Below are 57209 nucleotides of genomic sequence, written 5' to 3'. Positions count from 1 at the left end.
TGACGGGTTACGGATCATGTTCTTCACCCTGAGGGATTCGACGCAAACAACCTGGTTCTCGTTAATCAGTTTGCGGGTGGCCTTGTGCAGGGCATCCAGACGGCAATCGGCAATTTTCGCATGGAGCCGGGCCACCTTTAAGCGGGCTTTGGCGCGGTTTTTTGAGCCTCGGGCCTTTTTGCTTAATCGGCGCTGGAGCATCGACAGACGTGCTGCGTATTTCGCGGTATGGCGGGGATTGCCGGATTTGAATCCGCTATCGGTGACGAACACTTCTTTTAAACCAACATCAATGCCGACCGTTTTCGGGCCGATCGGCAGTGATACAGGCTCAAATTCGCAGAGGCACGAAACAAAGTACCGCCCGGCGGCATCCCTGGTGATGGTGACCGTAGAAGGGGTAGACGGCAGCGGGCGACTCCAGCGCACGTCTAATGGCGTTTTGCTCTTTGCCATATACAGTCTGCCGTCGCGGTATTTAAAGGCACTGGCGGTTAATTCTGCGGCCTGTTTATGGCGCTTGCTTTTGAATTTTGGGTATCTGGCGCGCCCGGAGAAAAAGTTTGAAAAGGCTGTTTGCTGGTGGCGTAGCGTCTGCTGGAGCGGTACGCAGGAAACATCATTGAGCCAGGCAAATTCCGGCTCTTTTTTCAGGGCCGTCAGCTGTGCGTTAGCCTGAACGTAACCCATTTTCTCCTGCCGCTCATACCAGGCATCGGTGCGCCAGCGCAGGATTGAGTTGTAAACGAAACGCACACACCCGAACGTCTGCGCCAGTAGCTCAGCCTGCTCGGGTGTTGGATAGAACCGGTATTTGTATGCGCGTTTCATGGCTTCATAAAATACGCGTTAAAAAGTGAGGGTTATTGATAGTGGTCAAACAAAAAGAAGTCAGGTTGCTTAGCACCCCCTTTCCTCCTCGCCCGACTAGGCGAGGTCTCCAGGGGGCAATATTATGAATTTACAGCATCACTTTCTGATTGCCATGCCTGCTCTCCAGGATCCCTTCTTCCGCCGCGCCGTGGTCTATATCTGCGAATATAACGAAGATGGCGCGATGGGGATCATCATCAATAAGCCGCTGGAAAACCTGAAGGTCGAAGGGGTACTGGAGAAGCTTAAAATTAATCCCGAGGGGCGCGATCCGGCGATCCGTCTGGATAAACCGGTACTGCTTGGCGGCCCGCTGGCGGAAGATCGCGGCTTTATCCTGCATACGCCGCCGGCGAAGTTCTCCTCAAGCATTCGCATCTCGGATAACACGGTGATCACCACCTCCCGGGACGTGCTGGAGACGCTGGGCACCGACGAGCAGCCCTCTGAGGTGCTGGTGGCACTCGGCTACGCCTCATGGGAGAAGGGCCAGCTTGAGCAGGAGATCCTCGACAATGCCTGGCTCACCGCCCCGGCGGATCAAAACATCCTGTTTAAGACGCCTATCGCCGACCGCTGGCGTGATGCGGCAAAGCTTATCGGCATCGATATTTCGACCATGCCCGGCGTAGCGGGACACGCCTGATGAGCGGCACTCTGTTAGCCTTTGACTTCGGCACCAAAAGCATCGGCGTGGCGATTGGCCAACGCATCACCGGTACCGCCCGTCCGCTGACGGCGCTGAAGGCGCAAAATGGTACTCCGGACTGGAACCTGATTGAGCGCCTCCTTAAAGAGTGGCAGCCGGATGAGGTCGTCGTCGGTCTGCCGCTGAACATGGACGGCAGCGAGCAGCTGCTGACCGCCCGGGCGCGCAACTTTGCCAATAAGATCCACGGCCGCTTCGGGGTCCGCGTTGCCCTGCACGACGAGCGTCTGAGCACCGTTGAGGCGCGCTCAGGACTCTTCGCCCACGGCGGCTACCGGGCGCTGAACAAAGGCAGCGTTGACTCCGCCTCGGCGGTGATCATCCTCGAAAGCTACTTCGAACAGCACGTCTGATCTCACCCCTTTTCTATCAGCCGCCCGGCGGCGACCCGCTGCTGGCGGCTCTGGCTGAAGGTCTGCATCCCCGCCTGCTGCCCGGTCTGCATCAGGCCGGGAAGCTGGTGGGTTTTGCCCTCACGGATCAGGTTCGCCACCGCCGGGGTGTTGACCAGCAGCTCAAACAGCGCCACGCGCCCGCCCTGCTTATCGGCCTCTAGCTTTTGCGCCAGCACCGCCTGCAGGCTGCCCGCCAGCTGGCTGCGCACCCAGGCTTTCTCCTCGGCGGGAAAAGTATCGATTAGCCGCTCTACTGCCTGGGCGGCTCCTCGGGTGTGCAGCGTCGCCAGCACCAGATGCCCGGTCTCGGCGGCGGTCAATGCCAGCCGAATGGTCTCGCTGTCCCGCAGCTCGCCGATTAAAATCACATCCGGATCTTCGCGCAGCGCGGCGCGCAGGCCGTCGGCAAACGACGGGCAGTGCTGGCCTATCTCCCGCTGCTCGATCAGGCACTGCGCCCCCCGGTGAACAAACTCCACTGGATCTTCCAGAGTCAGAATGTGCCCGGCCAGGCGGTGGTTGAGGTAGTCCACCATCGCCGCAAGGGTCGTCGATTTACCGCTGCCGGTTGCGCCGGTGACCAGCACCAGCCCGCTGTCGCAGGCGAGGATCTGCTCCAGCGCAGGCGGGGCATCCAGGGCATAGAGCTTCGGGCAGTCGTTGGGCAGCAGGCGCAGCGCCAGTGAGATACCGTGATGGTGCAGAAAGGCGCTGGCCCGCAGCCGCTGCTGGTTTGCCAGCGCAAGGGCAAAATCTACCTGCCGGTTGGCCCACCACTCACCCTGCTGCTCGTCGGTCAGCGTGTCGCGGAGGATCGTCTCAATGTCCGGCGGCGGAAAGGGGGCCTCTTCGAGCTTACCCTGCCTGCGCCAGCGCGGCGGCCAGGCGCTGCACAGGTGTAGATCCGAGACGTTATGCTTTACACTAAGGGCCACTATGTCTTCCATATCCATGATTAAGCCTCCGGGAAAGATGAACGATATCGCGCATAACCTGGCACAGGTCCGGGACAAAATCTCAGCCGCGGCGCTACGCTGCGGCCGTGCTTCAGAAGATGTTGCTCTGCTTGCAGTCAGCAAAACTAAACCTGCGAGCGCTGTCGCAGAGGCTATCGACGCCGGACAGCGTGCCTTTGGTGAAAACTATGTTCAGGAGGGGGTGGATAAAATTCGCCACTTCCAGGCGCAGGGCGTCACAGGGCTGCAGTGGCACTTTATTGGCCCCTTGCAGTCCAACAAAAGTCGCCTGGTGGCTGAGCATTTTGACTGGTGCCATACCGTCGATCGGCTGCGCATCGCCAGCCGCCTTAGCGACCAGCGTCCGGCAGAAATGCCGCCGCTTAACATCCTGATTCAAATCAATATTAGCGACGAGGAGAGCAAGTCCGGCATTCCGCTTGCCGAGCTGGAGGCGCTGGCCGCCCAGGTCGCTGTGCTGCCGGGTGTCTGCCTGCGCGGTCTGATGGCGATCCCCGCCCCCGTGTCAAATTATGAAAGGCAGTTTGCGGTGGCACGGCAAATGGCTGTAGCATTTGACGCGCTTAAATTGCGCTACCCGACGGTAGATACGCTCTCTCTGGGGATGAGCGACGATATGGAAGCCGCCATCGCGGCGGGCAGCACTCTGGTACGCATCGGCACCGCCATATTTGGTGCCCGTGACTATACAAAAAATTAAGGAAAACTGAGGAACGCCATGAAGACGTTGACTTTCCTGCTCTCAACGGTAATTGAGCTTTATACGATGGTGCTGCTGTTACGGGTCTGGATGCAGTGGGCCCGCGTGGATTTCTATAACCCGTTCTCACAGTTTATCGTGAAGATCACCCAGCCCGTAGTAGGGCCGCTGCGCCGCATTATTCCGGCGATGGGTCCCCTCGACAGCGCCTCGGTGCTGCTGGCGTTTGTGCTGTGCGTGCTTAAAGCCATCGTGCTGTTTATGGTGGTGACCTTCCAGCCCATTATCTGGATTGCCGCCGTACTAATCCTGCTGAAAACCATCGGCCAGCTGATCTTCTGGGTGCTGCTGCTGATGGCCATCATGAGCTGGGTCAGCCAGGGTCGCAGCCCGGTTGAGTTTGTGCTGATGCAGCTCGCCGAGCCGCTGCTGCGTCCTATTCGCCGCCTGCTGCCGTCTATGGGCGGGATCGACTTCTCGCCGATGATCCTGGTGCTGCTGCTCTATGTCATCAACATGGGCATTGCCGAGCTGCTGCAGGGTACGGGTAATATGCTGCTACCGGGGCTGTGGATGGCGCTGTAAGCGCCATTGGTCGCGGTGTTAATGAATCTGGATATCACTATGCAAAAAGTTGTTCTTGCCACCGGCAACGCCGGTAAAGTGCGCGAGCTGGCCTCGCTGCTCAATGATTTTGGTCTCGACGTGGTGGCGCAAACCGAGCTGGGCGTCGAGTCTGCCGAGGAGACCGGCCTGACCTTTATCGAAAACGCGATTATCAAAGCGCGTCACGCTGCGCAGGTCACCGGTCTGCCGGCCATCGCCGACGACTCCGGGCTGGCGGTTGACGCCCTCGGCGGCGCGCCGGGGATCTACTCCGCGCGCTTTGCCGGAGCAGACGCCAGCGACGAGCAGAACCTGGAGAAGCTGCTGGTAGAGCTGCAGGACGTGCCGGATGGCGAGCGCCAGGCCCAGTTCCACTGCGTGCTGGTCTATATGCGCCACGCCGACGATCCGACCCCGCTGGTGTGCCACGGCAGCTGGCAGGGCACCATCGCCCGTGCGCCTGCGGGCAGCGGCGGCTTTGGCTACGATCCTATCTTCGTTGTACCGGAAGCAGGCAAAACCGCGGCCGAGCTGACCGCTGACGAGAAGCGCGCCGTCTCCCATCGGGGAGAGGCGCTGAAACTGTTACTGGAAGCCCTGCGTAATGGCTGATTTGCCACCCCTGAGCCTTTACATCCATATCCCCTGGTGCGTGCAGAAGTGCCCTTACTGTGACTTCAACTCGCACGCGCTAAAGGGAGAAGTCCCCCATGATGACTACGTTCAGCATCTGCTGAGCGATCTCGACGCTGACGCGCCCTGGGCGCAGGGGCGTGAGGTGAAGACGATCTTTATCGGCGGCGGAACGCCAAGCCTGCTCTCTGGCCCGGCGATGCAGACCCTGCTCGACGGCGTACGGTCGCGTCTTAACCTGGTCGCAGACGCGGAGATCACGATGGAAGCCAACCCCGGCACGGTGGAGGCTGACCGCTTTGTCGACTACCAGCGCGCAGGGGTCAACCGCATCTCCATTGGCGTGCAGAGTTTTAGCGAAGCCAAGCTGACGCGGCTGGGGCGGATCCACGGTCCGGAAGAGGCGAAGCGCGCAGCCCGGCTGGCAACGGGTTTAGGATTGCGCAGCTTCAACCTCGACCTGATGCACGGCCTGCCGGATCAGACGCTGGATGAGGCACTGGACGATCTGCGTCAGGCTATTGATTTGAACCCGCCGCATCTCTCCTGGTATCAGCTGACCATTGAGCCGGGCACGCTGTTTGGCTCACGCCCGCCGGTGCTGCCGGATGACGATTCGCTGTGGGAGATCTTTGAGCAGGGACACCAGCTGCTGACGGCGGCGGGCTATCAGCAGTATGAGACCTCGGCCTATGCGAAGCCAGGCTACCAGTGTCAGCATAACCTGAACTACTGGCGCTTCGGTGACTACCTCGGTATTGGCTGCGGCGCGCACGGTAAGGTAACCTTCCCGGACGGGCGTATTCTGCGCACCGCCAAAACGCGTCATCCGCGGGGCTATATGCAGGGAACCTACCGCGACCGGCAGCATGAGGTTGAAACCGCCGACAAGCCGTTTGAGTTCTTTATGAACCGCTTCCGCCTGCTGGAGCCTGCGCCCCGCGCTGAGTTTAGCCGTTATACCGGGCTGGATGAGTCTGCGATCCGTCCGCAGATCGCGCGCGCGCTGGCGCTGAACTATATTACCGAGTCCGCCGAGGCGTGGCAGATCACGGAGCACGGCAAGCTGTTTTTGAACTCGCTGCTGGAGCTGTTTCTCGCTGAATAGCCTGTGTGAGCTCGTACTGATATCAGCACGAGCTCACCAGCGAGCCCGATTATTTAAAACCCTTCTGCTCTTTGATCAGCTCGTACGCTTTCTGAATCTCCTGCGCTTTCTGTTTCGCCACTTCCATCATCTCTGGCGGCAATCCTTTTGCCACCAGCTTATCCGGATGGTGCTCGCTCATCAGCTTACGGTAGGCGCGCTTGATGGTAGTCGCGTCATCGGTAGGCTTCACGCCCAGCACGTTACAGGCATCCTCCAGCGTCGGCCCGCGTTGAGCCTCTTGCCAGCCACCGTTTGACTGCTGCTGCCCGTGGAAGCCACCACCGAACTGCGCCCCGCCCTGCATCATGCGCAGGAACTGATCGAACTGGACGCGAGAGATCCCGAGTTCCTCGGCAATAACGTACAGCACCGCACGCTCGTTCGGGTGCAGCGAGCCGTCGGCAAACGCCGCCTGGATCTGAATTTCCAGAAACATCCTAATCAGATCGAAGCGGCCAAAGCAGACGCTGCGGAACTGACGCATCTTCTCCCGCAGCGGATAGTTGTCGGTTTTGCCGACGCGAAACGCCTGCTGGGCAAAGGCGCGTGAATCGCCGTGCAGATTTAAGCGATCCATAAACAGGCTCGCCACCTGAATATCTGCTTCGGTGACGCGTCCCTTGGATTTTGTCAGGTGTCCCATCACCTCAAAGGTGGTAGCGAAAAAGAGCGTCTGGCGCTCGCGCTGGTTGGCAAAAAACGCCATTTTGCGGCTGCGCGCCTTGTCAAACATGTGTCCAATAAGTAAGCCGAGGACCACGCCCCAAAAACCGCCGCCCATCATTAATGCGATGGCGACGCCAATCACTTTTCCCCAATACTGCATATACTCCCCAAATGGTCATGCCGTCGGCTAAGATTTGCATTATCATACCCGTCATTCTATGCCGTGCACAGGCACAGCCTTCTCTACCAGGCTCGAAAGCGGGCAGGATTAACACTAGCGCTGTGAAGGTGAGTAAGTTAGTCTCTGAGCGCTTGCAAGCTGAAAAGCCACTGATGACGGAACAACAAATACAACGTATGAAAAAACGTATTCCCACCCTTCTGGCCACAATGATTGGCTCAGCCCTGTACAGTCAGCAGGGGCTGGCGGCCGATCTCGCCTCGCAATGTCTGCTGGGCGTCCCGAGCTATAACCGTCCTCTGGTAGAGGGCGAACCTAACCAGCTGCCCGTCACCATTAACGCCGATAACGCGAAGGGGGACTATCCTGAAGATGCCGTATTTACCGGCAACGTGGATGTTCAACAGGGTAACAGCCGTCTGAAGGCGGACGAGATGCAGCTTCACCAGCAGCAGCCGGAGGGCCAGGCCGAGCCGGTCCGTACCGTTGATGCGCTGGGCAACGTGCACTACGACGATAACCAGGTGATCCTGAAAGGGCCAAAAGCCTGGGCTAACCTGAACACCAAAGACACTAACGTCTGGAACGGCGACTACCAGCTGGTTGGCCGTCAGGGGCGCGGTACCGCCGACCTGATGAAGCAGCGCGGTGAGAACCGCTACACCATTCTGGACAACGGCACCTTTACCTCTTGTCTGCCTGGGTCGAATACCTGGAGCGTGGTGGGGAGCGAAGTGATCCAGGACCGCGAGGAGCAGGTCGCCGAGATCTGGAACGCGCGCTTTAAGCTGGGTCCGGTTCCGGTGTTCTATAGCCCCTATCTGCAGCTGCCGATTGGCGACAAGCGCCGCTCGGGCTTCCTGATCCCGAACGCCAGATACAGCTCCAAGAACTACTTTGAGTTCACGCTGCCGTATTACTGGAACATTGCACCAAACTTTGATGCCACTATTACGCCGCACTATATGGACAAGCGGGGCAACATTCAGTGGCAGAACGAATTCCGCTACCTGACCCAGGCGGGTATGGGCCTGATGGAGTTTGACTACCTGCCCTCGGATGATGTTTATCAAAACGATTATCCAACCGAATCCGATAAGCACCGCTGGCTCTTCTACTGGCAGCACGCTGGCGTAATGGATCAGGTATGGCGCTTCAATATCGACTATACCAAGGTCAGCGATCCGCACTACTTCAACGACTTTACCTCGACCTACGGCTCCAGTACCGACGGCTATGCCACGCAGAAATTTAGCGTTGGCTACGCGTTGGAAAACTTTGATGCCACGGTAACGACCAAACAGTTCCAGGTCTTTGATGCCGAGCACAGCAACTCCTACGCCGCAGAGCCGCAGCTGGATGTCAACTACTACCAGAACGACGTCGGGCCGTTTGATACCCACGTTTATGCGCAGGCGGTGCACTTCTCGAATACCAACTCGGATATGCCGGAAGCTACCCGTCTGCACCTGGAGCCGACGATCAACCTGCCGCTCTCTAACCGGTGGGGTAGCGTCAACACCGAAGCGAAGCTGCTGGCAACCCACTACCAGCAGACAAACCTCGAAGACTATAACGTAGCACACCAGACCGACTATAAAGACTCCGTAAACCGCGTCATGCCGCAGTTTAAAGTTGACGGTAAGCTGATCTTCGAGCGTGATATGAACTGGCTGGCGGGTTACAGCCAGACGCTGGAGCCGCGTGCCCAGTATCTCTACGTGCCCTATCGCGACCAGAGCCATATCCAAAACTATGACTCGTCTCTGCTGCAGTTTGACTACGGCGGCCTGTTCCGCGACAGAACCTACGGCGGCCTCGACCGCATCGCATCGGCGAACCAGGTCACGACCGGTATCACATCGCGCGTTTATGATCAGGAATCGGTTGAACGTTTTAACGTTTCTGTAGGTCAAATCTACTACTTCACTGCGTCCCGTACCGGTGATGAGCAAATGACCTGGGAAGATGAAGATCAGACAGGCTCAGTGGTATGGGCAGGCGATACTTACTGGCGGATGACCGACCGCTGGGGCCTGCGCGGCGGCGTACAGTACGACACGCGCCTCGATAGCGTGGCCAACGGTAACGGCACGCTGGAGTACCGCCGCGATGAAGATCGGGTTTTACAGCTGAACTACCGTTACGCCAGCCCTGAGTATATTCAGGCGACGCTGCCAAACTATTCTGTCTCTGAGCAGACCAAAGACGGTATTTCGCAGGTGGGCGGGGTGGCAAGCTGGCCGATCGTCGATCGCTGGTCTGTTGTCGGAGCCTACTACTTCGACACCAAACAGAACAAACCTGCGGATCAGATGCTAGGTTTGCAGTACAACTCTTGCTGCTACGCGATTCGTTTCGGCTACGAGCGTAAGCTTAACGGTTGGGAAAATAATCAGAGCGTCTACGATAACGTCGTCGGCTTTAACATCGAACTGCGCGGCCTGAGCTCCAACTACGGGCTGGGTACTCAGCAGATGCTGCGTTCGAATATTCTGCCTTACAGTAGCTCTTTGTAATCTAGTCGCGTAGTTATGAAGTAGATGAGTTATGAAGTAGATTGGTTATGTAATTGATTTGCCACGTAATCCGCATTGCGGTTAATTGAAATGGAAAAAGTATGAAGAACTGGAAAACGCTGCTTCTCGGTATCGCTATGGTTGCGAATACCAGCTTCGCCGCGCCGCAGGTTGTCGATAAAGTCGCTGCCGTCGTCAATAACGGCGTTGTGCTGGAAAGTGACGTTGATGGTTTGATGCAATCCGTAAAGCTTAACGCCAGTCAGGCGGGTCAGCAGCTTCCTGATGACGCCACGCTGCGTCATCAGATCCTGGAGCGTCTGATTATGGATCAAATCATTCTGCAGATGGGCACCAAAATGGGTGTCAAAGTCACCGATGAGCAGCTCGATCAGGCTATTGCCAATATCGCCAAGCAGAACAACATGACGCTGGATCAGATGCGTAGCCGTCTGGCCTATGACGGTATGGATTACAACACCTACCGCAGCCAGATCCGCAAGGAGATGCTGATCTCTGAAGTACGCAACAACGAGGTGCGCCGTCGCATCACCATTCTGCCGCAGGAAGTTGACTCTCTTGCCCAGCAGGTGGGTAACCAGAACGACGCCAGCACCGAGCTGAATCTGAGCCACATCCTCATCCCACTGCCGGAAAACCCTACCTCAGACCAGGTAAACGAGGCGGAGAGCCAGGCGCGCTCTATCATTGAGCAGGCACGCAGCGGCGATGACTTTGGCAAGCTGGCGATCACCTACTCTGCCGATCCGCAGGCGCTGAAAGGCGGCGAGATGGGCTGGGGCCGCATTCAGGAGCTGCCTTCTATCTTTGCTCAACCGCTGAGCACGGCTAAAAAAGGCGATATCATCGGCCCTATCCGTTCCGGCGTTGGCTTCCACATTCTGAAAGTGAACGATCTGCGTGGTCAGAGCAAAAGCATCTCCGTGACCGAAGTTCATGCCCGTCATATCCTGCTGAAACCCTCGCCGATCATGACCGATGACCAGGCTCGCCTGAAGCTGGAGCAGATCGCTGCTGATATTAAGAGCGGTAAAACGAGCTTTGCTGCGGCAGCGAAGGCCTTCTCACAGGATCCCGGCTCGGCTAACCAGGGTGGCGATCTCGGCTGGGCGGCAGCAGATGTCTTCGATCCGGCTTTCCGCGATGCGCTGATGAAGCTGAATAAAGGCCAGATTAGCGCCCCGGTGCACTCCTCATTTGGCTGGCACCTGATCGAACTGCTGGACACGCGTAACGTGGATAAAACCGACGCGGCTCAGAAAGACCGTGCCTACCGCATGCTGATGAACCGCAAATTCTCTGAAGAGGCGGCCAGCTGGATGCAGGAGCAGCGCGCGAGCGCCTACGTTAAGATCCTGAGCAACTAATGAACGTTCAGCGCATCGTTATCACTCCCGGCGAACCCGCCGGGATTGGTCCAGAGCTGGTAGTTCAACTGGCCCAGCGCGACTGGCCAATGGAGCTGGTGGTCTGCGCCGACCCACAGCTTTTAACCGACCGGGCGTTAATGCTCGGCCTGCCGCTGACCTTGCTTCCCTACGATGCCGACCAGCCTGCGCGGCCGCAGCGCGCGAGTACCCTTACGGTACTGCCCGTGGCCCTGCGCGCGGCGGTGGCTCCCGGCCAGCTTAACGTGGCCAACGGTAGCTACGTCGTTGATACCCTCGCCCGCGCCTGCGACGGCTGCCTGAGCGGCGAATTTGCCGCGCTGGTCACCGGCCCGGTGCACAAAGGGGTGATTAACGACGCCGGCGTGCCTTTTACCGGGCACACCGAGTTTTTTGAAGCGCGTTCTGGCACTGCCAAAGTGGTGATGATGCTGGCGACCGAGGCGCTGCGCGTGGCGCTGGCGACCACTCACCTGCCGCTACGGGACGTGGCCGACGCCATTACCCCGGCGCTGCTGCGCGACGTCATCACCATTCTGTATCGCGACCTGCAGAACAAGTTCGGCATTGCCCAGCCACATGTGCTGGTCTGCGGCCTGAACCCGCACGCGGGTGAAGGCGGCCATATGGGCAGCGAAGAGATAGATATCATCATTCCGCTGCTTGAAGCGCTACGCGCCGAGGGCATGAACCTCAGCGGCCCGCTGCCTGCCGATACCCTGTTCCAGCCGAAATATCTCGACCATGCTGATGCGGTGCTGGCGATGTATCACGATCAGGGCCTACCCGTGCTAAAATACCAGGGCTTTGGCCGCGGTGTGAACATTACGCTCGGTTTACCCTTTATTCGCACATCCGTAGACCACGGCACCGCGTTAGAACTCGCGGGCCAGGGGAAAGCCGATGTCGGCAGTTTTATTACGGCGCTTAATCTCGCCATCAAAATGATTACTAATACTCAATGAATAACAGAGTCCATCAGGGGCACCTGGCCCGTAAACGTTTCGGGCAAAACTTCCTTAACGATAAATTTGTCATCGACAGTATCGTCGCAGCAATCAATCCGCAAAAAGGCCAGGCAATGGTCGAAATCGGTCCCGGCCTTGCCGCGCTGACCGAGCCGGTAGGTGAACGTCTGGATGAGCTGACCGTCATCGAGCTGGACCGCGATCTGGCCGCACGCCTGCAAACGCATCCGTTCCTCGGGCCAAAACTGACCATCTATCAGCAGGATGCCATGACCATGAACTTTGGCGAGCTCTCCCAGACCCTGGGCCAGCCGCTGCGCGTCTTTGGTAACCTGCCTTATAACATCTCCACGCCGTTGATGTTCCACCTGTTTAGCTATACTGATGCCATCGCCGATATGCACTTCATGCTGCAAAAAGAGGTGGTGAATCGTCTGGTTGCAGGCCCGAACAGCAAAGCGTATGGTCGTTTAAGCGTAATGGCACAATACTATTGTCAGGTGATCCCGGTGCTGGAAGTGCCGCCGACGGCCTTTACGCCGCCGCCTAAAGTCGACTCTGCGGTGGTGCGTCTGGTACCCCATGCTACCATGCCGCACCCGGTTAAAGAGGTTCGCGTGCTGAGCCGGATCACCACCGAAGCGTTTAACCAGCGCCGTAAAACCATTCGCAACAGCCTCGGCAATCTGTTTACGCCAGAGGTTCTTACATCGTTAGGTATTGACCCGGCGGTACGGGCAGAGAATATCTCTGTCGCCCAGTATTGCCAGCTGGCAAACTACCTGACGGATAACGCGCCGCCGAAGGAGAGTTAAGCCATGATCAATTCGCCCCGGGTATGTGTTCAGGTACAGAGTGTCTATATTGAATCGCAGTCGGCACCTGACGAGCAGCGCTATGTTTTCGCCTATACGGTGACCATCCGCAATCTGGGACGGACGCCCGTGCAGCTGCTGGGGCGCTACTGGCTTATCACCAACGGCAACGGCCGTGAAACCGAGGTACAGGGCGAAGGTGTGGTTGGCGTCCAGCCACACATTGCCCCCGGCGAAGAGTACCAATATACCAGCGGGGCAGTGATCGAAACGCCGCTGGGTACCATGCAGGGCCACTATGAGATGGTCGATGCCGAGGGCAATCCGTTCCGCATCGCCATACCGGTCTTCCGACTTGCCGTTTCAACACTCATCCATTAATCCATGTCGACATATCTTATTGGCGACGTTCACGGTTGCTACGATGAACTGATCGCATTGTTAAAACAGGTCGCGTTTGATCCTAAAACCGATACCCTCTGGCTAACGGGCGATCTGGTTGCGCGCGGCCCCGCATCCCTGAAGGTGCTGCGCTTTGTGAAATCACTGGGTGACAGCGTACGCGTCGTGCTGGGCAACCATGATCTGCACCTGCTGGCCGTGTTTGCCGGCATCAGTAAAAACAAACCGAAGGATCGTATTACGCCTCTGCTGGAAGCACCGGATGCCGATGAGCTGCTGAACTGGCTGCGTCGCCAGCCGCTGCTGCAGGTCGACGAAGAGAAAAAGCTGGTGATGGCCCATGCCGGGATCACGCCCCAGTGGGATCTGCCGACGGCCCAGGCGTGCGCCCGAGATGCCGAAGCGGTGCTTGCCAGCGACTCCTACCCGCTCTTTTTAGATGCGATGTATGGCGACCTGCCCAATAACTGGAGCCAGGAGCTGAGCGGGCTGGCGCGCCTGCGCTTCATCACCAACGCCTTTACGCGGATGCGCTACTGCTTCCCGAATGGCCAGCTCGACATGTACTGCAAAGACATGCCGGATAACGCCCCTGCCCCGCTGAAGCCGTGGTTTGTGATCCCGGGTCCGGTGACGCAGGAGTACAGCGTGGTGTTTGGTCACTGGGCGTCGCTGGAAGGCAAAGGCACGCCGGAAGGCGTTTACGCCCTCGATACCGGCTGCTGCTGGGGTGGCGTGCTGACCTGCCTGCGCTGGGAAGATAAAGCCTACTTTACCCAGGCCTCGAGCCGCCATCTGGATCTTGGCGAAGGCGAAGTGATCGCCTCCTGAGGAGCGGAGTGTACAACGCCGGGCGGTACTGCGTTTGCCCGGCCTACAACGCGACAACTTTCGTAGGCCTGATAAGCGAAGCGCCATCAGGCGTTCCACCCGTTAAGCGTTAGCGGCGCTCGAGGATCTCAAAGCAGTAGCTATGGGAGTTCTGCGCGTCGGCATCGTGAAACTCGCTAAACGTGGACTCCCAGTCATCCGGCTCGTAGTCCGGGAAATGCGTATCCCCTTCCACTTCCGCATCGATATGGGTCAGATAGAGACGCTGGGCCTTGGGCAAAAACTGCTCGTAGATGCGTCCGCCGCCAATCACCATAATCTCTTCTGCATCGCCACAGGCGGCAATCGCCTCCTCAATAGAGCTAACCCACTGGACGCGATCGTCACTGCCCGGCTGGCTACTGATGACGATGTTTTTACGCCCCGGCAGAGGGCGCCCGATGGACTCCCAGGTCAGGCGGCCCATTACCACCGGCTTGTTTAAGGTATTGCGTTTAAACCAGGCGAGATCGGCAGGCAAATTCCACGGCATGGCGTTTTCCATACCAATTACGCGATCGACCGCTAACGCTGCAATCAGACTGATCATTGTATCTATCCCGGAGCTAAAAATTGTCGCCACTATACGGAAAGCGCTCACGCTCGTCGACTGGCGGCAAGGTAAAGAGAACGAAAATTTTTCATTCTGCTGGCGGGTCCGCAGTTGCCTTTGGGCCGCCAGCGTAGATGATTAAACCGTCGGCCTGGCCTGCGGTTCGTCGTTGGCATCGCCGGAGTGTTTGCCCTCCTCCGTACCCTGCCAGCCGTGCCGCTGGGTATGAGAGAGATGGGCCCGATCCTCGGTAATGATCTCCGTCAGCATGGCGCTGGTGCGTTTGAACACCGCCGCCCGCGCCTGGGTATCATCTTCACCCTGCGCCATCTCCTCTATCATGTCTGAATTATAGCGGCGAAACAGATCGGCGCGCTCCCGGGCCTCATACTCGCCCAGTCCCAGACTCTCCAGCGCCAGACGACCGGTACGCAGCGCGCCTTCAAAGGTTTCACGCTCCGGCCGCTCGACGCCCGCCTGGCGCAGGCGGATAAAGTGATCGACGTCGCGGGCACGGGCAACAATTTGCAGATGAGGGAAGTGCTCTTTAGCCAGCTCGGTCAATTGCAGGTTAGCCTTGGGATCGTCAATGGCGTTGATCAGCACCTCGGCCTTGCCTGCCCCGGCAGATTCCAGCAGATCCACGCGGGTCGCATCGCCATAGAAGACCTTCATGCCAAACTTGCGCAGGGTTTCAATATGGTCAGGATCGTGATCGAGAACGACCATTTTCACCCCGCTGGAGAGCAGCAGACGACCAGCAATCTGTCCGAAACGGCCGAAGCCCGCAATAATGACCCGCGGCTGCTCTTCGTCAATCTCATCCGCCTCACGCTGCTGGCCTGTGCTTTTGCTATCAAGCCGGGTCAGCAGCACCAGCAGCAGCGGCGTCGCCGCCATTGAGAGCGCCACCGCCAGAGTCAGCGCCTTGGCCCACTCGGGATCCAGCACGTTAGCGCTTTGCGCTGTGCCAAATACCACGAAGGCAAATTCGCTCCCCTGCCCCAGCAGAACCGCGAACCAGCGCCGCTGCTTACTCGGCACCTTCAACGGACGGGCAATCAGCCATAGCACCAGGGTTTTAATCACCAGGAAGCCCACCAGCAGGATGATAATGCGCAGCGGGTGGGTCACCAGGGTACCGAAGTCGATAGACATGCCGACGCCGATAAAGAACAGCCCCAGCAGCAGACCTTTAAACGGCTCGATATCGCTCTCCAGCGCATGACGGTACTCGGAGCTGGCCAGCAGCACCCCGGCCAGGAAGGCCCCCATCGCCATCGACAGCCCGGCCTCCTCCAGCAACAGCCCGAAGCCAAAGACCAGGAACAGCGCTACGGCGCTGAAGACTTCTCGCAGGCCAGTGCGGGCGACAAAGCGCAGCGCCGGACGCGCAACGTAGCGGCCAATCAGCACCACTATAGCCAGCGCGGCGACCACCTTCAGCGCCGAAAGGGTAAAGGCACCCAGCGTGGTGGCCCCGCCGCTGGCTGCCAGCAGGGGGATCATCGCCACCAGCGGAATGGCGGCGATATCCTGGAACAGCAGAACGGCAAAGGCGCTGCGTCCCATCTGCGAGACCATCAGGTTACGCTCGTTCATGGCCTGCATGGCGATTGCCGTCGAGGAGAGCCCCAGCGTCAGGCCGATCAGCACCGCCACCTGCCAGCGCAGGCCCAGCGCCATACAGAACGCGCCCAGCAGCAGGCCGCAGACCAGCATCTGCAGCGCGCCGCCGCCAAACACCGAGGCACGCAGCTTCCACAGCCGCTGGGGATCCAGCTCAAGACCGATAACAAACAGCATCAGCACCACGCCGATCTCAGCAAAGTGCAGGATCGACTCGGCGTCGGTGACCAGCCGCAGCCCCCACGGACCAATAATGCAGCCCGCAATCAGATAGCCGAGCACCGAGCCGAGGCCGAGGCGCACCGCAATCGGCACGATCAGCGCCGCCGATCCCAGGTAGATGAGCGCTTGTATTAGGGTATGGCTATCCATGATTGACCTCCTGCCACTCCATCAGCCGCTGCTTGTAGTGACGCGCCTTGGCATTCAGGGTTTCATCATCGTTGACGAACGTGTTGTGCATCGAGAAAGGGGCCAGCCACTTCATGCCGCAGTAGATCGCCGTGGCCTGAAGGGGCTGCGCCAGCGCCTTAAAGCCCGGATGCGAACCAATATCGAAGTGGTGCTCACCGCCGCCGGTGGTCACGGCCCACAGCAGATGCTTGCCATGCAGCGCGGTACCGCCCTCGCCGTAGGCCCAGCCGTGCGTGAGCACTTTATCCATCCATAGCTTGAGTAGCGGCGGGACGCTATACCACTGCAGAGGATGCTGCCAGACTACCAGATCCGCGCGCGATACGGCCTCCTGCTCGGCGGCGATATCAATATTGAAGTCGGGATAGAGTTGGTAAAGCGAACGGACTTCCACGCCGTCCAGCGCCTCTGCCTGCTCAAGCATCCGCTTATTCGCGTGGGAATGCCGCGGATAGGGATGAGCATAAATAATCAGAATCATTCATTAACCTGTCTAAACTACGCTGTTGTAATGGCAGTGAGTTTAGACAGTTAATCGGTGCGCTTACAGAGGAAAGATCCGCTTTGCTTAGTCTTTTTCGATCAGTTGGGATACATCGGATGTTTTGATCTGGCGGCTATAGCCCTGCTGGTCAACATAGCGGGTCATGCCGGTATCTTTATCAATTTCAGGCTTGCCCTGGGTAACGATCATCTCGCCGCTTTTGGTCGACATAATGTAGTCGCTGGAGCAGCCTACCAGCGAAAGTGATACGGCACCCAGAAACAGAACAGCAGCAATCCTCTTCATAACAGACTCCTTATATCGTGGAGAGGAGAGTGTAACGAAGCGATCTATTATTTAATATCGCAAAAATATATTAAAATGCTAACGGCGAAGCGATTGGAAATATATTCATCTGGTCTATTAGTTAGCAGCAATAATAAAAAAAGCCCGGTGGTTTTATTCCGCCGGGCTTTGCACTTTTACCTGCCGATTACTTAGCGATCTGCGCGTGCATCTCCTGCACGGAGGTCACTTTCTCGGTGGCATCCGCATTCAGCGCCATCGCCGTGGCGAAGCCGCCGTTCAGCGTGGTGTCGTAGTGCACCTTGTACTGCAGGGCGCTGCGGCGGATCAGTTTGGAGTCCTCAATCGCCTGACGGCCTGCGGTGGTGTTGATGATGTAGGTGTACTCACCATTCTTGATACGATCCTGAATGTGCGGACGCCCTTCATGCACCTTGTTCACCAGACGCGGGTTGATACCTGCTTCACCCAGCACAATCGCCGTGCCGTGGGTGGCATCCAGCTCAAAGCCGAACTTCAGCAGCTTGGCAGCCAGGTCAACGACGCGCTCTTTGTCGCCTTCACGTACGGAGAGCAGCGCCCGGCCCTGTTTCTTCATGGTGGAGTTACTGCCCAGCTGCGCCTTGGCAAAGGCCTCGGCGAAGGTGCGGCCTACGCCCATCACTTCACCGGTAGAGCGCATCTCTGGCCCTAACAGCGGGTCCACGCCAGGGAATTTGTTGAACGGCAGCACCACCTCTTTCACCGAGTAGTACGGCGGGATAATCTCTTTAGTGACGCCCTGCTCGGCCAGGGTTTTACCGGCCATCACCCGCGCTGCCACCTTCGCCAGCGGCACGCCGGTGGCTTTGGAGACGAACGGTACGGTACGCGCAGCGCGTGGGTTAACCTCAATCAGGTAGACTTCGTTGTCCTTCACCGCGAACTGGACGTTCATCAGGCCGCGTACCTGCAGCTCGAAGGCCAGCTTCTGCACCTGCTGGCGCATCACGTCCTGGATCTCCTGGCTCAGGGTGTAGGCCGGGAGTGAACAGGCCGAGTCACCGGAGTGTACGCCCGCCTGCTCAATGTGCTCCATAATGCCGCCAATCAGCACCATTTCGCCGTCGCAGATAGCGTCAACGTCCACCTCTACCGCGTCGTCAAGGAAGCGGTCCAGCAGCACCGGCGCGTCGTTAGAGACGCTGACCGCCGTCATAAAGTAGCGACGCAGGTCAGTCTCATCATAGACAATCTCCATCGCCCGGCCGCCCAGCACGTAGGAGGGGCGCACCACCAGCGGGTAGCCAATCTCTTTCGCCTTCTCAACCGCCTGCTCGATAGCGGTCACGGTGGCGTTGGCAGGCTGCTTCAGCTTCAGACGGTCTACCGCCTGCTGGAAGCGCTCGCGGTCTTCGGCACGGTCGATAGCGTCCGGGCTGGTACCGATAACCGGTACGCCAGCGGCTTCCAGGGCACGGGCCAGCTTCAGCGGGGTCTGGCCGCCGTACTGAACGATAACGCCCTTCGGCTTCTCGATGCGGACGATCTCCAGCACGTCTTCCAGGGTGACCGGCTCAAAGTAGAGGCGATCCGAGGTGTCGTAGTCGGTGGAGACGGTTTCCGGGTTACAGTTGACCATGATGGTCTCGTAACCATCTTCACGCAGCGCCAGCGAGGCGTGTACGCAGCAGTAGTCAAACTCGATGCCCTGGCCGATACGGTTTGGTCCGCCGCCCAGCACCATGATTTTGTCACGATCCTGAGTCGGGTTCGCCTCACACTCCTCCTCATAGGTGGAGTACATATAGGCGGTGTCGGTGGCGAACTCTGCGGCACAGGTGTCCACCCGCTTGTAGACCGGGTGCAGATTGTACTGCTCACGCAGCTTGCGCACTTCCGCTTCACGTACGCCCGCCAGCTTGGCCAGACGCGCGTCGGCAAAGCCTTTGCGCTTCAGCTGGCGCAGGAAGTCAGCGTCGAGGCCGTTGATGCCCACTTCCGCCACCTTCTCTTCCAGGCGCACCAGCTCTTCAATCTGTACCAGGAACCAGCGGTCAACGTTGGTCAGGTTAAAGACGCCATCAACCGACAGGCCCGCACGGAAGGCGTCCGCGATGTACCAGATACGCTCTGCGCCCGCGTCTTTCAGCTCGCGGCGAATTTTGGTCAGCGCTTCCGGATCGTCCAGGCTCACTTTCGGGTCGAACCCGGTCGCGCCCACTTCCAGGCCGCGCAGCGCTTTCTGCAGCGACTCCTGCTGGGTGCGACCAATCGCCATCACTTCGCCAACGGACTTCATCTGGGTCGTCAGTCGGTCGTTGGCACCAACGAATTTCTCGAAGTTAAAGCGTGGGATTTTCGTAACAACGTAGTCGATAGAGGGCTCAAACGACGCCGGGGTACGGCCGCCGGTGATGTCGTTCATCAGCTCGTCAAGGGTGTAGCCCACCGCCAGCTTGGCTGCGACTTTCGCAATCGGGAAGCCGGTCGCCTTCGACGCCAGCGCCGAGGAGCGGGAGACGCGCGGGTTCATCTCGATAACGATCAGGCGACCGTTTTTCGGGTTGACCGAGAACTGAACGTTAGAGCCGCCGGTTTCGACGCCGATTTCACGCAGTACCGCCATCGAGGCGTTACGCATGATCTGATACTCTTTATCGGTCAGGGTCTGCGCCGGAGCGACGGTGATGGAGTCACCGGTGTGAATGCCCATTGCGTCAAAGTTTTCGATAGAGCAGACGATGATGCAGTTGTCGTTTTTATCGCGCACCACCTCCATCTCATACTCTTTCCAGCCAATCAGCGACTCATCAATCAGCAGCTCGTTGGTTGGGGAGAGATCCAGACCGCGGGCGCAGATCTCTTCGAACTCTTCGCGGTTATAGGCGATGCCGCCGCCGGTGCCGCCCATAGTGAATGAGGGGCGGATAATGCACGGATAGCCGACATCGGCGGCAACCGCCAGCGCCTCTTCCATGTTATGCGCAATGCCGGAACGGGCAGTATCGAGGCCGATCTTCTTCATCGCGACGTCGAAACGGCGACGATCTTCAGCTTTATCAATCGCGTCGGCGGTGGCACCAATCATCGTCACGCCAAACTCTTCCAGTACGCCCTGGCGCTCCAGCTCCAGCGCACAGTTCAGCGCCGTCTGGCCACCCATCGTTGGCAGTACCGCATCCGGGCGCTCTTTTTCGATGATTTTGCGCACCACTTCCCAGTGGATAGGCTCAATGTAGGTGGCGTCCGCCATCTCCGGGTCGGTCATAATGGTTGCCGGATTGGAGTTCACCAGGATGACGCGGTAACCCTCTTCGCGCAGGGCTTTACACGCCTGGGCACCGGAGTAGTCAAATTCGCAGGCCTGGCCGATGACGATCGGGCCAGCGCCAAGGATCAGGATGCTTTTAATGTCTGTACGTTTTGGCATGGTCTTCTCGGCTCCTGATTATTTAGCAGTCTTACGGTATTGCTCGATAAGTTCGATAAAGTGATCGAACAGCGGCGCGGCATCGTGCGGGCCTGGGCTGGCTTCCGGATGTCCCTGGAAGCTGAACGCTGGCTTATCAGTACGATGGATGCCCTGCAGGGTACCGTCGAACAGTGACGTATGCGTTACGCGCAGGTTAGCCGGCATGGTCGCCTCATCCACCGCAAAGCCGTGGTTTTGCGCAGTGATCATCACGGTGTTGTTATCGATATCTTTAACCGGGTGGTTGCCGCCGTGGTGGCCGAACTTCATCTTCACGGTTTTCGCGCCGCTTGCCAGAGCCAGCAGCTGATGGCCGAGGCAGATACCAAACACCGGAATATCGGTCGCCAGGAAGGCCTGAATGGCATCGATGGCGTAGTCGCAGGGAGCCGGGTCGCCGGGGCCGTTGGAGAGGAAAATCCCGTCCGGGTTCATCTTCAGGACTTCATCCGCCGGGGTCTTCGCTGGGACGACCGTCAGGCGGCAGCCTCTGTCCACCAGCATACGCAGGATGTTGCGCTTCGCACCGTAGTCGTAAGCCACCACGTGGAACGGCAGCGCCTCCTCTTTCTTCGCTTCCGGCAGCTCACCGGCCAGCGTCCAGCTCCCCTGGGTCCAGCTGTAGGGCTCAGCAGTGGTCACCTCTTTCGCCAGATCCATCCCGTTCAGGCCTGGGAACGCTTTTGCTTTTTCCAGGGCCAGGGCCGCATCCGGGCTATCGCCTGCGATAATGCAGCCGTTCTGAGCGCCCTTCTCGCGCAGCAGGCGGGTCAGCTTACGGGTATCGATATCGGCAATGGCCACGATGTTATGGCGTTTCAGGTAGGAAGAGAGGTCTTCAGTATTGCGGTAGTTGCTGGCAATCAGCGGCAGGTCACGAATAATCAGGCCTTGAGCATGAACCTGGGACGCTTCTTCATCGGCTTCGTTAGTGCCGACATTACCAATATGGGGATAAGTAAGAGTGACAATTTGGCGGGAATAGGAGGGATCAGTAAGGATTTCTTGATAACCGGTCATTGAAGTATTGAAAACGACTTCCCCAACCGCCGAACCTGTTGCCCCTATGGCCCGACCGTGAAACTGGGTTCCGTCTTCCAGAACCAATAGCGCTGACTTAATCAAAACACCCTCCAGAGAATATTCACTCACTTTATTTGCATATTAATTCATATTGAAGCCACAAATCAATGCAAATCTGCTTACCGGTGTATTTTTGGCAAACGGCGGCATTCTAGAGACAACCCTGGTAAAAGTCTACTATCGCAGCCACTTTTTCTTAGTTTTTTGCAAAGCTGGTGGATAAGCGGCAGTTTAAGATGCAAAAAGGTGAGCTAAATTGCACAGGAAAACGCTTGCGCACCGCTGTGAAATGCTCTTTTTTATACGGAGCGATAAAAGTGAGGCTGGATGAAGGAAACCTAACAATTTTCGTTGCAAAACTGGAGAAAAATGAGAGTTATGACGTATTAACACTAAAATTAGTACGTAACGGATAAAATAAAGGGGCAATAAAATATTGCCCCGTGCAATCAAAGCATTGCGATCACAATAACCACATCACGATGGGTAATAAATATCACAAATTATTGAGATCGAGCACGTCACGCATGTCGAAAAGACCATTCTTACGCGACTTGAGCCATAACGCTGACCGAACGGCACCGTTGGCAAAAGTCATACGGCTGGAGGCCTTATGGGTGATCTCAATACGCTCGCCAACATCGGCAAACATCGCGGTATGCTCACCCACAATGTCGCCTGCGCGAACGGTGGCAAAACCGATGGTGCCCGGCTCACGTTCGCCGGTATAGCCTTCGCGACTGTAGACGGCGCACTCTTTTAAATCCTTGTCCAGCGCATGAGCGATGGCTTCGCCCATTGCCAGCGCGGTTCCTGACGGAGCATCAACCTTATGACGGTGATGCGCCTCAATAATTTCAATGTCGGTATAGTCACCCATCACCTTCGCCGCTTTCTCCAGCAGCTTAAGCATAACGTTGACTCCGACGCTAAAATTAGCGGCAAAAACAATGCCGATGCTCTGCGCCGCGTCGCTGATGGCCTGCTTGCCCGCATCGTCGAAGCCGGTGGTGCCAATGACCATGCCTTTGCCATGCTGACGGCAGAAAGCCAGATGGGTCAAGGTACCTTCCGGGCGGGTAAAGTCGATAAATACATCGAAGTCGTCCTTCACCGCCTCAAGGCTACTCTGCACCGTTACGCCTGATTTCCCCGCGCCCGCCAGCTCTCCGGCATCGCTGCCCAGCAGAGAAGATCCCTCACGCTCCAGCGCCGCGCCCAGCGTTACGCCATCCATGTTTAGCGCCGCCTGGATCAGCTGGCGGCCCATGCGCCCACCAGCGCCCGCAATGGCAACGCGAATTTGTGCTTCGTGCATAGTTGTGCTCTTTTGTTAATGAAATGCTATAAATCGCCTTCAGATTAACCAGCCCGCTAACGGGCCGCCAGCCGAAAACGCCGATAATAAGAATTTAATGATAAACGCCGAAAAGTATCAGCAAAAGACATGATTGCTGCCTGAGCGGCAGCAACGTGCTATGGCAGGAGATAACTGATGGTCAGCTGGCCTTTCTTCTGTTTTATGCTGCCAATCACCAGCTTATCGATATTTTGCAGGTTAGGAACATGCGTACCACCGCACTGATAGGCAGGCAGATCGCCAAAGCGCACCTTACGCCGATCGCTTTCAAACTCAACATGGCGCAGTAGCCCGGCGCTTATCCAGGCCTCAATGCTTGCTAACAGCGTGTCGCTATCCGGCACGACGGCCCCCTCGCCTGCAATAAAGGTCACCTTTCCCTCTCCCGGCCAGTGGTGCGCTTTTACCGGTTGCCAGCCGTGCCGCTCTGCTGCATAGCCAATCAGATGGCCTGCGCTATGCCAGCGCGAGTGCAAGGCTCGGATTTTCGCGTCGACATGAAGCGTCGTTTCACCTGACGCAAGCGGCGCCGGCAGAATGTGTATTACGCTCTCTCCACGCTGGATAACGCTCTCAACGTTAACATTACCGATCCGTCCTGCATCGGCTGGCTGCCCTCCCCCCTGCGGATGAAACAGCGTCTTATCCAGCACAATGGCATAGCGGCCATCAGGCTCTTCGATACAGCTAAGCACCCGGGCAACGCCCTGGGTTGCATCGCTGGTGTAATAAAGACGTTCAGTCATGGTTGTTCTCCTCTGTCTGAGAACAGTATATTTATAATCTTCAGGGCGATAATTCCCTTTTCAATCACTGCACCTTTGCTTACCAGGCACAAATGAACCCACTCCTGCTTCCCGATCTTGCGACCTTTGTTACCATTATTGAACAGGGGAGCTTCTCCGCTGCGGCGCGCGTGAGTGGCACAACGCCCTCTGCCATCAGCCGCTGCGTCTCACGCCTGGAGCAGGAGATGGGCTGTAAGCTGCTGCATCGCACTACGCGCAAGCTGGCGCTGACGGAGACAGGTAGAACCGTTTACGAGCATGCCCAGGAGATGCTGGAGGCGGCCAGACAAGCGTTAGACTCGGGTGGCAGCCTGCAAACCGTGGCCCAGGGTAAGCTCACCGTTAGCGTACCGAAAGCCGTCGGTCGCTTCGTTATTCACCCGCTGATGCCTGAATTCCTTGCCCGCTATCCGCAGATTGACGTCATCCTGCGGCTAGAGGATCGCTATCTCGATTTAATTAACGACGGCGTGGATTTGGTACTACGCATCACCGACTCCCCTTCACCGGGCCTTTACGGCAAAGCGCTGATGCCGATAACCCATGCTATTTGCGCGACGCCTGAGTATTTACGCAGGCAGGGAACCCCTGCACATCCGCAGGATCTGCGGCACCATAGTTGCATCTCTCTTGGCGAAACACCCGCTGATGCACGCTGGAAATTCCGCCTGCGGGACAAGATGGAGACCGTCCAGACGCGCGGACGCTATGCAGCAAACCATACTGGTGTACGCCTGGACGCGGTGAAGCACCATATCGGCATTGGCAGCCTGCCGCTGTTTACCGCCCGCGAAGCGCTGGAGAGGGGAGAGATCGTACAGGTACTGCCGGAGTGGGAATTTATCAGCACCTACTCCGGAGAGCTGTGGCTGCTATGGACGCGGAATAAACATATGCCCGCAAAAATGCGGGCAATGATTAACTATCTTACCGAAAAGATGCCCACAGGCATCCTTTGAGCACTACTCGACTTCACGTACGTCAACGCGCAGCTCTTTCGGCACCTCGAAGACGATATTCTCTTCGCGGCCCTCAAGGGGGATCGCTTCCCCGCCTCCCAGGGTTTGCAGGCGGGCGATGACGTTCTGCACCAGAATATCTGGCGCAGAGGCACCGGCGGTAACGCCGACGCAGGCCGCATTCGCTACCCATGCCTCCTGGATATCGGACGCGTCGTCGATCAGAAACGCCGCTTTCCCCATCCGCTGAGCAAGCTCCGCCAGCCGGTTAGAGTTAGAGGAGTTTTTCGATCCCACCACCAGCACCACATCGGCCTGTTCGGCCAGGGCGCGCACCGCCTCCTGGCGGTTGGTGGTAGCGTAGCAGATATCATCTTTACGCGGCCCAACGATTTTCGGGAAGCGGCTACGCAGGGCGTCAATGACCTCTGAGGTATCATCTACCGACAGGGTGGTCTGGGTCATAAATGACAGCCGGGTTTCGTCTTTAACGTTGAGGGTCAGCACGTCCTCCGGGGACTCCACCAGGTACATGCCCCCTTTCGGGTTACTGTACTGGCCCATCGTGCCCTCCACTTCCGGGTGACCGGCATGACCGATAAGGATCGACTCTTCGCCACGGCGGCTGGCGCGTGCGACTTCCATATGCACCTTGGTCACCAGCGGACAGGTCGCGTCAAACACCGTTAGATCGCGGCTTTTGGCTTCGTTACGCACCGCCTGGGAGACGCCGTGGGCGGAGAAGATCAGGATAGCGCCGTCCGGCACTTCGCTGATCTGCTCGATGAAGATGGCGCCGCGCTCGCGCAGGCTGTCGACGACGTAGCGGTTATGCACCACTTCGTGACGCACGTAAATCGGCGCGCCGTAGATTGCCAGCGCGTTCTCAACAATGCTGATAGCGCGGTCTACCCCGGCGCAGAAGCCGCGCGGGTTGGCCAACAGGATCTGCATCTTATGCCTCCAGCGCCGGATCGACTTCCAGCACTTCAATATCAAAATGAACGGTGCGATCGGCCAGCGGATGGTTGAAGTCAACGGTGATCGAATCGCCGTTAATCTCACGGATCACCCCTGGCATTTCGCTGCCATCCATTGCGGTAAACAGCATGATCGCGCCCGTTTCCGGCTCGCCCGCGTCCATAAACTCACGCCGCGAGAAGTACTGGATCAGATCCGGGCTGCTGATGCCGAAGGCGGCATCCGGCTCCAGCGAAAAGGCACGCTTATCACCCGCTTTCAGCCCCAGTAGATGCTGCTCCAGCCCTTCCGACAGCGAGCCGTCGCCGAGGCGAAACAGCGCCGGTTTGCCGTTGTTGCGGGTAGACTCGGCAACGGAGCCGTCGTCGAGCTTCAGCGTGAAATGCACCAGCACCGCGCTGTTGCTCTGTACAGAGTTAGACATGCAAATATCGCCTTTCAATGTGTTTGCCCGGTGGCGCTGCGCTTACCGGGCCTACAGGTTTTGCGCTGCGGTTATGCCGCTTTTCTCTTCGCAGCTGAAGGCAGGAAGCCCTCCAGCACAATCAACGCTGCCCCGATACAGATGGCCGTATCGGCGAGGTTAAAGGTCGCGAAGTGCCAGTCGCCGACGTAGAAGTCGATCATATCGACCACGAAACCGTGCCACAGGCGGTCAAACAGGTTACCCAGCGCGCCGCCAATAATCAGCGCGTAGGCGATGTTGTTCAGCTTCTGCGACGCCTTAGCGCGGTACATCATTACCGCCAGCACCACGCAGATACCAATGGCGATCCCGGCGAAGAACCAGCGCTGCCAGCCGCCTTTATCGGCAAGGAAGCTAAACGCCGCGCCGTAGTTGCGCGCATAGTGCAGATTAAGCGACGGGAACAGCGATACCGTCTCCCCCAGATTGAAGTTCTGGAGGATCAGGAACTTGCTGCCCAGATCGATAATCAGCACGGCTACCACCAGCCACAGCCAGCGTAGCCCTGTTGAAAAGATCGGTTTACTCATCAGGCAAACTTACGTTTTTCGCCGTCACCGGCGACGTTAACTACACAGCGTCCGCAAATTTCTGCGTGTTCCGCCACCTTACCGACGTCGGTCGTGTAGTGCCAGCAGCGCTGACACTTCTCACCTTCGGCCTTGCTCAGCGTCACCTTCAACCCTTTGAGCAGTTCGCTCTGTAGGGCTTCGGCCGGCGCGTTAGTATAGTCTTCAACATCGGCACCGGAGGTCAACAGGATGAATCGCAATTCATCGCCCAGCGCCGTCAGCTTCGCCGCCAGCTCAGGTTCTGCATAGAGCGTCACCGCCGCTTCCAGCGAGCCGCCTACCTTCTTGTCAGCACGCGCCTGCTCGATGACTTTGTTCACCTCACCGCGCACCTTCAGCAGCTCGCTCCAGTAAGCATCGTTCATGGCTTCCGTTTCGGCCAGGCCGAACAGGCCTTCATACCACTCACCGGTAAAGACATACTGCTCACGCTCGCCCGGCAGGTAGCCCCAGATCTCATCGGCGGTGAAGGACATGATCGGTGCCATCCAGCGCACCAGCGCCTCGGCAATGTGGTACAGCGCGGTCTGGCAGCTGCGACGGGCAACGCTGTCGGCTTTCGCGGTGTACTGGCGATCCTTGATGATGTCGAGATAGAACGAGCCCATTTCGATAGAGCAGAAGCGCATCAGGCGCTGCACCACTTCATGGAAGTCGTAAGACTCGTACGCCTTGAGGATATCCTCCTGCGCGGCCTGGGCACAGCCTACCGCCCAACGATCCAGCACCACCATCTCTTCCGGTTTCACCATGTCTTTTGCCGGATCGAAACCGTTAAGGTTCGCCAGCAGGAAGCGCGCGGTGTTACGGATACGGCGATAGCTGTCGGCGGCACGCTTGAGGATCTCATCCGATACCGCCATCTCGCCGGTGTAGTCCGTCGAGGCTACCCACAGACGCAGAATATCCGCGCCCAGCTTGTTCATGACATCCTGCGGCGAGACGGTGTTGCCGATGGATTTCGACATCTTGCGACCCTGACCATCCACGGTGAAGCCGTGGGTCAGCACCTGACGATACGGCGCTTTGCCTTTCATGGCGGTGGAGATCATCAGGGAGGACATGAACCAGCCGCGATGCTGGTCAGAACCTTCCAGATACATATCCGCCGCGTGACCGGCAAACTCAGGGCGCACGTCCACGACCGAGGAGTGGGTAGAGCCGGAGTCGAACCAGACGTCCAGGGTATCCGGCACCTTCACGTAGTTATCGGCGTCGTCACCCATGATGTCGCGCGGGTCGAGATCCCACCACGCCTGGATGCCATCCTCTTCTACGCGTTTCGCTACCGCTTCGATCAGCTCCTGCGTGCGCGGATGCAGCACTTCGGTATCCTTATGCACGAACAGCGACATCGGGACACCCCAGGTACGCTGACGAGAGATACACCAGTCAGGACGGTTGGCAACCATCGACTCGATACGCGCCTGGCCCCAGTCCGGGATCCACTGCACGCCTTTGATCTCTTTCAGAGACTGCTCGCGCAGGCCCTTCTGATCCATGCTGATAAACCACTGCGGCGTGGCGCGGAAAATGATCGGCGTTTTGTGACGCCAGCAGCACGGATAGCTGTGAACCAGCTTCTCCAGATGCAGCAGCGCGCCCTTCTCCGTCAGCAGCTCGGTGATGATATTGTTCGCCTTGAAGACGTTAACGCCATCCAGCGTCGGGTAGGTTCCCGGCAGATAGCAGCCGTCCGGGCCCACCGGATTCGCGGTTTCGAGGCCATATTTCTGACCGATCACGTAGTCGTCCGGGCCGTGGCCAGGGGCGGTATGCACCGCACCGGTACCGGCGTCGAGGGTCACGTGGTCACCGAGGATAGCTGGCACGTCGAAGCCCATAAACGGATGGGTAAAGCGCATCAGCTCCAGCTCGCTGCCTTTTACCGTGCCGAGGATGCTGTACTCTGCCACGCCGATGCGTTTCATCACGCTTTCGACCAGATCTTTGGCAAGGATCAGCGCCTGGCCGTCGATCTGCACCAGCGCATACTCAAACTCAGGCGACAGGGAGATGGCGCGGTTCGCCGGCAGCGTCCACGGGGTGGTGGTCCAGATCACCAGTGAGACAGGACCGCTGACGCCCGGCAGGCCAAACTTGGCTTTTACTGCATCCTGGTCGGCGGCCTGGAAAGCCACGTCGATGGACGGAGAGGTTTTGTCATAGTACTCCACCTCTGCCTCTGCCAGCGCAGAGCGGCAGTCAACGCACCAGTGCACCGGCTTCGCGCCTTTGTGCAGGTGGCCGTTGCCGATGATCTTGCCCAGCGCACGGATGATGTTGGCTTCGGTTTTGAAGTCCATCGTCAGGTACGGATGCGCCCAGTCGCCCAGCACGCCCAGACGGATAAAGTCCTCGCGCTGGCCGTTAACCTGCGCGGCGGCGTATTCGCGGCACTTCGCGCGGAACTCGGCGGCGGTAAACTTCTCGCCCGGCTTGCCGTACTCCTGCTCAACCTTCAGCTCAATCGGCAGACCGTGACAGTCCCAGCCCGGCACGTAGGGCGAATCGAAGCCCGCCAGCCCTTTGGACTTGACGATAATGTCTTTCAGAATCTTGTTAACCGAGTGACCAATATGAATGCTGCCATTCGCATAAGGAGGGCCATCATGCAGAATGAAGGTTTTTTTGCCTTTTTTCGCGGCACGGATGATGCCGTACAGGTCATCATCGTTCCAACGCGCCAGCATTCCCGGTTCGCGTTTGGCGAGATCGCCACGCATCGGGAACCCTGTTTCCGGCAAATTCAGGGTTGATTTAAAGTCACTCATCAGATTCTCGGTTCCGTATTTAAAAACGTGTTTAGCCATTACGCCAGGTTTGATAACCCAAATAACTCGCGGGCGGTTAACTCATCTTTGGCGATTTGCGCCTTTAGCTCATCCAGCGAGGCAAATCGCTTTTCGCTGCGGATCTTTTTTCGCAGCACTACTTCTATATGGCGGCCATAGAGGTCCATTACAACGTCCAGCAGGTGCACTTCCAGCTGCTGACGCACCCCTTTGACCGTGGGGCGGGTGCCAATATTGGCTACGCCGGGCAGCGGCTTGTCGCCCAGACCCATCACTTCTACCGCATAGACCCCTTTTACCGGGGAGACCTGACGGCGCAGCGGAACGTTTGCCGTCGGGAAGCCGATGGTACGCCCCAGCGCGTCACCGTGCACGACGCGACCGGAGATAGAGAACGGATGCCCCAGCAGGCTTTCGGCCAGCGGCAGGTCATCATCCGCCAGCGCCTGGCGCACCGCCGTACTGCTGATACGCACGCCGTCTTCGCAGAAGGTTTGGGTGCTGGTGACGTCAAAGCCGTACTCCAGACCAGCCTTCTGTAATAACAAGAAATCGCCCTGCCGACCAGCGCCAAAGCGGAAATCGTCGCCGACGGCAAGAAAGCGCACGCCCAGGCGATCCACCAGCAGGTCGCTAACAAAGTTCTGCGCCGTCAGGGCCGCGAAGCGGCGATCAAAACGGACGCAAAGTACGTAGTCGACGCCGCACTCGGCCAGATAGCGCAGCTTTTCACGCAGGCGCGTCAGACGGGCCGGGGCCTTATCGCCCGCGAACAGCTCCAGCGGCTGCGGTTCAAAAATCATCACTACCACCGGCAGGCTGCGTTTGCGCCCTTCAGCGATCAGGCCGCGCAGCAGCGCCTGATGCCCCCGGTGCACGCCGTCGAAATTACCAATAGTCAGCACACACCCGTGCGGGGCCTGGCTGAGATTATGTGTGCCGCGTATCAGCTTCATGTCTGGCTCAAAACAGTGAAAATCGTCCGAGTATACCTTGTACAGCGTTTAAGGTTAACCGGCGATTGGCCTTGTAAAACAGAAAGCGCCAAGGATTTCATTGCGCTGTCTGCCTGCTTGAAGAAAAACTCGTGCTTCACAGCGATTTTTGTCGCAGAAAGGCTGTATTCATGACCAGCAAGCTGGTAGAATCTTGCGCCATCACACGTAACGAGCGTCGCAACGTAGCGCCGCTTATTTGCACAAATCCATTGACAAAAGAAGGCTGAAAGGGCATATTCCTCGGCCTTTGAATTGTCCACATAGATCATATTTGGGAGTTGGACCTTGGCTAATATCAAATCAGCTAAGAAGCGCGCCGTTCAGTCTGAAAAGGCACGCAAGCACAACGCAAGCCGTCGCTCTATGATGCGTACTTTCATCAAGAAAGTATACGCAGCGATTGAAGCTGGCGACAAAGCAGCTGCACAGAAAGCATTTAACGAAATGCAACCGATCGTGGATCGTCAGGCCGCTAAAGGTCTGGTCCACAAAAACAAAGCAGCGCGCCATAAGGCTAACCTGACCGCGCAGATCAACAAACTGGCTTAATCGCCCGTCTGCTGAGCTTTGTTAAAAAAACCCGCCAAGGCGGGTTTTTTTACGTCTGGACTATGCCGCTGGCGCTTTAAAACGCGCCCGCAGCAGTACATAGCCAATGACCGCCGACAGCAGTGAGCCGGTCAGGATACCGAGCTTCGCCCAATCCACCAGCTCGGGGTCGATACCGTCAAACGCCAGGTTGGTGATGAAGATAGACATCGTAAAGCCGATGCCGCACAGCACGCCGACGGCCATGATCTGATTGAACTGCGCGCCGTGCGGCAGCTTTGCCAGCCCCAGGCGCAGCGCCAGCCAGGTAAAGAGCGTAATGCCCAGCGGCTTGCCGATAAGCAGGCCAGCAATAATGCCCAGCGGCAGCATCGAGGCCAGCCCGCTCAGGGTCACACCCTGCAGCGGCACGCCCGCGTTTGCAAAGGCGAACAGCGGCAGGATCACCCAGCCTACCCACGGATGAAGCACATGCTCCAGCTGGCGAGAGGGCGATACCCCCTCTTCTTTCGTTAACGGGATAAAGAACCCGAGGATGACGCCAGCGATGGTGGCGTGCACGCCCGACTTCAGTACCGCCGTCCAGAGAACCAGGCCAACCAGAATATAGAGGCCGGTGCGCCGCACGTTGAGGGCGTTCATGATCGCCAGCACCACAACGGCCAGCGCGGCGACGCCCAGCGACACCATTGATAGCTCACTGGTGTAGAACAGGGCGATAATGACGATAGCCCCCAGGTCATCGATAATCGCCAGCGCCATCAGAAAGATTTTGAGCGCGGGCGGAATACGGCTGCCCAGCAGCGCCAGCACCCCCAGCGCAAAGGCGATATCGGTCGCGGTAGGAATAGCCCAGCCGTGGCTCACCACCGGATCGTGACCGTTAAACAGCAGGAAAATCAGCGCCGGAACCACCATGCCGCCCAGGGCAGCAATAACCGGAAACATCGCCTGGTGGCGGCTGGCCAGCGCGCCCTGCACCAGCTCACGCTTCACTTCCAAACCGACCAGCAGGAAAAAGACGGCCATCAGCGCATCGTTGATGAACAGCAGCATGTTCTTATTGATGTCGAGGGCACCGGCCCTGAACTGCACCGGCAGGTCGAGGAAGGCACGATAGGCCTCTTGAGTCGCACCCAGATTGGCGCAAAGCATAGCCAGCAGGGCGGCAACGATCAGCGTCACGCCCCCGGACGCATCGCTGTTAATAAAGCGGCGCAAATGTTTCACAACGGCTCCTTCTGTATAATTTACTTATCGTCTGAAACAGTTTAACCGCCTCGATCGCCAGGGGACAGAAATAATGAAAAAGCCTGGGGGCAAACCCAGGCTTTTGTGAACGTAGACAGACGCGAGCAGTTAGCGCGTCAGGTCGTCAAAGAACTTCTTTACCCCGTCGAAGAAGCTTTTGGAGCGCGGGCTGTTATGCTCGCCCGTTGGGCCACCGAAGCTCTCCTGCAGATCCTTCAGCAGCTGCTTCTGCTTCTCGTTGAGGCCCACCGGCGTCTCGACCACCACGCGGCACAGCAGATCGCCCTGCGCGCCGCCGCGCACCGACTTCACGCCCTTGCCGCGCATGCGGAACAGCTTGCCGGTCTGGGTTTCGCTCGGCACCTTCAGGTTAACGCGACCATCCAGCGTCGGCACCTCAATCTCACCGCCCAGCGCCGCCATAGCAAAGTTGATCGGCACTTCACAGTAGAGGTTATTGCCTTCACGCTCGAAAATCGGATGCTGCTTCACCTGTACCTGAACGTACAGATCGCCTGCCGGTGCACCGTGCTCCCCTGCTTCGCCCTCGCCTGAGAGACGAATACGGTCGCCGGTATCGACGCCAGCCGGGATCTTCACCGACAGGGTTTTACTCTTCTCAACGCGACCGTGACCGTGGCACTTGTTGCACGGATCTTTGATCAGCGTACCGCGCCCCTGGCAGTGCGGACAGGTCTGCTGTACCGCAAAGAAGCCCTGGCGCATCTGCACCTGGCCGGAGCCGTGACAGGTCGGACAGGTCTGCGGCTGGGTACCCGCTTTCGCGCCGCTGCCGTGGCAGATGTCGCACTCTTCCAGCGTCGGGATACGGATCTCTTTGGTGACGCCGCGAACGGCCTCTTCCAGCGTCAGCTCCATGTTGTAGCGCAGATCAGCGCCGCGCGATGCGCGCTGGCGACCGCGACCACCGCCAAAGATATCGCCGAACACGTCGCCAAAGATATCGCTAAAGTCAGCGCCGCCGCCGCCAAAACCGCCGCCGCCGCCCATGCCGCCCTGCTCAAACGCCGCATGGCCGTACTGATCGTAGGCCGCACGTTTTTGCGCATCGGTCAGGACTTCATACGCTTCTTTAATCTCTTTAAATTTGGCTTCGGCCTCTTTATCGCCCTGGTTACGGTCCGGGTGGAACTTCATCGCCAGACGCTTATAGGCCTTTTTGATTTCACGCTCTTCCGCACTCTTCGGAACGCCTAAAATCTCGTAATAGTCTTGCTTTGCCATGTTGTTTATCTGCCCCTAACATGCGAGCACGGGCGGAGAGGAAACCTCTACGCCCGTGCTGGTTTTCTACCCTACATCAGGGCGATTATTTTTTGTCTTTAACTTCTTCGAACTCAGCGTCGACCACGTCGTCGTCTTTCGCGTTGTTCGCAGAAGCGTCAGCGCCACCCGCCTGCTGCTGGGCGTGCTGCTGCTGGGCAATCTCCATCAGCTTCTGGGAAACCTGCGCCAGCGCCTGCATTTTCGCTTCGATATCGGCTTTGTCTTCACCTTTCAGTGAGGTTTCCAGCGCGCTCAGCGCAGACTCGATAGCGGTTTTGTCGTCAGCCGGCAGCTGTTCGCCTGCTTCCGTTACCTGCTTACGGGTGCTGTGCAGCAGGTGGTCACCCTGGTTGCGGGTCTGTACCAGCTCTTCGAACTTACGGTCAGACTCGGCGTTCGCTTCCGCATCCTGAACCATTTTCTGGATCTCATCTTCGTTGAGGCCAGAAGAGGCTTTGATGGTGATCTTCTGCTCTTTACCGCTGTTCTTGTCTTTCGCAGACACGTGCAGAATACCGTCGGCGTCGATGTCGAAGGTGACTTCGATCTGCGGCATGCCGCGCGGTGCCGGGTTAATACCGTCGAGGTTGAACTGGCCCAGCGATTTGTTATCGCCAGCACGTTTACGCTCACCCTGCAGCACATGGATGGTTACCGCAGACTGGTTGTCTTCCGCAGTAGAGAACACCTGGCTGTGCTTGGTCGGGATAGTGGTGTTTTTGCCAATCAGCGCGGTCATCACGCCACCCATCGTTTCGATACCGAGGGAGAGCGGAGTCACGTCGAGCAGCAGAACGTCTTTCACATCACCGGTCAGCACGCCGCCCTGAACTGCAGCGCCGATAGCAACGGCTTCGTCCGGGTTAACGTCTTTACGCGGCTCTTTGCCAAAGAACTCAGCCACTTTCTTCTGTACCATTGGCATACGGGTCTGGCCACCCACCAGGATCACGTCCTGCACGTCGGAGACAGAGAGGCCCGCATCCTGCAGCGCAACCTTCAGCGGCTCGATAGAACGGTTCACCAGGTCTTCCACCAGGCTCTCCAGTTTCGCACGGGTCACTTTGATGTTCATGTGTTTCGGACCGGTCGCGTCTGCAGTGATGTACGGCAGGTTCACGTCGGTCTGCTGGGCAGAGGAGAGCTCAATTTTCGCTTTCTCTGCGGCTTCTTTCAGGCGCTGCATCGCCAGCGGGTCGTTACGCAGGTCGATGCCCTGATCTTTCTTAAACTCTTCAACGAGGTAGTTGATCATACGGCTGTCGAAGTCTTCACCACCCAGGTGGGTATCACCGTTGGTTGCCAGCACTTCGAAGGTTTTCTCACCGTCAACTTCGTCGATTTCGATAATAGAGATATCGAAGGTACCGCCACCGAGATCGTATACGGCGATGGTGCGGTTGCCCACTTCTTTATCCAGACCGTAGGCCAGTGCCGCTGCGGTCGGTTCGTTGATGATACGTTTGACTTCCAGACCCGCGATGCGGCCAGCGTCTTTGGTCGCCTGGCGCTGAGCATCGTTGAAGTAAGCCGGTACGGTAATGACCGCTTCAGTCACCGGCTCACCCAGGTAATCTTCCGCCGTTTTCTTCATTTTTTTCAGCACTTCAGCAGAGATCTGCGGCGGTGCCATTTTCTGGCCTTTTACATCAATCCATGCGTCGCCGTTGTCGGCTGCAATGATTTTGTACGGCATGATGGCTTCATCACGCTGCACTTCTTCGTCCTGGAAGCGGCGACCGATCAGGCGTTTAATCGCAAACAGCGTATTTTGCGGGTTTGTCACTGCCTGACGTTTAGCCGGCTGGCCTACCAGAGTTTCACCATCCTGGGTATAGGCAATGATCGACGGCGTGGTGCGATCGCCTTCGGCGTTCTCCAGCACACGTGCAGTGGTGCCATCCATAATCGCTACACAAGAGTTGGTAGTACCCAGGTCGATACCAATAATTTTACCCATCTAAACGTCTCCACTAAAAATTTGTTCATCATGTGGTTGTGAATCTGTAATAAGGGCAAATGATGCGGTTTCAACTGCCCCGAACTGTTTTTTTTCAGACTCACCACTTCGGTTGACTACAAGATGGGGACGTAACGCAACGCATCAAGGGGCGAGAGAGAAAATTTTTTTGCCCTTCTGCCTCTGTCACCTCAACACATTCACATCAATGATTAAAACCAGCAAAGCATTCACAGGAAAACTGTAATAAAAAGAAAAGATTAGTTGCATGAACCTTTCTATTTACAAGGGTATTATAGGGGCTGGCAAAAGACTATTTAACCCAGTAAGAGAGCATTATGAAAACGACGTTAACCCTGGCGGCCACCCTGGCGCTGGGCATGCTGCTGACCACGACGGCGCAGGCCAACGATCACAAAGTGATGGGCGTGATTGCCATGCCAAGAAACGAGACCAGCGATCTGGCGCTAAAAATGCCGGTTTGCCGCGTAGTGAAGCGTATTCAGCTTACCGCTGACCACGCTGATGTCGAACTGAGTGGCGCATCCGTCTATTTCAAAACCGCAAAAAGCGCCAGCCAGAGCCTGAGCGTGCCCTCTTCACTGAAAGAGGGGCAAACCACCGACTGGATTAACATTAACAGCGATAACGACAATAAGCGCTGCGTGGCAAAGATCACCTTCTCTGGCCATACGGTGAACTCCTCTGATATGGCAACGCTAAAAATTATTGGCGATGACTAATCCTGCCCGGACACCTTTTTCTGGAAGCGGAATCAACGATGAATGTCAGATATTTAAGCGACGAGGATTTAGATTTTCTTCAGCATTGCAGCGAAGAGCAGCTGGCCGATCTGACCCGTCTGCTTACCCATAACGAAAAGGGAAAGGCTCGCCTGTCGGGCACGCTGCGGCATAACGAGCTGTTCAGGTCAATGGAGGGGCATCCGGAGCAGCACCGCTGCAACTGGCAGCTCATCGCTGGCGAGCTGCAGCATTACGGCGGTGACAGCATCGCCAACAAGCTGCGCGGTCACGGTAAGCTGTATCGCACCATTTTGCTGGACGTGGCGAAACGGTTGAAGCTCAAGGCCGATAAAGAGAATTCCACCTTTGAGATTGAACAGGATCTGCTGGCGCACTTTCTGCGTAACGCCTGGCAGAAAATGGATGCCGAACAGAAGCAGGCGTTTTTAGAGGCGGTGGAAGCGAAGGTCTCTGAGCTTGAGGAGCTGCTGCCGCTGCTGCTGGAAGATCCGGCGTTGGCGAAGGGGGTCTCCCACCTGCTCTCCAGCCAGCTCACCCGTATTTTACGTACCCATGCCGCTATCAGCGTTATCGGTCACGGGCTGGTGCGCGGGGCCGGGCTTGGCGGCCCGGTGGGCGCCGCGTTAAATGGCGTTAAGGCCATGAGCGGCAGCGCCTACCGAGTCACCATTCCCGCCGTGCTGCACATTGCCTGTCTGCGACGGATAACGGCCGTCGTACAGGACTAACCCTCACTGCCTAACATTTATTTCATTTCACCCTGTTCAGATCATAGACAGAGTAATTGCCGCTCATTATGATGCCGCGCCCCGCCTTCACTCTCTCTTGGCGGGGCCTTTACTTTCACCATTTTTATGATGATTTTTTGGGGATTTATGGGCGACACTAAGTTGGCTAATCCGGCTCCGCTGGGCTTAATGGGCTTCGGCATGACCACTATTCTGCTTAACCTGCACAATATTGGCATGTTCCCGCTGGATGGCATTATCCTGGCTATGGGCATCTTCTACGGCGGCATCGCGCAAATTTTTGCCGGGCTGCTGGAATATAAAAAAGGCAATACCTTTGGCTTAACCGCCTTTACCTCGTACGGCTCTTTCTGGCTGACGCTGGTGGCGATCCTGCTGATGCCGAAAATGGGCCTGGCGGAAGCGGCTAACGGCCACTTCCTTGGCGTCTATTTAGGCATCTGGGGTGTCTTTACCCTGTTTATGTTCTTCGGCACGCTGAAAGGCGCGCGTATGCTGCAGTTTGTCTTCCTGAGCCTGACGGTGCTGTTTGCGCTGCTGTGCGTGGGACATCTGGCAGATAATGAAAGCATCGTTCATGTGGCAGGTTGGATTGGCCTGGTCTGTGGCGCAAGCGCGATCTACCTGGCAATGGGTGAAGTGCTGAACGAGCAGTACGGCCGCAGCGTACTGCCGATTGGCGAAAGAATTTAATCTCTCTGATGCTCCAGCGATTACGCAGGAGCATCGTTCATTTGTTCAGGAGCTTGCCAGCGCGTCGAGTGCCTCTTCGGATAAGCCGGTCAGCTGTATGATTTGTTCTCGCTCCATCCCCTGGTTCAGCATGGCCAGAGCAATGCGAATCGTGGCCTCCTGACGTCCTTCGCTGCGTCCTTGAACTACTCCCTTTCCGTGACCTTCCTGTCTAAGTTGTTCTGCAATAGTCATTAGAATACCCTTATGTTGCGGGGCTTTTTTCGCCAGCAAACGAATCAGCGCACCATGATCTACACTATTTCCAGCGTGAACAAGATAGTTAATGACAGTCCTGAGCTGCTGTCCGGTAGTGTATCCCTCCAAAAGTAGGGATACCAAATGCTCATGGAATACCATGAGATCTCGCGCACGAATATGCTTCTGCAAAAACTCAAGCAGCGCCACTCTGCGATGAGTCAGAATGCTATCGTCGGGAATGACCGTACGTTGAGCCTGCCCGTAGTATTTACCTCATTCTGGCTATTGTCAGAATGAGGTAAATACCTTGCGAAGAGGCTCGGAAAAAACGCAGCTAGCAGAAAAATTATAAAGATGTTTGGTTAAGTTCAGCGCGCGGCGGAATTTCTTGCGAGTTCATATCCTGCCGCAGCCAGATCCCTAAACCTAACCCCACCAGCGCCAGCGCCAGCACGTACCAGGCCGGCGCCAGCGGCGAGATGCCCATCAGCAGGGTGACCGCAATCGGCGTCAGTCCGCCAAAGATGGCGTAAGAGACGTTGTAGGAGAAGGAGATGCCGGTGAAGCGTACCTCAGCCGGGAAGGCCCGTACCATCACGTAGGGCACCGCGCCGACGACGCCGACACCCAGTCCTGCCAGGCCATAGAGCAGTGAGAGATGCTCCGGGTGCGTGCCGGCGAGGTGATAGAAGAGTCCGCTGGTGCAGGCCAGCAAGATGCTGCCGACAATAAAGGTTCTGCTGGCTCCGAAACGATCCGCCGCCAGTCCGGCCAGCAGGCAGCCAATGCAGAGCATAATGGTCGCCACGCTGTTGGCCTGCAGGGTCAGCGCCGGAGCGAGTCCATACTGCTTCTGTAGCCAGACCGGCGACATCAGGATCACCACCACGATGCAGGCGGAGAGCAGCCAGGTGAGCAGCATGGAGATCGCTACCGCCTTCTTATGTTTCACCACCACCGCCTTCACTGGCAGCTCCTGAGCCAGAGCCTTACGCTGCTGCATCTCAAGGAAGATCGGTGTCTCCTGCAGCCAGCGGCGCAGGTACATCGCCACCAGGCCAAACGCGCCGCCGAGCAGAAACGGAATACGCCAGCCATATTCGTGCAGCGTCTCCGGCGTCATCGTGCGGTTCACCACCGTTGCGACCACCGATCCAAGCAGAATACCTACGGTCAGTCCCGCCGTCAGGGTGCCACAGGCGATACCGATCCGCCGGGCAGGTACGTGCTCAGCAACAAAAACCCATGCTCCCGGGACCTCACCGCCAATCGCCGCGCCCTGTAAAAGACGCATCAGCAGCAGAAGCAGCGGTGCGGCAATGCCGATAGAGGCATAGGTGGGCAGCAGGCCAATCGCCAGCGTCGGCATCGCCATCAGCAGAATGCTCAGAGTAAACATCTTCTTCCGCCCGACCAGATCGCCAAAGTGCGCCATGATAATGCCGCCCAGCGGTCGCGCCAGATAGCCTGCGGCAAAGATACCGAAGGTTTGAACCTGGCGCAGCCACTCAGGGATATCCGCCGGGAAGAAGAGCGCCCCAACGACGGCGGCAAAGAAGACGAAGATAATGAAGTCGTAAAACTCCAGCGCGCCGCCAAGGGCAGCGAGCGAGAGCGTTTTATAGTCCTGACGATTCAGCGGGCGTGCGTTTTCAGACATAACGAACCATGTGTAAAAAGAGGTGGATGATGATATCTTTACGGCTTATGTAAACTTAAAATTACTATATCGTAAAAAAATCAGCACGCCACTCTCTGGCTGGCTTATCACATGGCTTATACCAGAAAAGCCCTTTATTCAGGAGATTGTTTCGCGACGGGCGCTCTTAGGGCGAAAAGCTGCTACCACCTCGTGATGGGTTTCTACATAGGGCCCCTCAAGCAACTGTAAACAATAAGGTACACTGGCAAAAATACCCGGTACGATCACCTTCCCGTCACGCTCTTTTACCCCCTCCAGCGTCTCCTGGATCGATTTCGGCTGGCCAGGAAGATTGAGGATCAGCGCCTGCTTGCGGATCACGCCCACCTGGCGCGACAGGATCGCCGTGGGGACAAAGTGCAGGCTGATCTGTCGCATCTGTTCGCCAAAGCCGGGCATCTGGCGATCGGCCACGGCCAGCGTCGCGTCGGGCGTCACGTCCCGACGCGCTGGCCCCGTGCCGCCAGTGGTCAGCACCAGGTGGCAGCTCATCTCATCCACCAGCTCGCACAGCGTCTGCTCGATGATCGCCTGCTCGTCTGGGATGAGGCGGGTTTCGATGGTAAAGGGGGTCGCGAGGGCGGAGGCCAGCCAGGCTTCGAGGGCAGGAATACCCTTATCCTGATAGACACCGCTGGAGGCGCGGTCAGAGACAGAGACTAAGCCGATGCGTAATGTATTCATAGCATTTCCGTTTAAACAATATCGATACGGGAATGATACACGCAGAGGAGAACAACAGACAGGATCGAAAAGCAGGAGCGTGACCGGAGGACCGGCCACGCAGAAGGGTTACAGCAGATCGCCGATCATGGTTTCCAGTTTACCCTGGTCAACGGCAAACTTACGGATACCGTCCGCCAGCTTGTCTACCGCCATCGGATCCTGGTTGTGTTCCCACAGGAACTCAGCTTCGGTGATGCGTTCCGGACGCGCTTTCACTTCGCCGCTGAAGGAGAGCTTACGCTCAACCGTCCCTTCGCTCTCTGCCAGCTCTTTCAGCAGCGCAGGGGCGATGGTCAGACGGTCACAGCCTGCCAGCTCAATGATCTCACCGACGTTACGGAAGCTTGCACCCATTACTACGGTCTCGTAGCCGTGCTGCTTATAGTATTCGTAGATTTCAGTCACGGAGACCACGCCCGGATCTTCAGAGGCCGCGTACTCTTTTTTGTCGGTGTTGGACTTGTACCAGTCAAGAATACGGCCCACGAACGGTGAAATCAGGAACACGCCCGCTTCCGCACAGGCACGCGCCTGGGCGAAGGAGAACAGCAGGGTCAGGTTACAGTTGATGCCCTCTTTCTCCAGCTGCTCAGCGGCACGAATGCCCTGCCAGGTGGAAGCCAGCTTGATCAGGATGCGATCGTTGCTGATGCCTGCGTCGTTGTAGAGCTTGATCAGGCGTTTGGCCTTGGCAATGGAGCCTTCGGTGTCATAGGAGAGACGCGCGTCCACTTCGGTAGAGATACGGCCCGGTACCAGCTTCAGGATCTCCAGACCGATGTTCACCGCCAGCTTGTCAGAGGCGTCAACGATCTGCTGCGCGCGGTCGCTGCTCTGGCTTTTTGCCCACGTCACGGCGTCGTCAATCAGCTTGCGGTATTCAGGGATCTGGGCTGCGTTAAGGATCAGAGAAGGGTTGGTTGTAGCATCCTGCGGCTGATACAGCTTCATTGCCGCGATGTCTCCAGTGTCGGCCACCACGGTGGTGAACTGACGCAGGGAGGTCAATTTATCCGTCATAATCGTGTTTCTCTTTAAACAGCTTGTTAGGGGGATGTAACCGGTCTTCCCTGATGATATCACGACGCACTGTCAGCGCAACCGCAGACAGTGCCCAAAGCTGGAGTATGCTAGACTCGGTCAACGACGCGTTGCGCCGCCGCAAAATGGCAGCGTTTACACTGGCTTATCGGCATGAACAAGAGGAATGTGAATGCCAGATTTTTTCCTGTTTATCAACGAAATACTCTGGGGCTCGGTGATGATCTACCTGCTTATGGGAGCAGGGATCTGGTTCACCGTGCGCACGGGGTTTATTCAGTTTCGCTACCTACGCCACGTCGGCAAAAGTCTGAAAAATAGCGTGACGCCCCAGCCTGGCGGATTAACCTCATTCCAGGCGCTCTGCACCAGCCTCGCGGCGCGCGTTGGCAGCGGCAACCTGGTCGGCGTGGCGCTGGCGATCTCTGCCGGGGGACCAGGCGCGGTGTTCTGGATGTGGGTCTCCGCGCTGATCGGCATGGCAACCGCCTTTGCTGAATGCGCTCTGGCGCAGCTCTATAAAGAGCGTGACGAACATAATCAGTTTCGCGGCGGCCCCGCCTGGTATATTACCCGCGGCCTGGGCATGCGCTGGATGGGCATCGTATTCGCCCTCTTCCTGCTGCTGGTCTACGGCCTCATTTTTAACACCGTCCAGTCCAACGCGGTGGTCCACGCCCTGCGCTATGCCTGGGAGATACCGGAGCTGCTTAGCGGGCTGCTTCTGGCTACTGCCACGCTGCTGGCGATTATGCTCGGCATTCGCGGCGTTGCCCGCATCATGCAGTGGCTGGTCCCGATAATGACGCTGATATGGGTGCTCGCCAGCCTGCTGATCAGCGCCTGGCATGTTGAACAGCTGCCCGGCATCGCCAGCACCATCTTCCGGTGCGCCTTCGGCTGGCACGAGGCGGCGGCAGGCGCGCTCGGCTATACCGTTAGCCAGGCACTGACCAGCGGCTTTCAGCGCGGCATGCTGTCGAACGAGGCGGGAATGGGCACGACGCCCAATGCCGCGGCCGCGGCGGCATCGTGGCCTCCCCATCCGGCCGCGCAAGGGATCGTGCAGATGATCGGCGTCTTTACCGATACCATTATCGTCTGCACCGCCAGCGCGCTTATCGTTCTGCTGGCCAATGAGTCGGCGGCACATACTCCCCTCAACGGCATTGAGCTCGTTCAGCAGGCGATGGTCTCTCTGACCGGCAGCTGGGCCGCCGGTTTCGTTGCCGTTATTACCGTGTTGTTTGCCTTTTCCACCATCGTGGTGAACTACATCTATGCCGAAAATAATCTGATCTTTCTGCGCCTGCACAGCAAACGCAACCTCTGGCTGATGCGTGCCGGCACGCTGCTGATGGTGATGATAGGCTCGCTGCTGAGCCTGCCGATGGTCTGGCAGCTGGCAGACGTCATAATGGCGCTGATGGCGATTGTTAACCTCAGCGCCATCCTGCTGCTGTCGCCGGTGGTGCGAATTATTGCCAATGACTATCTGCGTCAGCGCAGGCTGGGGGTGCGGCCGGTGTTTAATCCCCAGCGCTATCCGGAGATCCAACGCCAGCTGGCACCCGGTGCGTGGGACAATCTGCCAGACGGCTAGGCTATCAATCGCAACTATCGATCAACGCAGGCGCTTTTTTTGCTACAGTCCGTTTTTTGCTAAAGTCTGCGCAAATTTTCCCTAAGGAGTGGACATGCTGATCCTGATCTCGCCGGCCAAGACGCTGGATTACCAAAGCCCGCTGGCCACCCAGCGCTATACGCAGCCGGTGCTGCTGGACCATTCCCAGCAGCTGATTGACGTCGCCCGCCAGCTCTCCGCGCCGCAAATCAAGACCCTGATGGGCATCAGCGATAAGCTGGCCGATCTCAACGCGACCCGCTTCCACGACTGGCAGCCGGACTTCACTCCTGACAACGCCCGTCAGGCTATCCTGGCCTTTAAGGGCGACGTCTATGCCGGTATGCAGGCCGAGACCTTCAGCGAGGACGACTTTACCTTCGCCCAGCAGCACCTGCGGATGCTCTCAGGTCTCTACGGCGTGCTGCGTCCCCTTGACTTAATGCAGCCCTATCGTCTGGAGATGGGCATACGCCTGCAAAACCCTAAAGGCAGCGATCTCTATCAGTTCTGGGGTGAGACCATCACCACTACGCTAAACGAGGCGCTGGCGGCCCAGGGGGATAACATTATTGTTAACCTGGCGTCGGATGAGTATTTCCGGGCGGTGAAGCCGAAGCTGCTTGCAGGCGAGATCGTAAAACCGGTCTTTCTTGATGAAAAAAACGGTACCTTTAAGGTGATCAGCTTCTATGCGAAAAAAGCGCGCGGGCTAATGAGCCGCTACATTATTGAAAACCGCCTGACGACGCCCGATCAGCTAAAGGCGTTTGATGTTGATGGCTACGTTTTTGATGAAGAGGGGTCGCAAAAGAACGAGCTGGTCTTTAAGCGTAGCGAACGTTAAAAGCAGCGCCGCGAGCGCTAAGCGCCCCGCGACGCTGTCGTGATTAATGGCGGTGATGGTCCGGGTCATGGCCCAGATGGCGGCCGTTATCGTGACGCTCAAAGTCACGATGGTCCGGACGGTGTGGCTGCCAGCGGTTTTCTCTCCACTCGTAGTGTTTTTTCCAGTAGCTATGGTCACGCCAGTGGCCGCCGTCCCAGTAGTTGCCGCTGTTGTCGCGATCGCCAATCTGCAGTTTTACCGAAGGGAGCAGGGTTAGCTCTGCCGCCTGGGCCGCCATTGGGGCGATGGCCAGCATGGAGAGAGCGAGGATCAGAGGTTTTAAAATGGGCTTCAACATGGGTAACTCCTTACTTCTTTTGTGGCCCGTTATGGGCTGATGTAAGAAGATTACGTAATTCGTTATCGAGTTGTTATTCTCTGCAATCCTAATCTCTAAGTGACCGCATTTATTGGGAATTTCTGCTTTTTCTCTGCAAAATTCCTGCACATTTTCTTCATATTTGGCCGTAAAAAAGCCGGGGCGCGTTTCGTGAACGACGCTCCCGGCTTATGTACAGCTTACTCTTTATCGCCCAGCAGTACGGACTCCAGCGCGATCTTGATCATATCGTTAAAGGTCGTCTGACGCTCGGCAGCGGTAGTCTGCTCATGGGTACGGATATGGTCGGAAACGGTGCAGATAGTCAGCGCTTTCGCCCCGAATTCCGCCGCTACGCCGTAGATCCCCGCCGCTTCCATCTCCACGCCGAGAATGCCATATTTTTCCATCACGTCGAACATGGTCGGATCCGGCGTGTAGAAGAGATCGGCAGAGAAGATGTTGCCGACGCGAGCGTCAACGCCCAGCGCTTTAGCCGCGTCTACCGCGTTACGCACCATGTCAAAATCAGCAATCGCCGCGAAGTCGTGATCCTTAAAGCGCAGACGGTTTACCTTGGAGTCGGTGCAGGCACCCATGCCAATCACGACGTCACGCAGCTTAACGTCAGCGCGTACCGCACCGCAGGAGCCTACGCGGATGATCTTCTTCACGCCAAAATCGGTGATCAGCTCTTTGGTGTAGATAGAGCAGGACGGAATACCCATGCCGTGGCCCATCACGGAGATTTTACGGCCTTTGTAGGTACCGGTGTAGCCCAGCATACCGCGCACGTTATTTACTTCGCGTACCTCTTCGAGGAAGGTTTCCGCGATATGTTTAGCACGCAGCGGATCGCCCGGCATCAGCACAACGTCAGCGAAGTCGCCCATTTCGGCATTAATGTGGGGAGTTGCCATTTTCATTCCTTTTTATACATTTTTGCGCCGGATGGCGGCTACGCCTTATCCGGCCTACAGGATCCGAAGGCCCGGCACGCGCAGCGCCGCCGGGCAAAAGCATTACAGCATGTTTTTGCCATATTCCATTGGCGACGTACCGAAGTACGATGCCAGCGTCTGGCCGATATCCGCGAAGGTGTCACGGTGGCCCAGCGAGCCAGGCTTGACGCTCGGGCCGTAGATTAGCACCGGGATATGCTCGCGGGTGTGGTCCGTACCGGTCCAGGTCGGGTCGCAGCCGTGGTCAGCGGTGAAGATGATGATGTCACCCTCCTCTACCAGGGCTAACAGCTCCGGCATACGGCGGTCGAACAGCTCAAGGCCGCCCGCATAACCCGCAACGTCGCGACGGTGCCCCCAGGTAGAGTCGAAGTCAACGAAGTTGGTAAACACGATGGTGTTATCACCCGCTTCCTTCATCTCTTTAACGGTAGCGTCAAACAGCGCGTCCAGGCCGGTGGCTTTCACTTTTTTGGTGATACCGACGTGGGCATAGATATCGGCGATTTTACCTACCGATACGACATGGCCATCTTTCTCTTCCACCAGCTTCTGCAGAATGGTCGGCGCCGGCGGCTCTACCGCCAGATCGTGACGGTTACCGGTACGCTGGAAGTTACCCGCCTTGTCGCCAACAAACGGACGCGCAATAACGCGGCCGATGTTGTAGCCGCCTTCGGTCAGCTCTTCACGGGCGATTTCACACAGCGCGTAGAGCTTATCCAGACCATAGGTCTCTTCATGGCAGGCAATCTGGAATACCGAGTCCGCTGAGGTATAGAAAATCGGCTTGCCGGTTTTCATATGCTCTTCACCGAGCTGATCCAGAATGACCGTCCCGGAGGAGTGACAGTTGCCCAGGTAACCCGGTAATCCGGCACGCTCTACCAGCTTGTCGAGCAGTTCCTGTGGGAAGCTGTTCTCGGTGTCGGAGAAGTAGCCCCAGTCAAAGAGAACCGGCACGCCGGCAATCTCCCAGTGGCCCGACGGCGTATCTTTCCCGGAGGAGAGCTCGTGCGCCCATGCGTAAGCGCCAGCGATCTCTGCGTTACCGTCCATCCCCGCAGGAATGGTTCCGGTTGAGCCTTCATGCGCTTTTGCCAGGCCGAGACGGGTTAAATTAGGCAGGTTTAGCGGGCCCTGGCGACCCGTGTTAGCTTCGCCTTTGGCACAGGCTTCGGCAATATGGCCGAGCGTATCAGAGCCTGCATCGCCAAAACGTTCCGCATCTTCGGTAGCGCCGATGCCGAAAGAATCCAGCACCATAATAAATGCACGTTTCATATTTTCTCCGTACTAGTGCTTCATAAAAAATCGATCAGATCAGTATACAGCTATTCAGTAATACGACGATAGACGGTTGGCGTGGTTTCGGGAGCTTGATCGTCTAACGTCACGGCGGACTTCACGGCCTTCGCCGCTTCCTGCCAGCTGGCCTCGTCTTTGGCGTGGATCACCGCCAGCGGCCGCTGGCCGTCAACGCTGTCGCCCAGACGCGCCATATCGGTGAAGCCCACGCTGTAGTCAATGCTGTCAGAGGCCTGGCGACGACCGCCGCCCATCGACACCACCGCCATGCCCAGCGCACGGGTATCCATCGCCGAGACAAACCCTTCGGTATCGGCGTAGACCGCCTTGCTGAGGGTCGCCGTCGGCAGGTACTTCGCGTAGTTCTCGACGAAGTCAGCCGGGCCTTTTTGCGCGGCTACCATCCGGCCAAACACCTCTGCCGCTTTGCCGTTATCCAGCACCGCCTGCAGTTGCTGGCGAGCATCGGCATCGTCACGAGCAAGCTTGCCGGAGATCAGCATCTCCACGCACAGCGCCATAGTGACATCGAGCAGGCGCGGGTTGCGGTACTCGCCGGTAAGGAACTGCACCGCCTCACGCACTTCTACCGCGTTACCGGCGCTGGAGGCCAGAACCTGGTTCATATCGGTCAGCAGAGCCGTGGTGCGTACGCCCGCGCCATTGGCGACGCCGACGATAGCTTCGGCCAGCGCGGCGGAAAGTTCATAGGTAGGCATAAACGCCCCGCTGCCCACTTTCACATCCATCACCAGCGCATCCAGCCCTTCGGCCAGCTTTTTCGCCAGAATGGAGGCGGTGATCAGCGGAATAGAGTCAACCGTGGCGGTAATGTCGCGGGTAGCGTAGAAGCGCTTGTCCGCCGGGGCGAGAGAGCTGGTCTGCCCGATGATCGCGACGCCAACGTCCTTAATAATGTCCCGGAAGCGGCTGTCGCTCGGGAAGATGTCAAAACCAGGGATGGCCTCCAGCTTGTCGAGGGTGCCACCGGTGTGGCCCAGACCGCGTCCAGAGATCATCGGTACGTAGCCGCCGCAGGCTGCCACCATCGGACCGAGCATCAGGGAGGTCACGTCGCCCACGCCGCCGGTAGAGTGCTTATCAACAATCGGGCCGTTCAGGCTGAGGCTTTTCCAGTCCAGCACCGTACCCGAATCGCGCATCGCCATCGTCAGGGAGACACGCTCCGGCATGGCCATGTCGTGGAAAAAGATGGTCATTGCCAGCGCGGCGATCTGACCTTCTGAAACGGTGTTATCACGAATGCCGTTGATAAAAAAGCGAATCTCTTCGTCGCTGAGGGCGTGGCCATCGCGTTTTTTTCGAATAATTTCTTGAGCGAGAAACAAGGTAACCCCCTTGATGAGCTGGCGCGAAGGCCACCGGCATACGCCCGATGGCGCTCCGCTTATCGGGCCTACGGAGAGGCCCAACGGTGTTGATTAATAGCTGCTTGCGCTTTTGCCGTCGCCGTGGCCGAGGGCCTTCAGCAGGCTCGCCAGCAGGCTGGATGCGCCAAAGCGGTAGTGGCGTGCGTCAGCCCACTCAGCACCGAACAGCTGGTCGGCGATGGCGAGGAACTGCGCGGCATCTTCCGCCGTGCGTACGCCGCCCGCCGGTTTGAAGCCTACGGTTTTCTCGACGCCCAGATCGCGGATGGTTTCCAGCATAATGCGCGCGCTCTCTGGGGTGGCGTTAACCGGCACTTTACCGGTGGACGTTTTGATGAAGTCCGCGCCCGCCTTGATGGCGATCTCAGAGGCTTTACGGATCAGCGCTTCCTCTTTCAGCTCGCCGGTCTCAATGATCACCTTCAGCAGCACGTTAGCTTCAGCACAGGCGGCTTTACAGGCCTGCACCAGATCGAAACCGACCTGCTCGTTACCGGCGATCAGCGCCCGATAAGGGAACACCACATCTACCTCATCCGCGCCGTAGGCGATAGCCGCGCGCGTCTCTGCCAGCGCGATCTCGATATCGTCATTGCCGTGCGGGAAGTTGGTGACCGTCGCGATGCGGATCTCCGGCGTGCCCTGCTCTTTCAGCGTCTTACGCGCAATCGGAATAAAGCGCGGATAGATGCAGATAGCCGCGGTGTTGCCCACCGGGGTTTTCGCCTGGTGACACAGAGCGATCACTTTCGCATCGGTGTCATCGTCGTTCAGGGTGGTCAAATCCATCAGTTGCAATGCACGCAGGCTGCTTGCAGTTAAATCAGTCATAACACTCTCCAGAAGCTGAAGACGGCGTTTGCCGGTTCATCGGTTAACCGGGCGGGTCTGTTACTATTCTAACATCCTCCCGCCACGACACTTCGACGCACATCACAGTTAATGAAAACGTCATGCAAAGTTGCACGATATTATTGTGAAGTACATCACTATCTACGCCGTTCATTACCGAGCGGTCCGGAACGGCTGGCATGTTATAATTCTAACATAACAGCCCTGCCAAACGCGACAGCTCGCCGTAGATTGCCTCTTAGCGGGAGAAAAATGATAAAATTTTCACATAAACGTTTGATACGTATTATCTAGCAGCGTAGCAGCAATCTCGTCAGGCGATTCCGGGCGTAGCTCACAAAGTGTGCTAAATACGCGGGCGGCCTGCTCGGGGCGGTTAGGCTGCCCCTGGAAGCCGTTGAGGGGCATATCCGGCGCGTCTGTTTCCAGCAGTAAAGAAGAGAGCGGCAGGTGGGCAATGACGTCGCGGGTCTTACTCGCCCGCGGATAGGTGATCGTGCCCCCGACGCCAATCCGGTAGCCCATCTCAACGAAGCGCTGGGCCTGTTGCAGGCTGCCGGCAAAACCGTGTACCACGCCGGTGCGCGGCAGGCTATGACGCTTGAGGTGCATCGCCAGCTTGTCATGAGTGCGCCGGGAGTGGAGGATCACCGGCAGATCGTAGCGCTTTGCCAGCCGGAGCTGCGCATCGAGCAGCTGCTCCTGCTTATCAAACTGCGGATCCTCGCGATAGAGATCTAAACCTATCTCCCCCACCGCCACCAGCCGGGTAGGCCGTGCGGCAAGCAGATCTGTCAGCCTGTCGATGCATGCCGGGGTATGGTTTTCAATTACGATGGGGTGTAGTCCGAGCGCGGCATAGACAGCCTCAAACCGCTCCGCCAGCGCCAGTACGCGGGAGAAATGAGCGGCTTCGACGGCGGGAACGATCACTGCTTCAACGCCCGCGGCACTGGCTTTGACAAGGCTCTGCGCCTCATCGCCGGTAAAGGGTGGAAAGTCAAAGTGGCAGTGGGTATCGATAAAGCGCTGCATCATGCCGAACTCTCTTTACTGAACGTCGTATCGTTGGCCTGGGGGGCATCGACCAGAGGCGTCGTTAGCGCGTCGTTTGCCACCACCGCAGGCGGCACCACCACCGTTGTCGGCGTGACGATACGCGGCGCATGGCGCAGCAGCGGTGGCTCGTCAACCAACAGCTTACCCACGGTGGCGAGGAAATAGCGACCGCACAGCCGCCCCATCTTGTAATCATCGCGCAGCGCCGGAAGGCGGCTACCAAGAGCCATGCTCTTCAGCAGGCGTGGCGGATAGATCTCAAAGATCCGCAGCTTGCCGGGCGGCTTCTCAATAAATTGCTGGATCGCATGATAGCTATTCTCATGGTGATGAACGAGGTTGACGAAAGGCTGAAGGCTACCCTCGCCTAGCCATCGCTCCATGCGCTTAAACCACTGCGGGGTATAGTACATCTGCGACGGCACAGTGCGGATCACCACGATGGTTTTCGCCCCCCGCTTTGCCGCCTCCTGCACTGGGATGGCATCACTGATGCCGCCGTCAAGATAGTTAATCCCGTCCAGCATCACGCCGCTGCGGTAAAAGCCGGGGATGGCGCTGGTGGCGCGGATCAGATCCAGCCAGGTCTGGCTGGTTGGAGAGAAGTACCCCGGGGTGTAGTCATCGCCCCGGCAGGCGCACATATAGAACAGCTTGCCAACGTCAAAGAGACGGGCAGCGGTATCCATCGCCAGCGGCATCTCCCTGGCGGTGGACTCTACCAGCCAGTCGAGGTCGATCAGGTTACCGCCGCGGACAAAGCGTACCGGATTAAAAAATTCACGAGAGGTGGTATAGCGCATAATCACTTTGCGCGCGTAGCCAGGCTGATTACAGAGGTAGGCTGAGATGTTTTGTGCCCCGGCGGAGGTGCCGAAGAAGAGATCGAAGGGGTTGAATTGCGCGCGCATAAATTCGTCCAGCACGCCGGCAGTAAAGATGCCTCGTTGACCGCCGCCCTCACAAACTAAAGCGAGCCGCCCCGGGCGAAAGGAGTTCAACGCCAACGGCGCTATATTGCCGAGCGTAACGGGAATTCGCTGCCCCACCCTGCTTTCCTTTCATTGTTTTATTTATTAAGAGCTTATCTCATTTTTTAGTTTTCATAAACCGTGAAAGCCAGTCACAAGGACTGGCTTTACGATTAGCGGGAATTTACGGCTCGCTATGGACGCCGACGTCCCATGAACAGGCTGACCAGGAACAGAATGATCCCGACAACAAAAACAATTTTTGCTGCACCTGCTGCCGTACCGGCCAGGCCACCAAAGCCCAGAGCAGCGGCAATTAACGCGATAACCAGAAATATAATGCCCCAACGAAACATAAGATTCTCCTTTCCTTTACCATAGTTAACGTTACCGCTGTTAGTGAGCGCTCAGGCTACTCACCGGCGATACTTACTCGGTGTGATGCTCACGTCCCCCGTTACACGGCGGGGGATCGCATTCTGAGATTACTTGTTAACTTTAAGATCGTTTTTTACACTTTTCACACCATCGACCGCTTTAGAGATGCTCTCTGCACGTTCGATTTGTGCCTGGGAATCCACCGTACCGGTCAGCTGGACCACACCATCGGTGGTTTCAACTTTCACTTTACGTGCCGGAACGATGTCATCAGCTAACAGCTTGGCTTTAATTTCACTGGTAGTGGCGGTATCACCCGCGTAGCCTTTCACAGAAGAGGTTTTACCGTCACGAACGTGCAGCTTGTCGCTGACGGACTTAACGCCCTCAACCTGTTTAGTGACTTTCACCGCCTCTTCAGCCTGCGCCTGGCTCTCAACGAAACCGCTCAGCGTGACAACAGATTTGTCAGTCTTAACGGAGATGTCGGTGCTCTTAATACTTTCGTGATCGACCAGAGCTGCTTTAACTTTGGCAGTGATCGCGCTATCGTCCATGAAGTTACCGACTTTATTCATAGAGCTATCGATTTTTTCGCCCGCGCTGTGCGCCGTAGATTGCGCTTTGTCGGTTGCACTGGTCTCTGCCAGAGCAGAACCGCTTGCAACAACAGAACCTAATACAACAGCCAGCAGGGTTTTAGAAATCTTCAGTCTTGTCATAGTCATCGATCTATTCCTTTCAGTTTGCCCGCGTTTTGGGCTTTGAGCAGCCATCAAGGCCGCTTTGCTGCTACGGTGAATAACACCGTCTGTTTCAGCCATTAATCATGTGACTAAAAAAGAGTGTGGGATGAAACGCTTTTATTCACGCATTGAACAGTGCATTCATCCACACGTTTGGTAATCACTTTGTTAAATATAGCCAACAATTTAAAAAGCGCTTGGGAGAGAAGATAAAAAACAGGCGATAAAAGCAAAAAGCGGGCTATTTAAGAACATTCCGCAAGGGTCTAATAAGACAGGGAAAGTGACAGAGCACGACGGCTGCCGTGCTCTGGAGAAAGGATTAGTGTTCGCGGGTTTTACGGAACTGCACGTCAGGATAACGCTCCTGAGTCAGGTTCAGGTTGACCATAGTCGGCGCGATGTAGGTGAGGTTATCACCGCCGTCCAGCGCCAGCTGGATCTCGTTTTTACGTTTGAACTCCTCGAACTTCTTCACATCGCTGCACTCGACCCAGCGGGCGGTGGCGACGTTAACCGATTCGTAGATCGCTTCAACGTTGTATTCACTCTTCAGGCGCGCAACCACCACGTCGAACTGCAGCACCCCGACCGCGCCAACGATGAGATCGTTGTTGGCAATCGGACGGAACACCTGCACCGCGCCCTCTTCTGAGAGCTGAACCAGCCCTTTGAGCAGCTGCTTCTGCTTCAGCGGATCGCGCAGGCGGATACGACGGAACAGCTCAGGCGCAAAGTTCGGAATACCGGTGAACTTCATCATCTCACCCTGAGTAAAGGTGTCGCCGATCTGGATCGTACCGTGGTTGTGCAGACCGATGATATCTCCCGGATACGCCTCTTCCACGTGGGAGCGGTCGCCCGCCATAAAGGTCAACGCGTCGGAAATGACCACATCCTTACCAATACGCACCTGGCGCAGCTTCATGCCTTTTTCATATTTCCCGGAAACGACACGCAGGAACGCCACGCGGTCACGGTGTTTCGGGTCCATGTTGGCCTGAATTTTAAAGACGAAGCCGGAGAACTTCTCCTCCTGGGCTTCCACTTCACGGGTGTCGGTTTTACGCGGCATTGGCGTAGGTGCCCACTCGACCAGCCCGTCCAGCATATGGTCAACGCCGAAGTTGCCCAGCGCGGTACCGAAGAACACCGGGGTGATCTCACCGGCCAGGAAGAGATCTTTATCGAACTCGTGCGAGGCCCCCTTCACCAGCTCCAGCTCGTCACGCAGCTGCGCCGCCAGCTCTTCACCCACCGCCCCATCCAGCTCGGGGTTATCCAGGCCCTTAACGATACGGACCTCCTGAATGGTGTGCCCTTTACCGGTCTGGTACAGGTAGGTTTCGTCTTTATAAAGGTGGTAAACGCCTTTAAACAGCTTACCGCAGCCGATCGGCCAGGTAATGGGCGCGCAGGCGATCTTCAGCTCGCTCTCTACCTCGTCCATCACTTCCATTGGATCGCGGATGTCACGGTCGAGCTTGTTCATAAAGGTCAGGATCGGCGTATCACGCAGACGGGTAACTTCCATCAGCTTGCGGGTACGATCCTCAACCCCTTTCGCGGCGTCGATAACCATCAGGCAGCAGTCCACCGCCGTCAGGGTACGGTAGGTATCTTCAGAGAAGTCTTCGTGACCCGGGGTATCCAGCAGGTTCACCAGGCAGTCGTGATAGGGGAACTGCATCACGGAGGTGGTGATTGAGATCCCACGCTGCTTCTCCATCTCCATCCAGTCGGATTTGGCATGCTGGCTTGAGCCACGGCCTTTTACCGTACCGGCGGTCTGGATTGCCTGTCCGAACAGCAGCACCTTTTCAGTAATAGTGGTTTTACCGGCGTCCGGGTGAGAAATAATGGCAAAAGTACGGCGCTTGGCCACCTCTTGCAGATAAGGAGACAACGTCATAATAAAATCTTCTTATATAAGCGCGGCACCAGGCCGCGCATCATGAAATAGGGAAAATGCGGCTATTTTACCCAGCAATGGGAGGCAGGCAATCAATGTTTACACAGGCGTTGCTCCAGTTCGCTCAACGAGGTCACGGTCCAGGTCGGGTTGATCCCCTCCGGCAGCGTGCGGTTGTGTGCATTGAGCCAGCAGGTTGCTAATCCGGCATTCATCCCGCCCAGAATATCGGACTCGGCGGTATCGCCTACCATCAGCACGCGAGCGCGATCCGGGTTACCCGCCTGCTCCAGCGCGTAGTCAAAGATACGCGGATGCGGCTTCGCCACGCCAACCTGCTCGGAGATGACGATCAGGTCAAAATGGTCGCGCAGGCCGGTGCGCTCAAGGCGAATTTGCTGGAGCGCGGTAAAGCCGTTAGTAATAATGCCCATTTTACACTTGCCCTGCAGGGCGTTCAGCAGTGAGACCGCCCCCGGCAGCGGTGCGCAAATTTCGGCCATCGCGTTGATAAAAGCGCTGTTGAGATCGCCCGGCTGCACGCTGAGGCGATCGGCCCAGCTCTGGAAACGCTGGTGCTGCAGCTGTAAAGAGGTGATGGCACCGTTCTGGTAATCCACCCACAGCGGCTTATTGACCGCCTGGTAGTCCTGAAAATCTTCGGCGGTAAAGGTCACGCTGTAGTCGAGAAACATCCGCTGTAGTCCGCTGAATGAGTCGAAGGTAAACAGCGTTTCGTCGGCATCAAAGAAGATCCAGTCCCAGTTCATTACATCACCTTTTTTATTAAAGCGGCAAAGCCATAATTACGGCGTCTTCGCGCCCGTCAGCGGTTGGATAGTAGTTGCGGCGAATTGTCGCCTCGTTAAAACCGAGGCTTTCGTAAAGGGCAATAGCCGCCGCGTTTGAGGCCCGCACCTCCAGCCACAGCGTCAGCACGTCACGCTTCTCCAGCTCGCTAATGAGATGCTCAAGCAGTGCGCGCCCCAGCCCCCGACGCTGAAACGCGGGATCGACCGCGATATTAAACAGCGTGGCTTCATCAAGCACGACCTGGGTAATGGCAAACGCTGCCAGCGTCTCGTCAACGCTCAGGCCCAGGTTCAGGTAGCGCTCCCCTTGATTGCTGGCGAAGGTCTTTTCGCTCCAGGGGAAAGCGTGGGCGCGTTGCTCAATCGCAAAAGCGTGGGTAAGGTCAGCCGTGCTGAGGGAAGAAATCGTGTTCATACTCGCAGATCTGTCGCCATAGGTCGGCTCGCGCCGCCGGGTTTGCCCGCAGTTCATCGAGTGCGGGAGAGTGAACGCGCGCGCCTTCCAGCGTCAGCGCCTCGTCAGCGCCCAGCAACCAGCTGTTACAGCGGCTCTCCGGGGGCAGCATCGCCACGCGGTCGGGAGTGAGCTGTAGCACCTGATCCGGGGTGATGGCCAGCGCCCGCAGGATATCGCCTATCAGCGGCTCGCTAAGGGCCGGAAGCGTGTTTGACACCATCACCAGCCGGATATGGGCGGGCAGTGACACAGCGACTTCGCCCTGTAACGCTGTAGGCAGGCGCAAAGACCACTGGGTAATGCCCAGCTGCTGTAGCTGCCAGTCGCGTCGGGAAATCATAGCGGGTCACTCCTGTATGTCAGGCGCGCAAATATAGCAAATTCGTCGTATCTGCGCCAACAAACAACTATAATCCAGCGCTGAGTTTATTAAGGAGCTGTTTCATGTCTGCTTTAACCCCGGCAAGTGAAGTCTTGCTGCGTCACAGTGATGATTTCGAAGAGAGCCGCGTTCTGTTTGCCGGAGATATGCAGGACGACCTGCCCGCGCGTCTGGATACCGCTGAGAGCCGCGCCCATACCCAACAGTTTCACCATTGGCAGGTGCTAAGCCGCCAGCTGGGCGAAAACGCACGCTTTAGCCTTGTTGCCGAGCAGGCCGACGTTGGCGATAGCGATACGCTGATCTACTACTGGCCGAAGAACAAGCCGGAAGCCCAGTTCCAGCTGATGAATATCCTCTCGCTGCTGCCGCTGGGCACCGATATCTTTGTGGTCGGCGAGAACCGCAGCGGCGTGCGCAGCGCCGAGCAGATGCTGGCGGAGTACTGTCCGCTAAACAAGGTCGACAGCGCGCGCCGCTGCGGCCTGTATCATGGACGTCTGGAGAAGCAGCCCGCGTTCGATGCCGCGGCGTTTGGCGGTAGCTATACGCTGGACGGCCTGACCATCCACACCCTGCCGGGCGTGTTCAGCCGTGATGGTCTGGACAGCGGCAGCCAGCTGCTGCTCTCTACCCTGACGCCGCATACCAAAGGCAAGGTGCTGGATATTGGCTGCGGCGCGGGCGTGCTCTCCGCGGTGCTGGCCAGCCACTCGCCGAAGGTGCGCCTGACGCTCTGTGACGTCAGCGCCCCGGCGGTAGAAGCCAGCCGCGCCACCCTTGCCGCCAACGGTGTTGAGGGTGACGTTTTTGCCAGCAACGTCTTCTCCGAGGTGACCGGGCGTTACGATATGATTATCTCTAACCCGCCGTTCCACGATGGTTTACAGACCAGCCTGGAGGCAGCCCAGACGCTGATCCGTGGCGCGGTACGCCATCTGAACAGCGGCGGCGAGCTGCGTATTGTGGCCAACGCCTTCCTGCCCTACCCGCAGGTGCTGGACGAAACCTTTGGTTTCCACGAAGTGCTGGCCCAGACCGGACGCTTTAAGGTTTACCGTACGGTGATGACCCGCCAGGCGAAGCGCTAAACAGGTTCGGCCAACCCGTAGGCCCGGTAAGCGCAGCGCCACCGGGCGTTACTGGCCGTTCACGATGAATTTTGCAGCAGTTGCCCTGTCCCGTGCAATTAACTGTTGACGAACGGTATAAAACATCTAGAATGCGCCTCCGTGGTTACGATACTTTAACTGTATCGATGGTCTGCGAAGGTGGCGGAATTGGTAGACGCGCTAGCTTCAGGTGTTAGTGTCCTTACGGATGTGGGGGTTCGAGTCCCCCCCCTCGCACCATAAATCACGATTGATATTGCTCGCACTGGGCGAAGGTGGCGGAATTGGTAGACGCGCTAGCTTCAGGTGTTAGTGTCCTTAGGATGTGGGGGTTCGAGTCCCCCCCCTCGCACCA

At 57.5% G+C, this 57209-nt stretch carries 56 protein-coding genes, 2 tRNA genes and 1 pseudogene (1 of these 59 running past the window's edge); 22 read left to right on the top strand and 37 right to left on the bottom strand.

Features of this window, described 5'->3' with window-relative positions; all coding sequences use genetic code 11:
* Window positions 1–831, bottom strand: the 5' portion of a protein-coding gene (locus RTX96_RS13410) for a transposase (RefSeq protein WP_312671342.1). The gene continues 336 nt to the left of window position 1, outside the view; the window shows 831 of its 1167 coding nt (coding positions 1–831); it begins with the start codon at window positions 829–831; its stop codon lies beyond the left edge, outside the window.
* 124 nt (window positions 832–955) lie between these two features.
* Here RTX96_RS13410 and RTX96_RS13405 point away from each other — a divergent pair, with 124 nt between their 5' ends.
* Both RTX96_RS13405 and ruvX read left to right on the top strand, forming a co-directional pair.
* Window positions 956–1519 (top strand): YqgE/AlgH family protein, encoded by a 564-nt coding sequence (locus tag RTX96_RS13405; protein ID WP_103818461.1) that lies wholly within the window; start codon window positions 956–958, stop codon window positions 1517–1519.
* Entirely contained in the window at window positions 1519–1935 is a 417-nt protein-coding gene (gene ruvX, locus RTX96_RS13400; RefSeq protein WP_042388127.1) for a Holliday junction resolvase RuvX, read from the top strand. Before RTX96_RS13405 ends, ruvX begins: the two co-directional genes overlap by 1 nt.
* A gap of 2 nt (window positions 1936–1937) precedes the next feature.
* Here the strand turns inward: ruvX and RTX96_RS13395 are convergent, their stop codons facing one another.
* Window positions 1938–2930 carry a type IV pilus twitching motility protein PilT gene (locus tag RTX96_RS13395; protein WP_312671341.1) on the bottom strand — a complete coding sequence of 331 codons (993 nt, stop codon included), beginning with the start codon at window positions 2928–2930 and terminating at the stop codon, window positions 1938–1940.
* 19 nt (window positions 2931–2949) lie between these two features.
* Here RTX96_RS13395 and RTX96_RS13390 point away from each other — a divergent pair, with 19 nt between their 5' ends.
* The 4 genes from RTX96_RS13390 to hemW are packed head-to-tail and all read left to right on the top strand — an operon-like array spanning window position 2950 to window position 6001.
* Window positions 2950–3654, top strand: coding sequence for a YggS family pyridoxal phosphate-dependent enzyme (locus RTX96_RS13390; RefSeq protein WP_103818791.1), 705 nt, complete (start codon window positions 2950–2952; stop codon window positions 3652–3654).
* A gap of 18 nt (window positions 3655–3672) precedes the next feature.
* Window positions 3673–4239 (top strand): YggT family protein, encoded by a 567-nt coding sequence (locus RTX96_RS13385; protein ID WP_268106792.1) that lies wholly within the window; start codon window positions 3673–3675, stop codon window positions 4237–4239.
* Window positions 4240–4278: 39 nt separating this feature from the next.
* The gene (locus RTX96_RS13380; RefSeq protein ID WP_312671340.1) at window positions 4279–4872 is read left to right on the top strand and encodes an XTP/dITP diphosphatase; all 594 of its coding nucleotides are present in this window, start codon (window positions 4279–4281) and stop codon (window positions 4870–4872) included.
* On the top strand, window positions 4865–6001 hold the full coding sequence (gene hemW, locus RTX96_RS13375) for a radical SAM family heme chaperone HemW (protein WP_312671339.1): 1137 nt from the start codon (window positions 4865–4867) through the stop codon (window positions 5999–6001). Before RTX96_RS13380 ends, hemW begins: the two co-directional genes overlap by 8 nt.
* A gap of 49 nt (window positions 6002–6050) precedes the next feature.
* Here hemW and djlA read toward each other — a convergent pair whose 3' ends face one another.
* Complete coding sequence (gene djlA, locus RTX96_RS13370; RefSeq protein WP_103818465.1) at window positions 6051–6869, bottom strand: co-chaperone DjlA; 819 nt, start codon at window positions 6867–6869, stop codon at window positions 6051–6053.
* Between the two features lie 197 nt (window positions 6870–7066).
* On the opposite strand from djlA, the gene lptD reads away from it, so the two are divergent.
* The 6 genes from lptD to apaH all read left to right on the top strand — a co-directional run bounded on the left by lptD (window position 7067) and on the right by apaH (window position 13834).
* Window positions 7067–9409, top strand: a complete 2343-nt coding sequence (gene lptD / locus RTX96_RS13365) for an LPS assembly protein LptD (RefSeq protein WP_312671338.1) — start codon at window positions 7067–7069, stop codon at window positions 9407–9409.
* 101 nt (window positions 9410–9510) lie between these two features.
* Entirely contained in the window at window positions 9511–10797 is a 1287-nt protein-coding gene (surA, locus tag RTX96_RS13360) for a peptidylprolyl isomerase SurA (protein ID WP_103818467.1), read from the top strand.
* Complete coding sequence (pdxA, locus tag RTX96_RS13355) at window positions 10797–11783, top strand: 4-hydroxythreonine-4-phosphate dehydrogenase PdxA (protein WP_312671337.1); 987 nt, start codon at window positions 10797–10799, stop codon at window positions 11781–11783. Before surA ends, pdxA begins: the two co-directional genes overlap by 1 nt.
* Complete coding sequence (gene rsmA, locus RTX96_RS13350; protein ID WP_103818469.1) at window positions 11780–12601, top strand: 16S rRNA (adenine(1518)-N(6)/adenine(1519)-N(6))-dimethyltransferase RsmA; 822 nt, start codon at window positions 11780–11782, stop codon at window positions 12599–12601. The genes pdxA and rsmA overlap by 4 nt, the downstream gene beginning before the upstream one ends.
* A gap of 3 nt (window positions 12602–12604) precedes the next feature.
* Window positions 12605–12982: a Co2+/Mg2+ efflux protein ApaG gene (gene apaG, locus RTX96_RS13345; RefSeq protein ID WP_103818470.1), complete on the top strand. Its 378-nt coding sequence runs from the start codon at window positions 12605–12607 to the stop codon at window positions 12980–12982.
* Between the two features lie 3 nt (window positions 12983–12985).
* Window positions 12986–13834, top strand: a complete 849-nt coding sequence (apaH, locus tag RTX96_RS13340; RefSeq protein ID WP_103818471.1) for a bis(5'-nucleosyl)-tetraphosphatase (symmetrical) ApaH — start codon at window positions 12986–12988, stop codon at window positions 13832–13834.
* A 109-nt stretch (window positions 13835–13943) separates the two neighbouring features.
* Here the strand turns inward: apaH and folA are convergent, their stop codons facing one another.
* The 8 genes from folA to RTX96_RS13300 form a co-directional block, all read right to left on the bottom strand.
* Window positions 13944–14423: a type 3 dihydrofolate reductase gene (gene folA / locus RTX96_RS13335; RefSeq protein WP_103818472.1), complete on the bottom strand. Its 480-nt coding sequence runs from the start codon at window positions 14421–14423 to the stop codon at window positions 13944–13946.
* 141 nt (window positions 14424–14564) lie between these two features.
* Entirely contained in the window at window positions 14565–16427 is a 1863-nt protein-coding gene (kefC, locus tag RTX96_RS13330) for a glutathione-regulated potassium-efflux system protein KefC (RefSeq protein WP_312671336.1), read from the bottom strand.
* Window positions 16420–16950, bottom strand: coding sequence for a glutathione-regulated potassium-efflux system oxidoreductase KefF (kefF, locus tag RTX96_RS13325; protein ID WP_312671335.1), 531 nt, complete (start codon window positions 16948–16950; stop codon window positions 16420–16422). Before kefF ends, kefC begins: the two co-directional genes overlap by 8 nt.
* A gap of 87 nt (window positions 16951–17037) precedes the next feature.
* Window positions 17038–17259, bottom strand: coding sequence for a YgdI/YgdR family lipoprotein (locus RTX96_RS13320; protein WP_103818475.1), 222 nt, complete (start codon window positions 17257–17259; stop codon window positions 17038–17040).
* A 187-nt stretch (window positions 17260–17446) separates the two neighbouring features.
* Entirely contained in the window at window positions 17447–20671 is a 3225-nt protein-coding gene (gene carB, locus RTX96_RS13315) for a carbamoyl-phosphate synthase large subunit (protein WP_103818477.1), read from the bottom strand.
* 18 nt (window positions 20672–20689) lie between these two features.
* Window positions 20690–21838, bottom strand: coding sequence for a glutamine-hydrolyzing carbamoyl-phosphate synthase small subunit (carA, locus tag RTX96_RS13310; protein ID WP_103818478.1), 1149 nt, complete (start codon window positions 21836–21838; stop codon window positions 20690–20692).
* Between the two features lie 454 nt (window positions 21839–22292).
* Window positions 22293–23114 (bottom strand): 4-hydroxy-tetrahydrodipicolinate reductase, encoded by an 822-nt coding sequence (gene dapB / locus RTX96_RS13305; protein WP_312671334.1) that lies wholly within the window; start codon window positions 23112–23114, stop codon window positions 22293–22295.
* A 158-nt stretch (window positions 23115–23272) separates the two neighbouring features.
* A complete protein-coding gene (locus tag RTX96_RS13300; protein WP_312671333.1) occupies window positions 23273–23902 on the bottom strand; it encodes an alanyl-tRNA editing protein in 630 nt (209 codons plus the stop codon).
* A 92-nt stretch (window positions 23903–23994) separates the two neighbouring features.
* Here RTX96_RS13300 and RTX96_RS13295 point away from each other — a divergent pair, with 92 nt between their 5' ends.
* Window positions 23995–24903, top strand: coding sequence for a LysR substrate-binding domain-containing protein (locus RTX96_RS13295; protein ID WP_312671332.1), 909 nt, complete (start codon window positions 23995–23997; stop codon window positions 24901–24903).
* Between the two features lie 3 nt (window positions 24904–24906).
* Here RTX96_RS13295 and ispH read toward each other — a convergent pair whose 3' ends face one another.
* The 6 genes and pseudogenes from ispH to RTX96_RS13265 form a co-directional block, all read right to left on the bottom strand.
* Window positions 24907–25857, bottom strand: a complete 951-nt coding sequence (gene ispH / locus RTX96_RS13290) for a 4-hydroxy-3-methylbut-2-enyl diphosphate reductase (protein WP_103818482.1) — start codon at window positions 25855–25857, stop codon at window positions 24907–24909.
* Between the two features lies 1 nt (window position 25858).
* Complete coding sequence (gene fkpB, locus RTX96_RS13285; protein WP_103818483.1) at window positions 25859–26308, bottom strand: FKBP-type peptidyl-prolyl cis-trans isomerase; 450 nt, start codon at window positions 26306–26308, stop codon at window positions 25859–25861.
* A gap of 71 nt (window positions 26309–26379) precedes the next feature.
* Window positions 26380–26880, bottom strand: a complete 501-nt coding sequence (gene lspA / locus RTX96_RS13280) for a signal peptidase II (protein WP_312671331.1) — start codon at window positions 26878–26880, stop codon at window positions 26380–26382.
* Window positions 26880–29696, bottom strand: a complete 2817-nt coding sequence (gene ileS / locus RTX96_RS13275) for an isoleucine--tRNA ligase (RefSeq protein WP_312671330.1) — start codon at window positions 29694–29696, stop codon at window positions 26880–26882. Before ileS ends, lspA begins: the two co-directional genes overlap by 1 nt.
* A gap of 38 nt (window positions 29697–29734) precedes the next feature.
* Window positions 29735–30673: a bifunctional riboflavin kinase/FAD synthetase gene (gene ribF, locus RTX96_RS13270; protein WP_268106773.1), complete on the bottom strand. Its 939-nt coding sequence runs from the start codon at window positions 30671–30673 to the stop codon at window positions 29735–29737.
* 7 nt (window positions 30674–30680) lie between these two features.
* Window positions 30681–30921, bottom strand: a pseudogene (locus tag RTX96_RS13265) (DUF2575 domain-containing protein).
* A gap of 79 nt (window positions 30922–31000) precedes the next feature.
* On the opposite strand from RTX96_RS13265, the gene rpsT reads away from it, so the two are divergent.
* On the top strand, window positions 31001–31264 hold the full coding sequence (gene rpsT, locus RTX96_RS13260; protein WP_042388178.1) for a 30S ribosomal protein S20: 264 nt from the start codon (window positions 31001–31003) through the stop codon (window positions 31262–31264).
* Window positions 31265–31324: 60 nt separating this feature from the next.
* Here rpsT and nhaA read toward each other — a convergent pair whose 3' ends face one another.
* The 3 genes from nhaA to dnaK form a co-directional block, all read right to left on the bottom strand.
* Window positions 31325–32494 carry a Na+/H+ antiporter NhaA gene (gene nhaA, locus RTX96_RS13255; protein WP_312671329.1) on the bottom strand — a complete coding sequence of 390 codons (1170 nt, stop codon included), beginning with the start codon at window positions 32492–32494 and terminating at the stop codon, window positions 31325–31327.
* 129 nt (window positions 32495–32623) lie between these two features.
* Window positions 32624–33760 (bottom strand): molecular chaperone DnaJ, encoded by a 1137-nt coding sequence (dnaJ, locus tag RTX96_RS13250; RefSeq protein WP_103818487.1) that lies wholly within the window; start codon window positions 33758–33760, stop codon window positions 32624–32626.
* Window positions 33761–33845: 85 nt separating this feature from the next.
* Window positions 33846–35762 (bottom strand): molecular chaperone DnaK, encoded by a 1917-nt coding sequence (gene dnaK, locus RTX96_RS13245; protein WP_103818488.1) that lies wholly within the window; start codon window positions 35760–35762, stop codon window positions 33846–33848.
* A gap of 338 nt (window positions 35763–36100) precedes the next feature.
* Between dnaK and RTX96_RS13240 the strand changes: the two genes are divergently transcribed.
* From RTX96_RS13240 to satP, 3 genes are all read left to right on the top strand, one after another.
* A complete protein-coding gene (locus tag RTX96_RS13240; protein ID WP_312671328.1) occupies window positions 36101–36505 on the top strand; it encodes a DUF2541 family protein in 405 nt (134 codons plus the stop codon).
* Window positions 36506–36543: 38 nt separating this feature from the next.
* Complete coding sequence (gene msyB / locus RTX96_RS13235; RefSeq protein ID WP_103818490.1) at window positions 36544–37257, top strand: acidic protein MsyB; 714 nt, start codon at window positions 36544–36546, stop codon at window positions 37255–37257.
* A 147-nt stretch (window positions 37258–37404) separates the two neighbouring features.
* Window positions 37405–37971: an acetate uptake transporter gene (gene satP / locus RTX96_RS13230; RefSeq protein ID WP_312671327.1), complete on the top strand. Its 567-nt coding sequence runs from the start codon at window positions 37405–37407 to the stop codon at window positions 37969–37971.
* A 45-nt stretch (window positions 37972–38016) separates the two neighbouring features.
* On the opposite strand, the gene RTX96_RS13225 is transcribed toward satP, so the two are convergent.
* The 4 genes from RTX96_RS13225 to tal all read right to left on the bottom strand — a co-directional run bounded on the left by RTX96_RS13225 (window position 38017) and on the right by tal (window position 41659).
* The gene (locus tag RTX96_RS13225) at window positions 38017–38451 is read right to left on the bottom strand and encodes an Rpn family recombination-promoting nuclease/putative transposase (RefSeq protein ID WP_312671406.1); all 435 of its coding nucleotides are present in this window, start codon (window positions 38449–38451) and stop codon (window positions 38017–38019) included.
* A gap of 106 nt (window positions 38452–38557) precedes the next feature.
* Window positions 38558–39871 (bottom strand): MFS transporter, encoded by a 1314-nt coding sequence (locus tag RTX96_RS13220; RefSeq protein ID WP_312671326.1) that lies wholly within the window; start codon window positions 39869–39871, stop codon window positions 38558–38560.
* Between the two features lie 138 nt (window positions 39872–40009).
* Window positions 40010–40597, bottom strand: coding sequence for a molybdopterin adenylyltransferase (mog, locus tag RTX96_RS13215; protein ID WP_312671325.1), 588 nt, complete (start codon window positions 40595–40597; stop codon window positions 40010–40012).
* 108 nt (window positions 40598–40705) lie between these two features.
* Window positions 40706–41659 (bottom strand): transaldolase, encoded by a 954-nt coding sequence (tal, locus tag RTX96_RS13210; RefSeq protein ID WP_103818494.1) that lies wholly within the window; start codon window positions 41657–41659, stop codon window positions 40706–40708.
* A gap of 193 nt (window positions 41660–41852) precedes the next feature.
* On the opposite strand from tal, the gene RTX96_RS13205 reads away from it, so the two are divergent.
* The gene (locus tag RTX96_RS13205; RefSeq protein ID WP_312671324.1) at window positions 41853–43283 is read left to right on the top strand and encodes a sodium:alanine symporter family protein; all 1431 of its coding nucleotides are present in this window, start codon (window positions 41853–41855) and stop codon (window positions 43281–43283) included.
* Window positions 43284–43377: 94 nt separating this feature from the next.
* The gene (yaaA, locus tag RTX96_RS13200; protein ID WP_312671323.1) at window positions 43378–44151 is read left to right on the top strand and encodes a peroxide stress protein YaaA; all 774 of its coding nucleotides are present in this window, start codon (window positions 43378–43380) and stop codon (window positions 44149–44151) included.
* A gap of 43 nt (window positions 44152–44194) precedes the next feature.
* On the opposite strand, the gene RTX96_RS13195 is transcribed toward yaaA, so the two are convergent.
* From RTX96_RS13195 to RTX96_RS13135, 13 genes are all read right to left on the bottom strand, one after another.
* The gene (locus tag RTX96_RS13195; protein WP_286140666.1) at window positions 44195–44491 is read right to left on the bottom strand and encodes a DUF2502 domain-containing protein; all 297 of its coding nucleotides are present in this window, start codon (window positions 44489–44491) and stop codon (window positions 44195–44197) included.
* 221 nt (window positions 44492–44712) lie between these two features.
* Entirely contained in the window at window positions 44713–45432 is a 720-nt protein-coding gene (gene deoD / locus RTX96_RS13190) for a purine-nucleoside phosphorylase (protein ID WP_103818497.1), read from the bottom strand.
* Between the two features lie 102 nt (window positions 45433–45534).
* Window positions 45535–46758 carry a phosphopentomutase gene (deoB, locus tag RTX96_RS13185; RefSeq protein ID WP_103818498.1) on the bottom strand — a complete coding sequence of 408 codons (1224 nt, stop codon included), beginning with the start codon at window positions 46756–46758 and terminating at the stop codon, window positions 45535–45537.
* Window positions 46759–46808: 50 nt separating this feature from the next.
* Window positions 46809–48131: a thymidine phosphorylase gene (deoA, locus tag RTX96_RS13180; protein WP_103818499.1), complete on the bottom strand. Its 1323-nt coding sequence runs from the start codon at window positions 48129–48131 to the stop codon at window positions 46809–46811.
* Window positions 48132–48224: 93 nt separating this feature from the next.
* On the bottom strand, window positions 48225–49004 hold the full coding sequence (gene deoC, locus RTX96_RS13175) for a deoxyribose-phosphate aldolase (RefSeq protein ID WP_103818500.1): 780 nt from the start codon (window positions 49002–49004) through the stop codon (window positions 48225–48227).
* 285 nt (window positions 49005–49289) lie between these two features.
* Window positions 49290–50063 carry a TatD family hydrolase gene (locus RTX96_RS13170; protein WP_312671322.1) on the bottom strand — a complete coding sequence of 258 codons (774 nt, stop codon included), beginning with the start codon at window positions 50061–50063 and terminating at the stop codon, window positions 49290–49292.
* Complete coding sequence (locus tag RTX96_RS13165; protein WP_103818502.1) at window positions 50060–51133, bottom strand: patatin family protein; 1074 nt, start codon at window positions 51131–51133, stop codon at window positions 50060–50062. The genes RTX96_RS13170 and RTX96_RS13165 overlap by 4 nt, the downstream gene beginning before the upstream one ends.
* Before the next feature lie 116 nt (window positions 51134–51249).
* Window positions 51250–51411, bottom strand: a complete 162-nt coding sequence (locus RTX96_RS13160; protein ID WP_002437547.1) for a DUF1328 domain-containing protein — start codon at window positions 51409–51411, stop codon at window positions 51250–51252.
* 129 nt (window positions 51412–51540) lie between these two features.
* Window positions 51541–52161, bottom strand: a complete 621-nt coding sequence (gene osmY, locus RTX96_RS13155; RefSeq protein ID WP_103818503.1) for a molecular chaperone OsmY — start codon at window positions 52159–52161, stop codon at window positions 51541–51543.
* Window positions 52162–52501: 340 nt separating this feature from the next.
* Complete coding sequence (gene prfC / locus RTX96_RS13150) at window positions 52502–54091, bottom strand: peptide chain release factor 3 (RefSeq protein ID WP_103818504.1); 1590 nt, start codon at window positions 54089–54091, stop codon at window positions 52502–52504.
* A 92-nt stretch (window positions 54092–54183) separates the two neighbouring features.
* A complete protein-coding gene (gene yjjG, locus RTX96_RS13145) occupies window positions 54184–54861 on the bottom strand; it encodes a pyrimidine 5'-nucleotidase (protein WP_103818505.1) in 678 nt (225 codons plus the stop codon).
* A 16-nt stretch (window positions 54862–54877) separates the two neighbouring features.
* Window positions 54878–55318, bottom strand: coding sequence for a ribosomal protein S18-alanine N-acetyltransferase (gene rimI / locus RTX96_RS13140; protein ID WP_312671321.1), 441 nt, complete (start codon window positions 55316–55318; stop codon window positions 54878–54880).
* Entirely contained in the window at window positions 55287–55700 is a 414-nt protein-coding gene (locus RTX96_RS13135) for a DNA polymerase III subunit psi (protein ID WP_312671320.1), read from the bottom strand. The genes rimI and RTX96_RS13135 overlap by 32 nt, the downstream gene beginning before the upstream one ends.
* A 104-nt stretch (window positions 55701–55804) precedes the next feature.
* Here RTX96_RS13135 and rsmC point away from each other — a divergent pair, with 104 nt between their 5' ends.
* The 3 genes from rsmC (at window position 55805) to RTX96_RS13120 (ending at window position 57209) form a co-directional block, all read left to right on the top strand.
* On the top strand, window positions 55805–56833 hold the full coding sequence (gene rsmC, locus RTX96_RS13130) for a 16S rRNA (guanine(1207)-N(2))-methyltransferase RsmC (protein WP_103818508.1): 1029 nt from the start codon (window positions 55805–55807) through the stop codon (window positions 56831–56833).
* A gap of 174 nt (window positions 56834–57007) precedes the next feature.
* Window positions 57008–57094, top strand: a tRNA-Leu gene (locus RTX96_RS13125).
* 29 nt (window positions 57095–57123) lie between these two features.
* A tRNA-Leu gene (locus tag RTX96_RS13120) sits at window positions 57124–57209 on the top strand.

Source organism: Pseudescherichia sp. (assembly GCF_032052675.1).
Taxonomy (GTDB): domain Bacteria; phylum Pseudomonadota; class Gammaproteobacteria; order Enterobacterales; family Enterobacteriaceae; genus Pseudescherichia.
This window is presented reverse-complemented; position numbering and strand designations above follow the sequence as displayed.

Coding starts and splice junctions, on each gene's coding strand:
- RTX96_RS13405 (WP_103818461.1), top strand. CDS start 956: ATGAATTTACAGCATCACTTTCTGATTGCCATGCCTGCTCTCCAGGAT.
- ruvX (WP_042388127.1), top strand. CDS start 1,519: ATGAGCGGCACTCTGTTAGCCTTTGACTTCGGCACCAAAAGCATCGGC.
- RTX96_RS13395 (WP_312671341.1), bottom strand. CDS start 2,930: ATGGATATGGAAGACATAGTGGCCCTTAGTGTAAAGCATAACGTCTCG.
- RTX96_RS13390 (WP_103818791.1), top strand. CDS start 2,950: ATGAACGATATCGCGCATAACCTGGCACAGGTCCGGGACAAAATCTCA.
- RTX96_RS13385 (WP_268106792.1), top strand. CDS start 3,673: ATGAAGACGTTGACTTTCCTGCTCTCAACGGTAATTGAGCTTTATACG.
- RTX96_RS13380 (WP_312671340.1), top strand. CDS start 4,279: ATGCAAAAAGTTGTTCTTGCCACCGGCAACGCCGGTAAAGTGCGCGAG.
- hemW (WP_312671339.1), top strand. CDS start 4,865: ATGGCTGATTTGCCACCCCTGAGCCTTTACATCCATATCCCCTGGTGC.
- djlA (WP_103818465.1), bottom strand. CDS start 6,869: ATGCAGTATTGGGGAAAAGTGATTGGCGTCGCCATCGCATTAATGATG.
- lptD (WP_312671338.1), top strand. CDS start 7,067: ATGAAAAAACGTATTCCCACCCTTCTGGCCACAATGATTGGCTCAGCC.
- surA (WP_103818467.1), top strand. CDS start 9,511: ATGAAGAACTGGAAAACGCTGCTTCTCGGTATCGCTATGGTTGCGAAT.
- pdxA (WP_312671337.1), top strand. CDS start 10,797: ATGAACGTTCAGCGCATCGTTATCACTCCCGGCGAACCCGCCGGGATT.
- rsmA (WP_103818469.1), top strand. CDS start 11,780: ATGAATAACAGAGTCCATCAGGGGCACCTGGCCCGTAAACGTTTCGGG.
- apaG (WP_103818470.1), top strand. CDS start 12,605: ATGATCAATTCGCCCCGGGTATGTGTTCAGGTACAGAGTGTCTATATT.
- apaH (WP_103818471.1), top strand. CDS start 12,986: ATGTCGACATATCTTATTGGCGACGTTCACGGTTGCTACGATGAACTG.
- folA (WP_103818472.1), bottom strand. CDS start 14,423: ATGATCAGTCTGATTGCAGCGTTAGCGGTCGATCGCGTAATTGGTATG.
- kefC (WP_312671336.1), bottom strand. CDS start 16,427: ATGGATAGCCATACCCTAATACAAGCGCTCATCTACCTGGGATCGGCG.
- kefF (WP_312671335.1), bottom strand. CDS start 16,950: ATGATTCTGATTATTTATGCTCATCCCTATCCGCGGCATTCCCACGCG.
- RTX96_RS13320 (WP_103818475.1), bottom strand. CDS start 17,259: ATGAAGAGGATTGCTGCTGTTCTGTTTCTGGGTGCCGTATCACTTTCG.
- carB (WP_103818477.1), bottom strand. CDS start 20,671: ATGCCAAAACGTACAGACATTAAAAGCATCCTGATCCTTGGCGCTGGC.
- dapB (WP_312671334.1), bottom strand. CDS start 23,114: ATGCACGAAGCACAAATTCGCGTTGCCATTGCGGGCGCTGGTGGGCGC.
- RTX96_RS13300 (WP_312671333.1), bottom strand. CDS start 23,902: ATGACTGAACGTCTTTATTACACCAGCGATGCAACCCAGGGCGTTGCC.
- RTX96_RS13295 (WP_312671332.1), top strand. CDS start 23,995: ATGAACCCACTCCTGCTTCCCGATCTTGCGACCTTTGTTACCATTATT.
- ispH (WP_103818482.1), bottom strand. CDS start 25,857: ATGCAGATCCTGTTGGCCAACCCGCGCGGCTTCTGCGCCGGGGTAGAC.
- fkpB (WP_103818483.1), bottom strand. CDS start 26,308: ATGTCTAACTCTGTACAGAGCAACAGCGCGGTGCTGGTGCATTTCACG.
- lspA (WP_312671331.1), bottom strand. CDS start 26,880: ATGAGTAAACCGATCTTTTCAACAGGGCTACGCTGGCTGTGGCTGGTG.
- ileS (WP_312671330.1), bottom strand. CDS start 29,696: ATGAGTGACTTTAAATCAACCCTGAATTTGCCGGAAACAGGGTTCCCG.
- ribF (WP_268106773.1), bottom strand. CDS start 30,673: ATGAAGCTGATACGCGGCACACATAATCTCAGCCAGGCCCCGCACGGG.
- dnaJ (WP_103818487.1), bottom strand. CDS start 33,760: ATGGCAAAGCAAGACTATTACGAGATTTTAGGCGTTCCGAAGAGTGCG.
- dnaK (WP_103818488.1), bottom strand. CDS start 35,762: ATGGGTAAAATTATTGGTATCGACCTGGGTACTACCAACTCTTGTGTA.
- RTX96_RS13240 (WP_312671328.1), top strand. CDS start 36,101: ATGAAAACGACGTTAACCCTGGCGGCCACCCTGGCGCTGGGCATGCTG.
- msyB (WP_103818490.1), top strand. CDS start 36,544: ATGAATGTCAGATATTTAAGCGACGAGGATTTAGATTTTCTTCAGCAT.
- satP (WP_312671327.1), top strand. CDS start 37,405: ATGGGCGACACTAAGTTGGCTAATCCGGCTCCGCTGGGCTTAATGGGC.
- RTX96_RS13220 (WP_312671326.1), bottom strand. CDS start 39,871: ATGTCTGAAAACGCACGCCCGCTGAATCGTCAGGACTATAAAACGCTC.
- mog (WP_312671325.1), bottom strand. CDS start 40,597: ATGAATACATTACGCATCGGCTTAGTCTCTGTCTCTGACCGCGCCTCC.
- tal (WP_103818494.1), bottom strand. CDS start 41,659: ATGACGGATAAATTGACCTCCCTGCGTCAGTTCACCACCGTGGTGGCC.
- RTX96_RS13205 (WP_312671324.1), top strand. CDS start 41,853: ATGCCAGATTTTTTCCTGTTTATCAACGAAATACTCTGGGGCTCGGTG.
- yaaA (WP_312671323.1), top strand. CDS start 43,378: ATGCTGATCCTGATCTCGCCGGCCAAGACGCTGGATTACCAAAGCCCG.
- RTX96_RS13195 (WP_286140666.1), bottom strand. CDS start 44,491: ATGTTGAAGCCCATTTTAAAACCTCTGATCCTCGCTCTCTCCATGCTG.
- deoD (WP_103818497.1), bottom strand. CDS start 45,432: ATGGCAACTCCCCACATTAATGCCGAAATGGGCGACTTCGCTGACGTT.
- deoB (WP_103818498.1), bottom strand. CDS start 46,758: ATGAAACGTGCATTTATTATGGTGCTGGATTCTTTCGGCATCGGCGCT.
- deoC (WP_103818500.1), bottom strand. CDS start 49,004: ATGACTGATTTAACTGCAAGCAGCCTGCGTGCATTGCAACTGATGGAT.
- RTX96_RS13170 (WP_312671322.1), bottom strand. CDS start 50,063: ATGATGCAGCGCTTTATCGATACCCACTGCCACTTTGACTTTCCACCC.
- RTX96_RS13160 (WP_002437547.1), bottom strand. CDS start 51,411: ATGTTTCGTTGGGGCATTATATTTCTGGTTATCGCGTTAATTGCCGCT.
- osmY (WP_103818503.1), bottom strand. CDS start 52,161: ATGACTATGACAAGACTGAAGATTTCTAAAACCCTGCTGGCTGTTGTA.
- prfC (WP_103818504.1), bottom strand. CDS start 54,091: ATGACGTTGTCTCCTTATCTGCAAGAGGTGGCCAAGCGCCGTACTTTT.
- yjjG (WP_103818505.1), bottom strand. CDS start 54,861: ATGAACTGGGACTGGATCTTCTTTGATGCCGACGAAACGCTGTTTACC.
- rimI (WP_312671321.1), bottom strand. CDS start 55,318: ATGAACACGATTTCTTCCCTCAGCACGGCTGACCTTACCCACGCTTTT.
- RTX96_RS13135 (WP_312671320.1), bottom strand. CDS start 55,700: ATGATTTCCCGACGCGACTGGCAGCTACAGCAGCTGGGCATTACCCAG.
- rsmC (WP_103818508.1), top strand. CDS start 55,805: ATGTCTGCTTTAACCCCGGCAAGTGAAGTCTTGCTGCGTCACAGTGAT.